Raw genomic sequence first — 43,864 nt, 5'->3', positions numbered from 1 at the left:
TACATATTGGAGAATTAGCTCAGCTGGGAGAGCATCTGCCTTACAAGCAGAGGGTCGGCGGTTCGAACCCGTCATTCTCCACCATTTTAATAGCCGGCCTAGCTCAATTGGTAGAGCAACTGACTTGTAATCAGTAGGTTGGGGGTTCAAGTCCTCTGGCCGGCACCATGTGAGAGCCATTAGCTCAGTTGGTAGAGCATCTGACTTTTAATCAGAGGGTCAGAGGTTCGAATCCTCTATGGCTCACCATTTATGCGGGTGTGGCGGAATTGGCAGACGCACTAGACTTAGGATCTAGCGCCTTACGGCGTGGGGGTTCGACTCCCTTCACCCGCATTAAGCAGAAGTAGTTCAGCGGTAGAATACAACCTTGCCAAGGTTGGGGTCGCGGGTTCGAATCCCGTCTTCTGCTCCATTATTTTGCCGGGGTGGCGGAACTGGCAGACGCACAGGACTTAAAATCCTGCGGTGAGAGATCACCGTACCGGTTCGATTCCGGTCCTCGGCACCATGATTTAAATATGCGCCCGTAGCTCAATTGGATAGAGCGTTTGACTACGGATCAAAAGGTTATGGGTTCGACTCCTATCGGGCGCGCTACCATAGCTTTACGGGAAGTAGCTCAGCTTGGTAGAGCACTTGGTTTGGGACCAAGGGGTCGCAGGTTCAAATCCTGTCTTCCCGACTTCTTAAAATAATACCTATATGGGGGCTTAGCTCAGCTGGGAGAGCGCCTGCTTTGCACGCAGGAGGTCAGCGGTTCGATCCCGCTAGTCTCCACCATTTAATTTAATATCAACCAACTTATTTACGGCGGCGTAGCTCAGCTGGCTAGAGCGTACGGTTCATACCCGTGAGGTCGGGGGTTCGATCCCCTCCGCCGCCACTATTTATAGTTGATAGAAATGATTATTCGGACCTTTAGCTCAGTTGGTTAGAGCTAACGGCTCATAACCGTTCGGTCGCAGGTTCGAGTCCTGCAAGGTCCATATAATTTTGGAGGAATACCCAAGTCCGGCTGAAGGGATCGGTCTTGAAAACCGACAGGGGCTTAACGGCTCGCGGGGGTTCGAATCCCTCTTCCTCCGCCATTTTAATTTTTACATTTCTATTAACGCGGGATGGAGCAGTTCGGTAGCTCGTCGGGCTCATAACCCGAAGGTCGGTGGTTCAAATCCGCCTCCCGCAATATTTTTAGGTCCCGTAGTGGAGCGGTTTAACACGCCTGCCTGTCACGCAGGAGATCGCGGGTTCGATTCCCGTCGGGACCGCCATTTTTAAAAATGGTTCAGTAGCTCAGTCGGTAGAGCAAAGGACTGAAAATCCTTGTGTCGGCGGTTCGATTCCGTCCTGAACCACTTTTTTATGTTTGCCGGCCTAGCTCAATTGGTAGAGCAACTGACTTGTAATCAGTAGGTTGGGGGTTCAAGTCCTCTGGCCGGCACCATGTATGGAGGGGTAGCGAAGTGGCTAAACGCGGCGGACTGTAAATCCGCTCCTTCGGGTTCGGCAGTTCGAATCTGCCCCCCTCCACCATATTATGCATAGGGGCATAGTTCAACGGTAGAATAGAGGTCTCCAAAACCTTTGATGTGGGTTCGATTCCTACTGCCCCTGCCATGGCGGCTGTGGCGAAGTGGTTAACGCATCGGATTGTGGTTCCGACATTCGTGGGTTCGATTCCCATCAGCCGCCCTTTATTTCATATTAATGGGCTATAGCCAAGCGGTAAGGCAACGGACTTTGACTCCGTCACTCGCTGGTTCGAATCCAGCTAGCCCAGTTCCTTTTGGCGGCATAGCCAAGTGGTAAGGCCGAGGTCTGCAAAACCTCTATTCACCGGTTCAAATCCGGTTGCCGCCTCCATTTAAATACTAAATATGCGGGAGTAGTTCAACTCTCAGAACATTTTCCTTCCCGGAAAAAGGTATAGGTGCAAATCCTATCTTCCGCTCCAAATTACATTTATTTTATATTATGCGGGAGTAGTTCAACTCTCAGAACACTTTCCTTCCCGGAAAGAGGTACAGGTGTAAGTCCTGTCTTCCGCTCCAAATTACAATTTATTTAATTTTATGCGGGAGTAGTTCAATTCTTAGAACACTTTCCTTCCCGGAAAGAGGTACAGGTGTAAGTCCTGTCTTCCGCTCCAAATGATTGCTTCCAAGTTAATGGGAGTTTTTTTGTACATTGCCGGTGTGGCGGAATTGGCAGACGCGCGGGACTCAAAATCCCGTGTCTTTACAGACGTGTCGGTTCGACCCCGACCACCGGTATATCATTCGTTCGAAGTCGCATATAATGCGGCTTTTTTTATTGGTTTCAAGGTATCCAACATTTAAACAGTATATTTTTTAATAATATAGAGAGAAAAACTACACAAGTGATTGAGACACGACACTGTATATATTATGATAGATATATTAATTTTGAGGAGGGGCAAACATTGCCAAAATCAAATTCAGAAAAAAAGCAATTTTTTACGAACATCCTTAACGCTGTTGGTGCAGGGGTCGTCATTGCATTGCTTCCTAATGCACTATTAGGTGAGTTTTTAAAATTCTTTAAAGATGGCCAACCTACATTAGAATTAATGTACCAACTTGTGCTCATCATTCAGTCTTTTATGGCATTTATCATAGGTGCTCTGGCAGCACATGCTTTTAAATTTTCGGGACCAGGTGTCGCGATTACAGGCATATCTGCGATGCTTGGTTCTGGAGCAATTCAATATAAAAATGGGCAAGTTTTTCTACAAGGTATTGGGGACATAATTAATATTATTTTAGTCGTTATCTTAGCTTGTTTTCTATTTTTAGTTTTAAAAAACAAGTTTGGTTCATTAGAAATGATTATTTTGCCTGTTTTAATTCCAGTATTAAGTGGGATTGTAGGATTGACAATTTTACCGCACGTGCGCAAAGTAACACAAGCCATCGGTGCCATGGTTCAATCCTTCACTGAACTTAATCCATTACTCATGTGTATCCTTATTTCCATGACCTTTGCATTATTAATGGTGACTCCTATATCCGTCGTGGCGATTGCGACTGCCATTTCATTAGATGGCCTTGGTAGTGGTGCAGGTAATATGGGGATCGTGGCTGCATGTGTAACGTTTATCTTTGGGTCACTAGGTGTGAATAAATTGGGTGTGAATGTTGTACTATTTATTGGTGCTGCGAAAATGATGATTCCTGTTTATTTGAAACATCCTATTATTATGATTCCACTTGCAATTAATGGTGCTATAACAGGTACACTTACTTATTTAATTGGTATTAAAGGCACACCAATGTCTGCAGGATTTGGGTATACAGGTTTAGTGGGGCCCTTAAATGCATTCGCACGTATGTCTGGGGATCCAATTATGAATATATTGTTGTTAACATTCGGTTACCTTATCATACCATTTACGTTAGGTTTTATTGTCCATCAGTTATGTAAAAAATGGATAACTGGTTACTCAGATGATATATATCGATTTGAAATACCTAAGCAGTAAAATTCATAGTTAAAGAGATGACATTCAAAACGTCTGTCATCTCTTTTTTAAAACCTTATTGCATAAATTTACGAATATATGTATAATAATGAATATTATTTAAAGGGAGGTTGTTCAATGAATATTTTGGGGAAGTTATTCACTGCTATATTTGTCGTAATGATAGTATTAACGAGCATTATTAGCCCACAGTCTAAAGCAGTAAATGATGATCAATGGAATAAGATTAAAGCTAGAGGGGAGTTACGCGTAGGATTATCTGCTGATTATGCCCCTATGGAATTTGAGCGTACAGTGAATGGCCAACGTGAATATGCTGGGATAGATATCGAATTGGCTAAAAAAATAGCGAAAGACAATGGCGTTAAATTAAAAATAGTCAATATGCAGTTTGATAGTTTGTTAGGTGCTTTAAAAACAGGTAAAGTGGATGTCATCATATCAGGGATGACACCTACGGACGAACGAAAAAAGGAAGTCGATTTTTCTAACTCTTATATGGAAGTTGATCAAAAAGTCATTATTCGTAAAAAGGATGTAGATAAATTTCAAACGTTAGATGATTTGAAAGGAAAACGTATTGGTGCACAAAAACAAACAACTCAAGAAGAACTTGCGCGTTCAGAAATTCAAGATGCCGAGGTACAGTCATTAACACGTGTACCTGAAGTCATTTTATCTCTTAAAAGTAACAAATTAGATGCGATTGTATTAGATAGTGCTGTAGGTACTGCATACTTAAAGCAAAACAAAGATTTAACTTTTTCTAAAGCTACTTTTGCAGATTCAAAAAAAGAAACCGCCATTGCTGTACCTAAAAATTCTCCTGAATTGTTAGATAGAGTTAATACGACGATTAAAGATGTTGAAAAGAAAAATTTAATCGCACAATTTGAAGATAAAGCGGCTGAAGCAATGAAAGATGAAGGAAGTTTTTTATCAAAATATGGTAATTTCTTCGTCACAGGATTGAAGAACACAATCTTTATTTCACTCATTGGTGTTGTATTAGGAGCGGTCTTCGGTGCGTTATTTGCACTCATGAAAATAGGTTCTATTAAACCTTTGAAATGGTTAGCATCAGCTTATATAGAATTCATTAGAGGCACGCCATTACTTGTTCAAGTGTTTCTTGTTTATTTCGGAACAACTGCTGTTTTAGGATTGGATATATCGGCATTTATATGCGGTGCAATCGCATTAGTTATCAATTGTTCAGCATATATTGCAGAAATTATTCGTGCGGGAATTAATGCAGTAGATAAAGGACAAATGGAAGCAGCACGTAGTTTAGGATTGAACTACGCTCAAACGATGAAAAGCGTCATTATGCCTCAAGCAATTAAAAATATTTTACCTGCTTTAGGTAATGAGTTTGTAACTGTAATTAAAGAGTCATCGATTATCTCAGTGATTGGGGTTAGTGAGATAATGTTTAATGCACAAGTTGTTCAAGGTGCATCCTTTGATCCATTCACACCACTATTAGTAGCTGCAATTTTATATTTCATTTTAACATTCACGTTATCAAGATTAATGAATGTTTTTGAAGGGAGATTGAAAGTCAGTGATTAACATTAAACAACTGTATAAATCGTTTGGTAAGCAAGATGTGTTAAAAGGGATTAATTTAAATATTCATCAAGGTGAAGTTGTAGCAATAATTGGACCGTCAGGTAGTGGTAAAAGTACATTGTTACGTTGTATGAATCTTTTAGAAAGACCATCAAAAGGGGAGATATGGTTTGAAAATAAAGATTTAACAAAAAAAGATACTAAAATTGATACTTTGCGCCAAGATATGGGTATGGTGTTTCAAAATTTTAATTTATTCCCACATAAAAAAGTGATTGATAATATTACTTTAGCACCGCAATTACTTAAAAAGGGACAAAAATCAAATTTAAATGCACAGGCATTACAACTATTAGATAGAGTTGGTCTTAAAGAAAGAGCAGATGCCTATCCAAGCCAATTATCAGGCGGTCAAAAACAAAGGGTTGCGATTGCTCGTGCGCTAGCTATGAATCCAAAAGTTATGTTATTTGATGAACCAACATCTGCGTTAGATCCAGAAGTTGTTGGCGAAGTTTTAAATGTTATGAAATCACTAGCTAAAGAAGGCATGACGATGGTAGTGGTCACACATGAAATGGATTTTGCAAAACACGTCAGTGATCGTGTTGTATTTATGGCGGATGGGATTGTAGTAGAAGAAGGGCCTCCTGAAGCGATTTTTGAAAACCCTCAACATGAGCGTACTAAAAGCTTCTTAAAACGTGTGATGTAATCAATGTTAATAAAAAGAAAGTATTTCTTAGATATGATATATTTAGGAAATACTTTTTTTGTACTTAAAGAATTGAATGCAAAAAAAGTGAAGCCTTTGAAACAAAATTTTTAGTGAAGCGTCTGTTTGAAATTATGGTAAAATAATAGCGTGACTTTGTGAGGTGATTGAGATGGATTTAGTAACGTTAAAACAAGAAATCATTGCATATGCACATCAAATTGGTATTGATGACATAGGATTTACAACGGCAGATCCATTTGATGAACTGAAAAACAAGTTAATAGAATACCACACTAAAGGATATGCCTCAGGCTTTGAAGAATCTGACATAGCGTTAAGGGTAGAACCTAAATTATCTATGTCTTCAGCAGAATCCATTATTGCGATTGCAGTAGGATATCCTAATAAGTTAAAAAATGCACCCAAAAGTGTTCGAGGTAAACGTAGAGGTATGTTTGCTCGGGCGTCATGGGGGCAAGATTATCATACAATTATGCGTAGACGTTTAGATGATTTGGCGGCGTTTATTCAATCTAAAGTACCTGATGTTGAAATCATGTCAATGGTTGATACGGGTGTTTTATCTGATCGCGCAGTAGCTGAACGTGCTGGTTTAGGGTTTACGGGTCGAAATGGCTTTGTCATTAATCCTGAGCTCGGCACATGGACGTATCTTGGCGAAATGTTAATCAACTTACCTTTCCCTCCTGATGAGCAAATTTTGGATAGTTGCGGAGAGTGTACGATTTGTGTTGATCGCTGTCCTACAGGTGCGTTAGTAGGGAATGGTCAGCTCAACAGCCAGAAATGTATCAGTTATTTAACACAAACAAAAGGTTATTTAAAAGATGAATATCGATATAAGATAGGCAATCGTCTCTATGGATGTGATACGTGTCAGCAAGTATGTCCAAAAAATAGAGGGATTAATACAGAACAAGAAGATATTATTCTTGAGCCAGAAATATTGAAACCTAAATTAGTTCCACTTTTACAAATGTCTAATAAAGAATTTAAAGCAACTTATGGACATTTGGCCGGTGCATGGCGGGGTAAAAAGCCAATTCAACGTAATGCAATCATCGCGTTAGCACATTTTAACGAAACAACAGCAATACCTGATTTAAAACAGGTTGCTGAAAATGATCCACGTCCTATGATAAGGGGTACAGCGTATTGGGCGATTGGTCAAATATTAGGGGAAGCAGCACGAGAATACATTATGTCACGTTATGATGATGAATTAGAAGAAGTTCAACAAGAAATGATAAAAGGTTTAGAAATGAGGAGACTATAGAAATGACTATTCATGTTGTATTATATCAACCTGAAATACCTGCAAATACAGGAAATATCGCACGTACATGTGCTGCGACAGATACTCACTTACATTTGATTCGCCCATTAGGGTTTAGTACTGATGATAAAATGTTGCGTCGTGCTGGTTTAGATTACTGGCAATTTGTTAATATCACATATCATGATAGCATCGAAGCGTTTTTCGAATCAACTGAAGGTGAATATTATTTATTAACGAAATTTGGATCAAAGAATCATACATCTTTAGATTTTTCAGATACGAATACAAATCATTATTTTATTTTTGGTAAAGAAACAACAGGATTACCTGATTGGGTTAAAGACACTTATAAAAATACGGCAATGCGTATACCAATGAACGATAATGTAAGAGCACTTAATTTATCTAACACAGCTGCGATTTTAATTTATGAAGCATTAAGACAACAAGGGTATCCGAATTTACAATAAAGAGGAGATCAGATATGTCAGAATACATTTTACAGGGCGGTAAGATTTATACTGAAGATGGTGTGATTGATAATGGATATTTAAAAATTAAAGAGGGCCTTATTTCGTACATTGGCCATGAACCTTATGAAGGCGATTTAGATGTTATTCATGTTTCTGGAAGTCACATTTTACCTGGTTTTATCGATATCCATATTCATGGAGGCTATGGTCACGATGCGATGGATGCGGATGAAGAAGGTCTAAAACATTTATCTAAAAATCTTTTGTCAGAAGGAACAACAAGTTACCTTGCAACGACTATGACGCAATCGAATGAAGCAATTATCGATGCGTTACATACCATTGCACATTATCAACAACAACAAACTACTCATGAAGCTGAAATTTTAGGTGTACATTTAGAAGGACCATTTATTTCTGAACATAAAGTTGGGGCGCAAAACCCCAAATATGTGCAACGTCCTACGATAGCACAAATAAATGCATTTCAAAAAGCGGCTAATCAACTCATTAAAATCATTACAATTGCACCAGAAGTGGAGGGTGCACACGATGTTATTAAAGCTTATAGTAATGACATTATTTTTTCGATGGGCCATACAGTAGCTACTTATGACGAAGCGAACGTAGCGGTTCAATGCGGTGTAAAACATATTACTCATTTATACAATGCGGCCACACCATTTACTCATCGCGATCCTGGTGTGTTTGGTGCAGCATGGACAAATCCGTTTCTACGTTGTGAATTAATTGGTGACGGTATACATTCACATCCAACATCTGTTGATATTGCTTTTAAAATGAACGGATTATCTCACATGTTTTTAATTACAGATGCGATGCGTGCCAAAGGTTTAGGACCTGGAGAATACGACTTGGGTGGTCAAAACGTAACTGTAACGCATGAAACTGCCCGACTTGAAAATGGTGCACTTGCAGGTAGTATTTTAAAAATGAATGAAGGATTAAAAAATTTAATTCAATATACGCATCGGAATTTAGAAGATTTATGGCGTGTAACAAGTTATAATCAAGCTAAGGCATTAAATATACTTCATCAAAAAGGTAGCATCCGTGAAGGTAAACATGCAGATATCGTTATAGTAGATGACGATATCAATGTTTTAAAAACAATCAAGATGGGGTATGTATGTAATAATGTTAATGACAAGAATGCATAATAGAGGAGTGTAAGAATATGGCAATGAACTTTAAAGTATTTAAAGACAAAGATACTGTAGCGGTTTATGCGGCAGATATCATTCGAAAACAATTTAATAATAATCCAACGACGATAGCAGGATTTCATCTTAGTGAAGAGGAAGCGCCTGTCTTTGACTATTTAAAACATAATGTTAATGACCATGCAGTTGATTTTAGTCAAATTCACATTTTAGATTATGATAAACAAGCGTCATATTTTAAGGCTCTTGGTGTACCTGAAAAACAAATTCATGAAATCCCAGAAGAAGACGAAGTAGAAAAATTCATTGAACAAAAAGCGAAAACGAAAGACAATAAAGGTAAACTTACATTACAAGTCGTGTCTATTAATAATAAAGGGGAATTTGGTGTCCCTGTTAATAATGGCTTAAAACCAGCACGCGAGATTTTTGTTGTTGTGACTGGAAGCGATAAAGCGGATGTGATTAAAAAATTATATGAGGATAATGGTAATACGAGCTTTATTCCTTCTAGTTTGAAAACACACCGTATGGTGAATGTGATTCTTGATGAAGCTGCAGCTCAAGGATTACCGGATGACGTAAGAGAATATTTCACTTCTCTTTATGCATAATAGAACTGGGGTGATGTAATGTCTGATGAAAAGCATATTGAACATGAAAATGAAATGGTAGATAATTTCGAAGATCTCGTTCAATTAGGTAAAGAAATGGAACAGATTTCTGAGACAAATGATCAAGATAAAGTCAATCAATCACATGACCCGAATATTCGTTCAGATCAATAATGTGAAACTAGAGTGGGGTGTTTATCACATGATGACCCTCACTCTTTTTATATATTAATTTGTTATTGAGTGACATCGTAGTAGGAGCGTGCGTTGTTTTATGAAGAAAGATAAATTATAATATACGACAGAAATGGTACTATGAAAGGTGTTAAAATATGAAACTTTATCAGATGTGGTTGCCGCTACTTATTGCTTCTACACTCATCAATTTAATTTCAATTAAGGGATTTCCCCTTGCACTCGGGACGTTATATTTGCCGATCCTTTTTAAAGTTGTAAAAATGCAAATGAATCTTTCAAATGGTTTGTTTGAAGAAGATGTGAATGCAAACGTGTTTATACATAATAATCAAAAGGGCATTGTAATCAGTGTATTATGTTGTATTGCAGTAACGGTGGCATTATTCATTTATCTTAAAGACCTTTATACATCACTTTCTGGAATTTTAGGTTTTTTTATTATGTTTAGTCCAATAACGTTAGCGCTCGGGCTCATCCTTTATATTTTGACTGCAGTGGCTATTGTACAAGCTACGAAACATAAATTTACTTCGTAATATAAAATTAAATCTTGCCTTATCGATATAAAAAGATGAAAGTTAAAAACGCTTTCATCTTTTTTATATTGTACGCATGCACGCAATTGAACCTTGTTTTTATTTAATGCTATAATTTAAGTGAAGATACATATTATTAAAGGGGAGCGAATCTAAATGTCAGTAAGAATTGAACATGATACTTTCGGTGAAATTGAAGTGCCAGCAGATAAATATTGGGGTGCTCAAACACAACGAAGCAAACAAAACTTTCCAGTAGGTAAAGAAAAAATGCCTATCGAAGTGATATATGGCTTTGCGCAATTAAAACGTGGTGCAGCATTAGCAAATCATGCATTAGGCAAGTTGAGTGACGCAAAAAAAGAAGCGATTGTGTATGCATGTGACCGTATTTTAAATGGTGAATTAGATGAACATTTTCCATTAGTTGTGTGGCAAACTGGAAGCGGAACACAAAGTAACATGAACGTCAATGAAGTAGTGAGTTATGTCGCAAACGCGTATTTAAAAGAACAAGGTATGGATGAACATATTCATCCTAACGATGATGTAAATAAATCTCAAAGCTCTAATGATACATTTCCGACTGCGATGCACGTTGCTTTATATCATGAAATTGAATCTAAATTGGAACCAGCTTTAAAACGTTTACGTGACACATTCTATAAAAAAGAATCTGAATTTAAAAACATCATAAAAATTGGCCGTACCCATCTTCAGGATGCAACGCCGATAACATTAGGACAAGAGATTAGTGGATGGCGCTATATGTTAGATGTATGTGAACAACTGCTCACAGAGTCTAAAAAGCATATTCTTAATTTAGCCATTGGAGGTACAGCAGTAGGTACAGGTATTAATGCACATCCAGAATTTGGCGACAAAGTGGCGCATTACATTTCACAAAATACAGGCTATCCATTTGTATCTTCTGAAAATAAATTCCATGCATTAACAGCACATGATGAAGTCGTCCAATTACATGGTTCTTTGAAAGCGTTAGCTGGAGATTTAATGAAAATTGCTAATGACATTCGTTGGTTGGCATCAGGTCCGCGTGCAGGGCTTGCGGAAATTTCAATTCCAGAAAATGAACCAGGTTCATCAATTATGCCTGGGAAAGTGAACCCTACACAATGTGAAATGTTAACAATGGTTGCAGCACAAGTAATGGGTAATGACGCTGTAGTAGGCTTTTCCAGTTCACAAGGTAATTTTGAACTTAATGTATTTAAACCTGTCATCTTGCACAATACGTTACAATCCATTTATTTACTAGCTGATGGTATGAATACATTTAATGACAATTGTGCTGTAGGTATTGAACCGATTGAAGACAATATTGATCGTTATTTAAATCGTTCATTAATGCTTGTAACTGCATTGAACCCTCACATCGGGTATGAAAATGCGGCATCAATTGCTAAAAAAGCGCACAAAGAAGGCTTAACGTTAAAAGAAGCAGCAATTCAATCTGGTCACTTAACTGAAGAACAATTTAATGCGTGGATTAAACCCGAAGATATGGTACATCCGAAGTAATTAAGGAGGATTTTTGCAGCAATGGAACGAAATGGTTTAATCGATATCGGATCGAATACGATTCGTTTAGTAATTTTCCAATATAACCAAGAAACCGGACTCAATGAAATTCAAAATATTAAAACACCAGCGAGACTAAGTCAATATTTAGACGATAAACATAAGATGTCTGACGAAGGAATTAAAGTTTTAACTGAAGCATTACACAGTTTTAAAAAAGTGGCAGATAAATTTAAAGTCGACAATTTATTTCCTATTGCTACTGCTGCCATTCGCCAATCTACGAATAAAAAAGAGATATTGAAACACGTTAAGAAAAAAGTGGGGCTCGAAATTATTTTAATTCCAGAAGAAGATGAGGCTTTTTATGGGTCTTATGCAGTAACACATACGACAGGCATCAATCATGGTATTACAGTAGATATCGGTGGTGGGTCTACTGAACTCACGTATTTTGAGAACCGTAGAATTAAACAAGCTACAAGTTTTCCATTTGGCGTTGTTACACTTTCAAGAATGTTCTTTGAAAATAAAGATCATAATGACAAAGATGCGATTAAGAAAATGGAAAAATTTTTGAAAAATGAATTCGGGAAATTGGATTGGATAAATAACCAACACGTTCCTTTAATTGGTATAGGTGGTTCAGCACGAAACTGTGCACGTATTCATCAATCTACACATCAATATCCTATTGCAGGTGTGCATGGCTATACGATGACATTTGAAGGATTGAAAGAAGTGTATCAACTGTTGAAAAAAACATCACGAGATGACTTAACAACTTTAGATGGGTTAAGTCGTGATCGTGCTGATATCATTTTACCAGCTGTTGCTGTATTTAATACATTGTACGACATGATTGATGCCAGTGCATTTACGTTTTCACGTAAAGGTATTCGAGAAGGCTTTATCATGAATCAAATCGCGAACGCCTATCCTGGCGAGTTTTCAAGACATCACGTGCGACAAGATGCTTTAAAACATCTAGCAAACGAATATCATATCGAACAAAGTGGTGCGAAACAACGTGTCAAACTTGCATCGTCATTATTTGATCAAATTTCTAAATTTAGAGCACTTGATATTAATGACGCGCTTCAACAGTTGTTTTTAGAAGCTGCTTACCTTTATTATCTTGGTAAGTTCATAGATTCAGATTCTAGTTCTCAACATACGTATTATTTAATTGCCAATTCAAGTATTAATGGGTTAACACACAAAGAACGCGTCACACTCGCTTTACTCGCAAGCTTTAAAAATAAAACGTTATTGAAATTTTACAGTGACGAAACAGGATGGTTCGCTTCAGAGGAATTAAGTGATATTCAAACGTTAGGTGGCATTGTAAAATTTGTCAATGCGATGAATATTTCTAATACAAATACAGTGAATCGCATGACATTGACAAAAGATAAAGACGGTTTCCAACTCGATGTCTATTATCGCGGGGAACCAATTGCTGAAGCATACCAAACACTTCGTCAGAAAAAGCATTTAGAGAAAGTGCTAAAAGACGACGTTAAAATTAACTTTACTAAATCTTAACCGTGGCTCTATGTTTACCGGAAAGCATGTTATGTTATTCTAAAATTAAGTATGAAAAGACCTTTGGGATTTATTAATGAGGTGAAGTGAACAAGTGACAAATAAGAATACTAATTTAGACATTAATCACCCAAGTTACTACAATAACAGGGAAGTCAGCTGGTTAGATTTTAATTATCGCGTACTTCAAGAAGCATGCGATACATCAAATCCACTGTTAGAACAACTTAATTTTATCGCAATTGGAAGTTCAAACTTGGATGAATTTTTTATGGTTCGAGTGGCAGGGTTAAAAGATCAAGTTAAAATGGGATTTGATAAGCCTGAAAATAAAACACAAATGACACCGACAGAACAACTAGCTGAGATTGAAAAGAAAAACCGTAAAAATGTAGCGTTTCAATACCAACGATATAACGAACTCATCGAAGCATTAAAAGACCATGATGTATACGTCAGTCAACCTGAAGATTTGAGTGAAACGTTAATTGAACGTTTAGAAACCATTTTCTTAAATGAAATTCTACCTACATTAACACCGTTAGGTATAGATGCATATCGTCCGTTTCCAAAACTAAATAATAAAACATTAAATATTTTTGTGGATATCGATACAGGTAATGAAATTAATTCTGCAATTGTACAAATACCGGCATTATTAAAACGTTTTATTTCCATTAATGAAGGCAATAAACATTATATTATTTTGATTGAGGATTTAATTAGTTACTTTATGGGGCATTTATTTAAAGGATACGAAATTCTAAATACGTATACATTCCGTATCACCCGAAATGCTGATTTAACAATTCATGAGGATGGCGCAGAAGATTTACTTATTGAAATAGAGCGCTTTCTAAAAGAACGTAAAAGTGGTGCGGCAGTTCGCCTAGAAATAGATAATCGTTCACATCCTGAGAATAATTTAGATTGGTTAACTGATATTTTAGAGTTAGATGAAGCGGATGTGTATTTAACAGATGGACCATTAGATTTAACGATGGTTTTCGCATTAGTAGATCATTTATCTAACAAATTAAAAGATTTAAAATATCCACGTTATACGCCTCAATTACCGCAATCTTTGGGGAATAATAATATATTTGATTTGGCAATGAAACGTGATATTTTCTTCCATCATCCATATGAATCTTTTGATCCAATCGTTGACTTTATTAAAGAAGCTTCAGAAGATCCTGATACGATTGCGATTAAGCAGACTTTATATCGAGTGAGCAGTGATTCACCTATTATTGAAGCACTTAAAAACGCTGCTGAAAATGGAAAGCAAGTAACAGTATTGGTTGAATTGAAAGCGCGATTTGATGAAGAAAATAATGTGCATTGGGCACGTATGTTAGAGGAAGCAGGGTGTCATGTCATGTATGGCATGACACATTTAAAAACACACAGTAAAATCACATTAATCATTAAGCGTATTCAAGGACAGCTCGTACCATTTGTGCATCTCGGTACAGGTAACTACAATGATAAAACAGCGAAATTGTATACTGATATGGGTATTATCACTACAAACAGTGATATTGGAAAAGATGCGATGAGTTTCTTCAACTATTTAAGCGGTTACTCAATCAAACCGGATTATCATCAATTAAACGTATCACCCTATGAAATTCGCGATTTATTTATTGAACGTATCGATGAAGAAGTACAGAGCCATTTGAAATATGGAAATGGCAAAATGATGATGAAAATGAATTCACTTACTGATAAAGCATTAATTAAAAAATTATTTGAAGCCTCTCAAGCAGGTGTGAAGATTAAACTTATCATTCGCGGTATTTGTTGTTTGAAACCAGGTATTCCAGGTGTGAGTGACAATATCGAAGTTGTGAGTATCGTAGGGCGCTTATTAGAACATTCTCGTATTTATTATTTTTATAATAATGGTGATGAAAAAGTGTATTTATCATCAGCCGATATGATGACACGTAATATGATAAAACGCGTCGAAATCTTATTCCCTGTGTTGAATCAAAAAATTGCACGACGCCTTGTTGCTTACCTAGAATTACAGTTAAACGATAATCAAAAAGGACGTTATCAAGATCGTTATGGGGAATATCATTACGTTCAAAATGACCAGGCACCGCTTAATTCACAGGAAGCACTTATGGATGAAGCCATCACATATGGTGTGAATTTAAAAAAAGAAAATATCGTAGAAACTGGACAACCCGTGAGACCTAAGTCCAACTGGGTAAATCGGTTTAAAAAGAAATTTAATAGAAAATAAAAAAGCATCTGTCATGGATTTTCATGACAGATGTTTTTTAAGATTTGATATCATCTAATGACACATTGATTTCACGTTGTAAAATAGGATGTTTAAAGCGCACTTGATAACTTTCAAGTTTAAGTTGTCGTAACTTAGAATGCCCGTATAAAGGGTCACCAATTACAGGATAGCCTAATGCTGCTAAATGTACTCTAATTTGATGCGTACGGCCAGTATCAAGTTTGAGATGGACTTCACACACACCTTCTTTAAGTAATTTAGAATCTAAAATATGAGTAATCGCACGTTGACCTGTTGGTGAAATGCGACGTTTATTTGGGTGAAATTTGTCTTTACCAATCGGCTGATCAATTGTTTGAGGTTTCAATGGTAAAAGACTATTGACTTCTGCGCGGTAAATACGATGTATGTCGTTATCCTCTAACATACGATCTAAGATTTTCTTAACAATCGGATGCTTCGCAACAATTAATAAGCCTACCGTTTCTTGATCCAAACGGTGAATAGGTTCGACATAATCAACATTTAACGTATAAATAACATGATTCATCAACGTATTACTTTCTTTTAAGTCATTCGGATGTGTTTTCACACCTTTTGGTTTATAGACTACTGCTAAATAATCATCTTCATAAGCAATATGCGCATGTCGGTAACTTGGGACATATTGACTTTGTTCAATAGGTAAAGGAAGAACAACCTCATCTCCGCTTTTCACTATATGATTAAGCGTTGTCATTTCATCATTTACTAAAATTTCTTTAGACATGTTCAGTAAATGTAAATCTTTTTTAGGTAATTTTAAAGCTTTAAATATCTCTCTTAAACGCATTTGATCAAACGGTTCTGCTACAGTAAATTTCATAATAGCCTCCTTATCTCAACTATCATACCATATTTAAGTGGGATGTATTTTACATTTTTAAGTTTATTAAAGCATCTCTTTAAAATCACGCACTTTTAAATAATCGATAAACATTTGTATTTTGCGAGACAATTATTCACGTGTATACTATGAGATAAGTGAAACTTTGGAGTGATCATATGGAGAAACCAACACGCCTTGCATTATTAAAAGAAATAGCTGAATTTTTGAACGAAGAAACAGAATTAGAACCTATGTTACATGGCGCGCTTAAGTCTCTAATTCAAGGTAGTGATTTTACGACAGGTTGGGTATTTTTTATTGATGAGAATGGGGCGCATACTTTAGAAGCAGATTATGAATTACCGCGTGCTTTGACAAGTCATGACTGCAAATATATGACAGAAGGTCCTTGTTGGTGTGTCCAATCGTATCATAATAAAAAATTAACGAAAGCTTCTAATATTATTAATTGCTCAAGAATTAATTTGGCAAGTCAAGAGTTCAAAGATGATACAGAAGATATAACCCACCATGCTACGGTGCCGTTACGTTCTGGGAATGAACAATTTGGATTATTGAATGTCGCCACACCCCATACGACACATTATTCTGATGAAGATTTGGAATTACTAGAATCAGTCGCATTTCAAATTGGTTCAGCAATAAAGCGCATCTATTTAACAGATCAAGAAAAAGAGGCTGCTTTAATTAATGAACGTAATCGACTTGCACGAGATTTACACGATTCAGTCAATCAAATGTTGTTTTCTTTGAAATTAACTGCACATGCGGCGGGACAGATGTCTTATGAGCCGACTTCAAAAAAGGCTTTTTATCAAATTGAACAAACGAGCCAAAACGCTGTCAATGAAATGCGCGCATTAATCTGGCAATTGAAACCTGTTGGCTTAGAACAAGGTCTCGTTCATGCCATTAAACAATATGCGCAATTGATCCACATAGATGTTGATATTAAAGTTCATGGTTTAATTGATTTAGACCGTAAAGTAGAAGTACATGCGTATCGAATCATCCAAGAGGCAATGAATAATAGTAAGAAGCATGCGAATGTCGCCATTGTATATGTAGATTTAAATCAAAATAGTGAACGACTTGCTGTTCAAATTTATGATAAAGGTGAAGGGTTCAATCCCCGTAACATTGATGACAAAGGACAACACGGTTTATCACATATAAAACAGCGAGTAGCCTTATTAAATGGACACTTTACAATTGATGGCACGCAAGGCGTTAAAATTAATATTGAAATTCCACTACACCGAAAAGGAAGTGAGTAAATGAAATCTATTGCACTGGTAGATGATCATTATATCGTAAGACAAGGTTTGGAATTTTTGATTGCTACTAAGGATGATTTTCAAGTTGTCGGGAGTTATGGACGAGGCAAAGACTTACTTTCGGCGTTACAAACAAACGAAATCAATCCTCAATTAATTCTTGTTGACTTAGTAATGCCAGAAATGAACGGGATTGAATTAATTCATGAAATCAAAAAAAGCTACCCACATATAAAAGTATTGGTACTTACAAGCTATGTAGATGATGAACACGTCATGTCTGCTTTAGAAGAGGGGGCAGATGGTTATCAAATGAAAGATGTTGAAGCGGAACAATTGATTAGTGCTATTGATCAAGTGATTGCTGGTGCACGTGTTGTTCATAAAGAAGCGGAAGCCGTAATGAATAACGTAGTGACTAAACCGCATCATGTGAATAAATTGTCAAAACGAGAAACAGAAGTATTAAAAGAAATGGTTAAAGGCAAAACCAATAAAGAAATTGCGGCACATTTATTTGTTTCAGAAAAAACCATTAAAACGCATGTCAGTCATATTTTTAATAAATTACAAGTATCAGACCGGACTCAAGCAGCGATTTATGCAATGGAAAATAACCTAATTTAAACACGATATATTGAAGAATGAGACGACTCAAACATGAGAATGATCGTCTCATTTTTTATTGTCCAATAATGTGCAATGGTTTAAAAAAGTGAAGATGATGGTAAAACGTACTATTAATGAACAGTGAGAGAAAGTTTGTATTTACCATCAGTTTTTATAAATTGTTCGACATACGGTTTACAGTTTAATTAATAATTCAGATTGATTATTTACATTCAAAGCAAGTACTTTGTAAATCATTTTCTTGAGGTGTAATATAACAATATTATCGTATTAAAGACTTCAAAGTGTAACATTAAATCTCGCTTAAATATTAAATTTCATGATATCTTTTTACGTCCATAAATGATATGATACTCAATGCTGCTATAAATTAGGGAGAATTAAGGGATATATTGGAGGAATTTATTTGAAGACAAAAGTTAAACAAAGACATAGTATTCGCAAATATAAAGCAGGGGCATCATCAGTATTATTAGGACTTTTCGTCTTTTTTGGACTCATTACTGAGGAAAAAGTTAGTGCTGCAGAAATATTACCTGGCCAAAGTGAAACAAGTAAAAAGAAAAAAGAAGGGGCATCACCAGATTCTAGTGACACGTCAACTTCTAGTTCTGGAAGTGCAACAACAACATCTATTGTTGATCAAACAACGACCAATCCAAATGTGAATGCCACGAACGTATCTGGTAATCAAGTGGCGATGTATCCAACTCCGCCTAACAGTGACGTAACCTCCACGACAACAACACCTACAAACACAGCGGCTACTGATGCTACTGTAATGAACAATGATACGACGTCAAGTACAACAACGACATCACCTTCAAGTTCATCAATGGATACTACACCTCAAACAACATCTACAGAAAACAATGTAACAACAGATACCACAACAACGTCTACACAAAACAATGCAACGGCAGATACCACAACAACGTCTACACCATCAACAGAAACGACAACTACAACGCAATCATCTACAGAATCAACACCTTCACAACAAACATCTACAACAACGACAACTTCAACACCAGACATATCCAACTCAACAACGACTTCATCATCAACAAATTCAACGGCAACAACTGGTTCAGATATTACTAATAAAGTTCAAATTGTTTCTTCATCAATTGAAGGAAATAGCACAGTAAATCCACACAATGCAGAGCGCGTCACACTAAAATATGATTGGAAATTTCCAGATGGAATGAAACAAGGAGATTACTTCGACTTTGTTTTATCCAATAATGTCAATACATCAGGAATTTCTACAGCTCGAAAATTACCTGACATTTTAAATGGATCTTTAGTAATGGCCACAGGTCAACTTATCGATAATAATACAATTCGTTATACTTTTACGGATTATATTAACAATAAAGTTAATGTAACAGGGAATTTAAGTTTAAACTTATTTATCGACCCTAAAGTGGTGACAAGCGAAGGGAATCAAACAATTACAGCTACACTGAATGGACAAACAACATCAAAAGAAGTGGTTATAGATTACCTTGAAGGTGTTAATTTAAGAGGCGTTAATATTAATGGTTCTATTGAATATTTAGACAAAAATACAAATACGTTTAAACATATTGCGTATGTAAATCCTAGTCAAAGCACTATTTATAACTCTAGATTAACGGGTAATATTACTAGTGGTGCGCCTACAACAACACAACCTAATGTTAAAATCTATGAATATTTAAGTAACAATCCTTTGAATCAAAGTGTATACGTTAATACATCTGATACAAATTTATTTAAAGATGTAACAGATACTTTTAAAAATAATTTAACTATAAATAGTGGTGGATATTACGTAGATTTAAATGAACTCACTAAAACGTATGTGGTTACGTATGAAGGCCAATATTCTAACAACGCAAATGAACTTAACTTTAGAACGGAATTAGCTGGTTATCCATCGACTTACCCATATTATTACACGTCTGTAAAATGGGATAACGGCGTAGTATTTTACAGCAATAAAGGTACTGGTAATGGTATCGATCAACCAATAATTGAGTCGAATAATTTTGTGTTTACAGAAGACACAGGTACTGGTGCTATCAGTGGCCAATATAATGGACCAATGGTTGAAGTAGAAGAAGATCCGTTAACTATTAGTTTTGATTCAGTTCCAGAAACTGTGAGTGGCTCAAATGAAACCGTTGTAGAGGAATATGAAGATAGTGCGCCAATTCAATTTGAAGAAAATACAATGCCAGATGGGATGACTGGGGCGCAAGAAGCAGTAACTGAAGAATTCGCTGATAGTGCACCTATCGAGTTCGAAGAGAACACTTTGCCTGATAATGTGACAGGTTCTTATGCAGGTGCTTTAGAATTTTATGAAGATACAAATATTGTTGATTACGTTGAAGACACAACACCAGAAGGTATGACAGGAACGAACACAGGCGTAACGGAAGAGATAGAAGAAAGCAATGTGGTAGACTACGTTGAAGACACAACATCAGAAGGGATGACAGGATTGAACACAGGTGTAACGGAAGAGATTGAAGAAAGTAATGTGGTAGATTATGTTGAGGACACGATGCCAGAAGGTATGACAGGATCGAACACAGGTGTAACGGAAGAGATCGAAGAAAGTAACGTGGTAGATTATGTTGAGGACACGACGCCAGAAGGCATGACAGGATCGAACACAGGTGTAACGGAAGAGATTGAAGAAAGTAATGTGGTAGATTATGTTGAGGACACGATGCCAGAAGGCATGTCAGGATCAAACACAGGCGTAATAGAAGAAATCGAAGAAAGCAACGTCGTAGATTATGTTGAAGACACGACACCAGAAGGTATGACAGGATCCAACATAGGTGTAATAGAAGAAATCGAAGAAAGCAACGTCGTAGATTATGTTGAAGACACGACACCAGAAGGTATGACAGGATCCAACATAGGTGTAATGGAAGAGATCGAAGAAAGTAATGTGGTAGATTATGTTGAGGACACAACACCAGAAGGCATGTCAGGATCAAACACAGGCGTAACAGAAGAAATCGAAGAAAGCAACGTCGTAGATTATGTTGAAGATACGACACCAGAAGGTATGACAGGATCCAACATAGGTGTAATGGAAGAGATCAAAGAAAGTAATGTGGTAGATTACGTTGAGGACACAACACCAGAAGGCATGTCAGGATCAAACACAGGCGTAACAGAAGAAATCGAAGAAAGCAACGTCGTAGATTATGTTGAAGATACGACACCAGAAGGTATGACAGGATCCAACATAGGTGTAATGGAAGAGATCGAAGAAAACGACGTGGTAGAAGATTCACCTGTAGAACCAATTATCACACTGCCTTCATTTAACCTTAGAAACATTATTCAATTTAATCCAATTACACGCATTACTGGAATTGGTTCTATCCATTTAAACCGTGTGAATCATTTTAATGTTCCTAAATTTAATCATGAAGTTAATGTAGATGTACCTGAGCCTGAAGTTACAACAGAGGTTAAGATAAACGAGGACCCAACGGTATCTATTGAAAATGAACCAGAATTAAACGATGTTACTTCTGAAAACAATGTGAGTGATGCTTTAGAAACGCTAGAAGAAGATCGCGTCACTGTAGATACGCTAGAGACAGAACCTAAGACGGAAGATAAATCAGAAACACAACCTTCAAATGAATTGAAAGATGAGGGCACGGCGTCTGAAGATGTAAAAGAAGAGACAACGCTTCAACCTCAAATGATGAATCAGACAACAAACAATGCGAATCCATCGCCATCGACGTCTTTAAACAACCATATTAAAGCTGGTCAAGGTACAACGAATACGAAGCATGACACTATAACTTCTACAAACAAAATGAAAGATCAAACGGTGTTAGTACAAAATGAAGTATCACATAGTAACACTAAACAAAACTTAACTGCCAATAACACTACGACATCTCAAGAAGCAACAACGCATGATAACGCCAAAGATCAATCACAACCACAACGTTCTGAGCCCTTACCAGAAACAGGTCAATCAACGCAACAAACTGGTATATGGGCCATCGTAATGGCATTATTAGGTATGGTGTTCGCATTTAGACGTCGTAAGCAAAAAGATAAAGAATAAATATAAATAAAGTTAGAGCGTAAACCCATAAATAAGTAAAAGCCCTAAAGTTCAATTTACGAACTTTAGGGCTTATTTTATGATATATGAGGTTCAATATGGACAATTGTCTCCACTTCACCAAGATGTTGTTGTAATTCAGTTTCAATGCGGTCTGAGATTTCATGACTTTCAATCACATTGAGTTGCGGATTCACTGATATTGTAACATCTATAAAAGACATTACACCGTGACTCCGTGCTTTAATATCTCTAATTTCATAGATACCATTAATTTGTGAGATAATAGTGTAAATTTCATCTAACGCATCTTCATCATAACCATCTGTAAGTGTAATTGCTGTCTCTTTAAATATATCGATGCTTGTTTTCATGATAAGTAAACCAATAATAATAGCGGCAATGGTATCTAACATTGGGACGCCCATATAAACGCCAATAACTCCAATGACCGTACCTATAGAGACTAAAGCATCAGATAAATTGTCATAGCTCGCCGCTTTTAAGGCACTGCTATTGACACGTCTAGACAGGTTTCGATTATAGATAAAGACCATAAACATTACAAGTGCTGATATTAAGCCCACGATGACTGCAGAATGACTCGGTTCATGAAAAGAGCCTTCATAAAAATGACGAATACCCGTCGTAATAACTTGAATACTCACCGCAAACATAATAAAAGCGGCGATCAGCGATGCAATAAATTCTGAGCGATAATGTCCATAAGGGTGATTTTTATCGACTGGTTTTTGTGAAATATATAATGCAATCAAGATTGCCACAGAGCTGATTACATCGGTCGCGTTATTAATACCATCTGCGGTTAAACCATGACTATTAGCTATCCAACCATATAAAATTTTCAAAATAGTTAAAGCAGTGTAGGTCACAATACTTAAATAAGCACCCTTTTTTGCTTGAGAAAGTTTATATTCTATTTGCACTTTCAACACTCCAAAATGTAACGTTCTATCATTATCCTACTAAAATCATTTAATTGCTAGTTTTTTATTTAAAGCAAGGCAAGATAATTTGAAAATAAGTGTATCATTACACTAAAAGAATTCTATTATCCTCCTAACCTTAAGAATACCATAAATTATCTAAAAACAATGTTAAAATATCTTAAATATAGTATTTAGCACTATTTATTTTTAATTTTAGGTGTTATGGTCTATGTAAGCAGTACTTTTTTTTAGCAGAAGAAATTCATAAAAATTTTTTAAATTGGAGGAAAGTCGAATGAACAACGAGATTAAACACACGCATAGTATTCGAAAATACAACATTGGTGCCGCATCTGTCGTTTTAGGGATGATCATCTTTTTAGGAAATATAGGTTCCGGTGATGCCCAAGCATCAGAGTCTGACAAGGATATTCAGAAGTCATCAAATCCGAATACAGAAATGCATACAAATTTAAAAAATAACAACATCACACAGCCCGCTTTAAACACGTCAGCTCAAACTGACAAAAGTACGCAACATCAACCTTCATCAGAATTAAAATCACCACAAACAGTGGATCAAGCAACTCAATCCACTCACGCAAATATAGACAAAACAACACCAAAAGTAAATCCGCAAGATCATCATCAATCAACAAAACCAAGTAAAACACCATCGCCACAAACACCTAAAAATAACCAAGTTAATCCACCAAAAGCGAAAGAAAATGTTATCGATGCATTAAAGCAGACAAAACCTGTTAAAGATATTAGAAACATTACGTCTAAAGTGAAAGTACAATCTGCGGAAATTAAAGAAGTGCATCAAGCAAATACTGATAAGAAGAATTTAAAACATATCAACCCACATAAAGGTGATAAACTTAAATTAAAATATCAATGGAAATTAGGGAAAGACGTTAAATCTGGAGATTATGTAGATATTCATTTATCTGACAATGTTAATACTAAAGGTGTTGTAGATAATCGTGTCCTTCCGAATATTAAAGAAGGTACGCATACAGTGGCAGTTGGTAAATTAGTTGATAACCATAAATTACGTTATACGTTTACAGATTATGTGAATCAACGTACAAATATTAACGTCTCTTTAAACTTAGATTTATATATTAATCGTCAAAATGTTTTAAATGATAGTAAACAAACAGTAATGGCAACGTTAGGAAATTTAAAAACTGAGCGCCAAATTAATGTAACTTATGATCAAGGCGCATCACAACATGGTGTAAAAGTGAATGGTACATTCAGCCATATCAACCCGGAAAAGAAAACGTTTGAACATATTACATATGTAACAAGTCAAACGGAAAAAGCAAAAAGTGGTTTGGTATCAGCAATGTTGGTACACGGTCAAGATTTAAAAGGTAAAACGTCAGTGAAAGTCTATGAATATATTGGTAAAGGATTAGTAAACCAAAGTTTAACTATTAATCCTCGTAATCAAAGCATGTTCAAAGATGTCACGTATCTTTTTGATAAAATGTTATTTACGAATTCGCATGGTTATCATCTTGAAGCAACACCATTAAACAGACAATATTTAATTGTGTTTAATGGTACATTTAATGAAAACGCCGATTCAATTAAATTTGATACGCAATTACTTGGCTTCAAGAATCCGTTAACAGAAGAAAAAGTTGCACATGTTGGATGGAGCAATCAAATAAAAGTGTTCAAAGACAACGTTACTGGAAGCGGAACAGCAATTTCAGCGCTTAAAGATTCTAAAATGGATGAAGATAAAGAAAAACCTAAAGGTGAAGACAAACCCCAAATTCAACCAAAACCTGAGGATAACAATAAAATGAAACCACAGGATCAAAATAAACCACCTAAAGATAAAAATGACGTACCAAAGCCTAAAGATGAGATGAAAAAACCAACACCTGAAAAACAACCAGACCATCAAATCAAACCGGAACAAGATAAAGATCATATGATGAAAAAACATCCACAACCGAACGTTCCGAAACCGATGCCAATGCCTAAAGAAGAAAAACAAGAACAACCTAAAGGCCCTAAAATGATACAAGACCGTCATCAAATGACGCCTCCTACAACAGGAGAGCAACCTATGATGAAAAATCATAAACGTACGCATGAAATGTCCCAAAAGAAAGCACAACAAAATGATAAACATATGAAATCAATGTTGCCTGAAACAGGACAGACGACGTATACAGAAACAACAACATTATTTGGTACATTGTTAGCAATTTTAGGATTAACAGCATTTGTCACACGCCGTAAAGAGAATAAGAATTAATAACTGTTTTACAGAAGGCTACTATACTCAATATACATCCCAGCATATCTATAAAAGCCTTACTATGTAATCAACTTCCTCCTCTATTTTCAATATATAGAGGGGGATTTTTAATGGACATTTAAAATAAATAACTATAATATTATATAATAGTTAAATGTTTATTGGAGACTTGAGGTGATTCAAATGTTAAAAACATTAATAATTTTAACAATAGTGTGGGTTGTCTATAGTCTGTTTAAATTAATATATATAAGTATGTGTAAAGTGTTAAAAAAGTTTAAGTACTTTCAAAATAATAATATGGTTCAAAATGGTTTATTAAGTGCAAATCAAAAATTTAATGTTGGAGATATCGTTATGATAGTTCTCATGACATATATGATATATAAAGCTATTTAAAATAACCAACGATGAAAAGGCAAAAGGTGAAGAAAATGAAGAAAGCAATTTTTGATTGGACCATTTCAGTCTTATTAGTAATTCTAACAGTATTTTTGGTGATGAAATTTTTATTCGTCACATATAACGTAAGCGGTTTGTCAATGTATCCTACATTTAATGACAAAGATAGAGTGATTGTTAGTAAAATCTCTAAAACATTCAATCATATCGAACGTGGTGATGTAATCGTCTTTCATCAACGACAAAACCAAGATTTTATTAAAAGGGTAATTGCGAAAGAAGGGGATACAGTAGCATATAAAAATGATGTACTGTATATCAATAATAAAGAAGTTAACGAACCTTATTTACGTTCTAACAAAATAAATAAAATGGGAATCCAATTAACGAATGATTTTTCATTAAAAGATATTAATGGCACAAAGGGAGGAACTATTCCCAAAGATCATTTTTTAGTGCTCGGTGATAACCGAGAAAACAGTGTGGACAGTAGAGACAAAAGTGTAGGATTGATTCAAAATGATCAAATTGTAGGTAAAGTTATTTTGAGATTTTTACCTTTAGATGCATGGCGTCATAATTTCACTTAATCAAGCACTGAAGTCTGTAATAGCGAAAAAGAAAGTTTTAATAAGAGAGCCTTAATTATTTTATATGAATAACGATAATTTGTAGTTCGCGTTTTAGTAATGCTTAATCAAATTTATATTGCTCTTTTGCTAATTTTCTGATTATAATAAGTTTATTAGGAAAAGGGGGATATATTATGAAGTTTAAGGGTTTAACAATGAAGATTGTCATTGCCTTAATTTTGGGGATAGCATTGGGGTCACTTTTTAATTTTTTTGAAGGCCAACAATGGGTTAAGTTTATAGATAAATATTTTCTAAATGTAATCGGACAAATTTTCTTAAATTTAATTTTCATGCTTGTTGTACCAGTCGTATTTGTATCAATTGTACTCGGTGTTATTGGTGTGGGTGATCCTAAATTATTAGGTGGCATCGGATTAAAAACGATGGTGTTCTTTTTAACAACGACAGCACTAGCAATTACGCTAGCAATGGTTTTAGCATTAATCGTTAAACCAGGTGCGGGCCATTCTGATTTATTGAAGAGCGAAGAAGTTGCGACGTATCAAAAGCAATTAGACAGTCAAAAAGCTGGTGCTGACTCACCAATGAATCAAACTTTTGATCAAACTTTAATCAATTTCTTCCCGAAAAATGCAGTACAAGCTATGACAGAAGGGAATATGCTTCAAATCATCACATTTGCTATCTTTATCGGTATCGGAATTATGATGGTGGGTGAAAAAGGTAAAATTGTACATAAATTCTTTGAACAATTTAATGAAGTGCTGATGTACATTATTTCAATGATAATGAATGTATTCGCGCCAATCGGTACATTTGGTTTGGTCGCACATGCCTTTACTGAAGCAGGGTTTGGTGCAATACGACAACTTGGATTGTACTTTGTAGTCGTTCTCGCTGCATTATTCATTCATTTCTTTGTTGTATACGGTGGTGCGATTAAATTCTTAGCTCGTAAAAGTCCAATGGAATTTTTCAAAGGTTTTTTACCAGCAATTACGGTAGGATTTGGTGGCTCAAGCTCAAATGCCGCATTACCTGTCTCAATGGAATGTACAAAACGTATGGGTGTACGTCCTGAAATTGCGTCCTTTGTACAACCTCTAGGTGCAACAATTAACATGGACGGTACAGCAATCATGCAAGGTGTTGCGACGATATTCATTGCCCAGTTAATGGGTGCAGATTTAACATTACTTCAATTAATTACCGTAGTTGCAATTGCAGTTATTGCGTCTGTAGGTACTGCTGGTGTTCCTGGAGTAGGTCTTATCATGTTAGCGATGGTTTTAACAGCTGTTGGGTTAAATCCTGCTGCAATAGGTATCATTTTAGGTATTGATCGCTTGTTAGATATGACTCGTACAGCGGTTAACATCACAGGTGATGCAGCATGTGCAGTAATTTTATCAGAACGTGAAGGTCGAAAATTAAAAGGTAATATGCATGTAGAATAATAAATATAGTAAACGCGTTGTCTCACATAGAGATAACGCGTTTTTTACTTATTAAACCGATGAATAAGCCATTTATATAATAGAGACATCAAAGAAAATACAACTAAGGGTAATAGACAATAGACAGTTACAACCAATGGATGAGCAGTCACCTTAAAAATAACGAAATACAATAGGAATAAAAAGATAGAAATTAACAAGCCAACCAAAGGTAAATAATGAAAATAAATGTTTAAATTTCTTAAAAATTGATGATTCAATGTAACCGCCTCCACTCATTTTTGGTGATATATTATGTAAGATTACACGTGAAGTTCGTAAAAACTCTTAAATTAATGCAAGGTTTAATTAATAATTAAGGTATATTTTAGGTTATTTGGAGATATAACTCAATGTTAAACCGGAGTTAAGTTACATTTCATATTTAGGCATTGTAAAACGTATTTCTGCATCATATACTTACTCAGGTGTAAATAGCTAAGTGCAAAAACTACTTTACTCAAAGTAGTTCTTTTTTTTGCATTTTTGTATCTACATAAAACTAAATGAACTTACAAGGAGACATTTTTATGATAAATAAACAAAGGAATGGAATTAGAAAATATAAAATAGGTGCAGCTTCAATTGCATTGGGGACAATGGTCGTTATTGGCGTCAATGAAAACAACGAAGCACATGCATCTGAAATACAAATGCAACATTCAAGTAATGAATCTTCAGAAAGCAATGTGCAGAACAATGCAGAACCACAACAACATAATGCTCCTGTAGAAACTTTAAAAGAAACACTTGTAGATACAAATCAAAAAATAAATGATGAACAAATACAGCAACCTATTCAACAAAATGAAGAAGAATGTTCAATCAGAAGAAATAGCTGAAAGAACAGAAACAATCATTCAAGATACAAATAGTAATACTTCTAAGCAAGAAGTAGATAAAAATAAAAAGGTTGTTATCCCTGAGCCTGAAACGACAACTGAAATTAATCATCCTAATGCTGTTACAGCACCTAAAGTAAATAGTGTTGACAAAATTAGAAGTTCTAATAATTTACAACGAACTGCTTTAAATGTAAATAAAGATGCTGGTAAAGATGTTTCTGAAAAAGTAGAAGTTATTAAAAGAACAATAACTACTAAGGATAAAAGTAAAAAAGTAAATCCTCACCAAGCTGGACGAATTACGGTTGATTATGAATTAATAATAGGTGATGATATCAAAAAAGATGATTATTTTGATATTAAGTTTAGTGAAAATGTAGATACTAATGGAGTTGGTTCTTATAAGGAGATGCCTGAAATAAAAGATGGTGGTCACGTTATAGCAACTAGTATTAGAATGAGCAATGGAGACGTTCGATATAAATTTACGGAATATGTAATTGGAACTGAATATGTCAAAGTTAAATTAAGTATCAATCTATTTTTCAAAACCTCAGTTGTATTAAAAGGCAGTAAGCAAAAAGTTACATCTACAATTGGTGATAATTCGATTGACAATGAATTTGATGTTGAGTATTTAAAAGAAAAAAAGATAAAAATATGTCAATTAACGGAAACATTGATAAACTTGACAAAGAAAACAGTAACATTACACACGTAACTTCTGTTAACACAGATAGTAAAAATTTAAATCATGTAGTAATTACTGGGAAACTTAGTGTAGGAGAAGTTAGTAAAAATAATATACCAAAAATAACAATTTATGAGTATACTGGAAGCGGAGCCTTATCTGAAAGTGGCTATTTTAATGAAAAAGATGGTAATTTTAAAGACGTGACTGCTTTAGTTAATGCAGCAAATGTAATAAGTTTGAATGAAAATGGATCTTTCACTATTTTTATTCAAAGCTTGAATAGTAAACCTTATATAATTAAATATGAAGCAAAGTATGATATAAAATCACAAAATTTAAATTTTCAAACTCAAATGTGTATAAATTACGACCTTAATTGGCTAACTTTAAATAATGAAGTAGAGTTTTATAAAAATAGTGCTTCAGGAGCAGGTAAATTTATTCCTATTATAGATGGTGGAAGAGTTGTGGATATAACTACTGATTCACCAATTATTGTTAAAGGTGAAAATAATGTTGATTTTGAATTTGAAATTGAAGAAACTATCGTTGAGAGCATTATAGGTAATAATAATGATGGTATTTTAGAAATAATAGAGGATAGTAAGCCCGATGTTATTACTGGTGAAAATTCAACGGATGAGATTATTGAAATAGAAGATTCTAATCCAGGCGGTGGGAAAGTAGATTACAACACTAATATTATAGATATCGATGAGGACAGTAATTTTGGTGAGGAAGATATTTATCATAATACAGATATCATTGACTTTGATGAAGATACCGCAACAGGCGTTGTAACTGGAGCGATTTCAGACCATACAACGATTGAAGATACGATGGAGTATACGAAAGATAATAATTTAATTGAACTCGTTGATGTTAACACGTTACCTCCAGCTATTACCGGTGAGGCTGAAGGCCCAATTATTGAAATTGATGAAAATCATAAAGTAGAAATCATTGATATTACTATGCCAATTGGAGAAGAAGGCAGAATTAAAGGTAAAATCGAAGAAACTGTTGAAAATAACGTCATCGATTTTGATACAGAATCAGGATCTGGTACGATTCATGGAAATATTACTGGTATCGTTGAAGAAATTGATGATAATCACGTTATTGATATTGAGCATGGTTTAGATTCCGAAAATGGCTCAATAGACATTAATGATACTGTGGAAGACACAATGATTGATAAACCTAGCATTGATAATCGTACTGAAAATCCAGTTATTATAGTTGAAAATACAATACCTAAGAATAATGGTTCGGTGAAAGGTATTATAGAAGAATTGGATATTACTAAAGTAGTATCACCAGTCATTGTACAAAAAGATAAAAAGAATATGCCTCAAGCGACAAAAAATGAAAATGTTGGTGTTGAAAAGAAAGTGCGCATAGGAAACGTTGCATCTCAAAAGAATAAAGATTTAATAATTAAAGATGAGAGAAAGATAAAATATAACTCAAACTCACAAGGATGTGATTCAGGTCGCGCTTGTGTAGTGAATGTTAAACCTAATTTCGAACCTATTTCTACTGTACCTCATACCTCTAATGATTCAGAAACACAACTTGAAACTTTACCTAATACTGGTCAAAATAATAACGAACAAGCGGTAGTATTTGGTGGCTTACTAAGTCTTTTAGGATTATCACAATTAAGAAGAAAAGGTAAAAAGACAATAGAGTAAAGTCATAAAGTAGGTAAAAAACAACCTTCTATACAGAGAATGGTGTTCAATGTACGTATTTCTTATTATAAAAACATCATGATTTTTATTATAAATATATAAATTTAATGAAAGTGTATGTGATATTAGCTAAAAAAATGTAAATTTCTCCAAAAATCTTTTTGACTACTCACGCACAATTATATATATTATTTAATAAGATAACAGCTTAGAAAGGACAATAAGATGAAGCATTTGACATATAAATATTTATTAGTTGTTTTATTACTAACTATGGGATTTTTTAGTGCATGTGATAACAAAGAGAAAAAACATGAAATTATTGCTTACGTAGACTTTAAATGTCCGCATTGTAAAAAATTTGATGAAAATATTATGTCTAAAATATCAAAATCGTATATAGATACTGATAAAGCGACAGTAACCTATGTTAATGCTGCATTGTTAGGAGATGAATCTCAATTAGGTTCAGCTGCGTCTCATGCAGTTAAAGATATGGCACCTGAAAAATATTTAGAATTCAAAAGTGCTATCTTTAAACATCAAGGTCCTATTAGTGAAATGTGGTTAACTGAAGCGTTTTTAGATAAAGAAATTGATAAATTGAAATTAAATGAAAAAGTGACACGATTGATCAAAAAGGCATATAAAGATAAAGATAGCCAAGCTTGGAAAGATATGAAAGCAGATCAAAAGAGAATTGAAAAAGAAAAGATTGAAGAAATACCATCTATAAAAATTGATGGTAAACTAGCTAAAAATGTTCACGATTATGAACATATTCAATCATTGTTAAATAAATAACATAATTGTTTTAGGATAAACGTGACCTAAGAATTAAATCTTATATGAAATATATGACGTCGACAAGGTGAATACTTTGTCGGCTTTTTTAAATTCTAAATTGAAATATTAGTAACGTTAAATATGAGAAAATTAGCAGCAACTAAGCTGCTTAAGAATAAATTAAGAAGTATTTTATACAATAATTAGATATAGAATATTGTTAATAAATACTTAAGATGAATTTAATTTTATAATATTGCAAAACAAAAAATGAGGCTATATAATTACTGACGTGTAAGATACCAAATTACATTAGCAATGATTAATACTGTTAATGTTTACTGTAATTTAAAGCATATCAAATTTTGAAGTTTGAAAAAATCTAAGAAGGCGGAGAAAATACTATGAACAACACACAAAGATACGGCATCAGAAAGTATAAAATCGGAGCAGCCTCTATTGCTTTAGGCACGGTAGTAGTAATAGGAATGGGCGATAGCAATGAAGCATCTGCTTCTGAACAACAAGTGAGTCACATTACTACGTCAACACACTCTGTTAAATCACATGTTGAAGAGCGAACAACACATACTGAAATTCACTCACTCCAGCAAAATGTTTCAAATGAAAATCTTCAAAAAGAAGCAATTCATACCTCAAAAGATAATGAAAAACAAGATGTATCACAGCAACAAACTTTCAAAAATGGACAACAAAAAGTATCTCAACATACTAAACCTGAAAATATTGTAGCAAAACCCGTTACACTTAAAGTTGTTGACGCACCACAAAAATTAGAAATGACAAAGAGTCAAGAACAACTTGCACAACATGAAAAAGGGCTAGATGTAACCGATAAACTGACGGTAATTAAGAGTGAAATCAAAGGTCATGAAGGTAAAAAAATTATCACGCCACACCAAGCAGAGCGCATTACATTAAATTATAAATGGAAATTTGATAATCGTATTAAATCAGGTGATCATTTCCATTTTAATATTAGTAATAATGTAGATACACAAGGCATTGCATTTAAGAAAAAAGTACCTGAAATAAAGGACAATAACCATGTTGTCGCTCGTGGAGAAGTATTAGAAAATAACAAAATTCGTTATACATTTACAGATTATGTGAATTACAAGAAAGATATTAATGCTGAATTGTCATTAAATTTATATTTCAATCCAGTAACTGTTCCTAATAAAGGAAGACAAACTGTTGTAGCAACATTAGGAAATAAAGAAACAAAAGCAACATTTAAAGTGAACTATCTTGATGGTGTACACGACAAAACTGGTTCTGGAGTAAAAGTAAATGGACGTATACACAAATTAGATAAAGAGAATCGTACATTTACTCATATTGCATATATTAATCCTGATCAAAAGCATTTAAATTCTGTAGATGTAGTCGGCTATTTCCGTAAAGGTGGCACAGTGGTGAGTCGTCCTAAAAACGTTCAAATATATGAATATGTTGGAAAACGACCATTAGCACAAAGTGTCTATGCAGACTTTAATACAGACGATTATAAGGAAGTAACCAAAAACGTAAATCTAATAGTTTATGATAATGGTCAATATAAAGCGAGATTAGGTGATTTAAATGGCAAAGCGTATATCATTCGTTTTGATGGCCAATATCTTGAAAATGCCAATGATTTGAGCTTTGCTACTGAATTGACAGGTCATCATTATGTTAATGGTTATTATCGTCCAACTAAACTCACATGGTTAAACGGTGTGACATTCTATTCTAATAACGCACATGGTAGTGGCCAAGATCGTTCATTTAATGGTCAAAGTGAGCATATTGATTTCACATATGATACTTATAAACCGGAACATCATACGCAGCAGGGAGTATTAAAAGAAAGTTATGATTCAAAACCAATTGTGTCGATAACTGAGTCTGGATCAGAATCCGGTCATGCAAAAGGTCAAATTGTAGAAACTGAAGATACAATGACAACGGATTATATTACAGAACAACATCTCATCGAGTATCAAGAAGAATTACATATTAAACGTGGTTCTCATAAAAACATATGGTTTGAAGAGGATACGAATGAAGACAAGCCTTCAATTCAAACAGGTGCGCATCATCCGATCAAAATACAAGACAATACGCTACCAAAAGTGAGTGGTGAAACTAAAGGGGTTATAACTGAAGAAGACTCGAAACCATCTCCTTTACCAAAACACTCTAATGAAAACAATTTAGAAGTACCTCAACCACCTGTAGCGCCAAAAGGTAATGAACAAATGGAAAAAGATCAGCACCAATCTGCACCTAAAATTAAAGATAATTCTAAAACAAAGCAACATCGTAAAATAAGTAAAGAAAAAATTAATCATCAAATGAAAGTTACACCTCAAATTAAAAGTGAAACACCTAAAAATAAGAAAGAAATCATTACAACACCGTCATTAAATGATAACCATCGTCAAGGTTCAACTGTAATGACTAAAAACATCAAAATGACACACAAAGATTATAAAGAATCACATCGACCATCCTTACCTGAAACTGGACAATCGTCTAACCATCATTCTTATATTATTGGAACGGTGTTGAGCTTCTTTGGATTCTCATTCATTGTTAGAAGAAAATGTGAAAAACGTCATTAAACACTATTTATATGTAAGTTAAATGAATAAACTTATATCATTATCAATGGACTAGGTGAAATTAATTGACCTAGTCTATTATTTTGCGAGAAAATTAAGAATATAATTTTATTGTAAGATAAATAATTTGTAAGGTATATCCATACTAAATATAAAGTTTGTTTGTTCTTGTGGATCATTAGGTCATTTGATTTAAGGGGGTATTTGTTTATGCATTCGCACATATTAATATTATGTTTTAAAAGTATTTAGAAGGGGTGAGAATATGAAAAAGGTGGTTATTATATTTTATATTATTTATCTTTTCAGTATACTATTCATAACATTAAATCCGTATTATATTCAAAATCATAAAGGTGCAGATATTGTAATTGTTATACATATGCTATCATTCGTTTTACTTTTTATCTCTATGACAATCGGTATATTTGATAAAGTGAGACGAGAGGAATGGCTATTAAGTGTTAAATTATCTTTAGTCATGATGTTTATTGTAACGCCGTTGTTAATGATTTTATATTTTATAGTTATTCCAGCAATTATGATAGGATTATCATAGATGCAATTATTATTAATGTTATAATTAAAATAAAAACATAAAATAAAAGTAATGTTTTTTAACGTGAGGTGTAGGAAGGTGAAACAACAAAACCAAGATGACTTTGATAAAACCATGGTTGAGTTAGGATGGTTAGATTTAATATTTTTAATCCCGTCTATGTTTATTTTCAGTGTTTTACCATCTGATACGATATGGGATATTATTTTATCTCTCATAATAATAATTTTCTTCTCCATTGGCGTCGCTGTTACATTTCAGTGGTTGTATCAACGTTTTAAAAATAGGAAAAAATAAACTTTCTAAAAGTTTAAAACACCTTTACTCCATAGCATACTCCCGCCTTAAAATGTTCTGTTAAACAAATCATTACAACATCAATAAAAAAACCGCTTAAAGCAGGGGTTGCTTTAGCGGTAAGTTTGTAAAATGCATTTTAAGATTGTCGGTTGCGACGCATTTTAACTTGAAAATGGTAAAATTCAAATATAATAATAATGATACATATTAATATGATTTTAAAGGATTCATTATGCCAACCCTTTAGCCATAAATCTATAAAAAAGATCATCACTGCAATTCCTGCAGCGCTAATATTAAAAATCCAATGTGTGCTTTGGTAAACCCCTATAACGATAAAGCAAGCTAAAATTAATGTGAGTAAAATAATAAAAAACATAATACACCTCAAAATGTATATCTATTCATTTTAAATTCATAAATTGATGTGCAATTGCATTGCATAATTTACAAATATTTTGGTTGCTTCTATTTTATTGAATAATAATATTAATAATAAGTCAATGCATTCATCTTAAACTTAAAGTTCTATAGTGCATCTTTAAGGCGATACTACAAGGTATTACAACATTTAATGAAATTTGCGTTCAACTGGATGTTTTTGATTTTTGCGACAATTGTGGCTATTTATAAATTATAATGTTTCTACAAAAACGCTCTTTTCATTTTTCGGATTTTGTATTAATATGTAATTTGTGTTTCAAGAATTGTGTAGAATTGCAATTACTTGTGTGCGGATAAATTTTAGACTAGAAAGGTAGTAATAGTAATGGATAGACAAAGTTTTACTGATTTAATTCAAATGAAATTTAAAATGGTGCGTATTGAAGCGGGGTATACGCAAGATACGATGGCCCAAACAATTGGTTTATCAAAAAAGACTTTAGTACAAATTGAAAAAGAACGCGTATTACCAAACTGGACAACATGCGTATCAATTTGTTCACTTTTTAGAGATTCAGAAGTACTTAATAGTACTTTTGGTTGTGATCCACTAGAAATGGTTCAAACGATTTCTCGCGGACAATCAGCATACCCAAATTATTCTACAATTAGTGATATTTATTGGGATACAATCGATACTAAAGGCGGTTATATCTTACAAAGTAATAAAGTCAGTGAACTGTACCGAATTTTAGACACTGAGAAACAACCTGTTTTCGGTACACCAAAGTTAAGAGAAGCAGAAACTTATTTTCAACGTAATGTGAAAGAAGATCTTATTCGCGCATAAATTATATACATTTAAAAGTTGACTCTTACCCCTGAGGAGTCAACTTTTTGTTTACTTATGGGTTAAATTGGCAATGGCTAAGAACAATATGAGTATCCTGTACATAAATAGATTTAAGTAATGAAAAAATAGCGACAAGGGAGCAAGCAGTTATGAAATTCTTTCTTATTGTTGTTTTTATGACAATTATAGGCGCCATTATCGGTGGTGTGACCAATATGATTGCGATAAAAATGTTATTTCATCCATTTAAACCGTATTATATTTTCGGCAAACGCATTCCTTTCACACCAGGATTAGTTCCGAAACGACGTGAAGAAATTGCGACTAAAATAGGTGACGTTGTAGAAACACATCTCTTAACAGAAGCATTAATACGCGAGAAATTATCAAGTCAAACAATGAAAGACACGATTCAAGAAGCGGTGCAACAACAAGTGAACGCATTGCAAGATGATGATATAACGGTTCAACGTATTTTCAAACGTTTTGATATTGATGTAGTCAATAAAGGTGAAAGTTGGCTTAAAAAGGTGCTTATCGCACGTTTAACGCATCAATATTCAGAAATTGCATCCAAACGGTTTAAAGATATTTTACCTTTATCGTTAATGGAGATGTTAGATCATAAAGTGGCTCAACTCGATTCACAATTATTGATTAAAGCGCGAAAGTATATCGCTTCAGATAAGGGGTATCGAGATATTTATGAAATGTTAGATGCTTTTTTTCATGAAAAAAGTCGTATACTCTCAGTTCTATTAATGTTTATGACTAAAGATGATTTGGCTGAACGTATTCAATCTGAATTATTGCGCCTGTCAAACCACCCTAAAGCACAACATATTATAAAAACACAAATTGTATCGGAATATGAAAACTTTAAATCATTAAAAGTTAAAGATGTCATCACATTAGCACAGTTTGAAAGTCATCGTAACGGATTTGTAAATGGATTAATACGCAAGTTAAATTTATCAAAACACTCGCAGCAACCTTTAAAAGAATTAGCACCTGAGCTTATGCAATATTTAATGCATGAAGGTTCAGCTAAAGTTACAGAACTTATCATTTTTTCTCTTGCACAACGTTTAACTCGTATACTAAAAAAAGTGAATATTTCAGGAATGGTAGAAGAACAAATTAATCGATTTGATTTAGATTATATTGAACAGCTTATTTTTGACATCGCGAATAAAGAATTAAAATTAATTATGTTACTAGGATTTATATTAGGTGGAATGATTGGATTTTTCCAAGGATTGGTTGCAATTTTTGTATAACCTTTAAAAATATGGTATTGTAAGCAAGGAGTGAGATTGGTTGGTAAATCCAATCTTCTAACAAACAACTTAAGGAGAGATTCCAATGGCTGTAAATTTATATGATTACGCAAACAAATTAGAGCAAGCATTACGTGAAAGCGATGAATACAAAGCAATTAAAGATGCATATGCTAAAGTAAACGCAGATGAAAATTCAAAAAAATTATTTGATGAATTCCGCGAAACTCAATTAAGTTTCCAACAAAAACAAATGCAAGGTGAAGAAATCTCAGAAGAAGATTTACAAAAAGCGCAAGAACAAGCGCAACAAATCGAACAAGATCAAAACATCTCTGAATTAATGAATGCTGAGCAAAAAATGAGCCAAGTATTCCAAGAAATTAACCAAATCATCGTAAAACCTTTAGATGAAATTTACGCTGACTAATAAAAAATGAAAAAAACAGGAAGAATGCATCTGGTATTCTTCCTGTTTTTTTAATATTTATGAGCGTTACACAAATTCTTTGAGATATGCCAAATAACACATTTTTTCAAATCAATAGAGCGATGTTTCTTAACAGAAACTCATCACATAAATCTACAAAAATATGATAAAATAAATGAATACATAACATGTAAAAAGGCTTGTTAAAGATTCTTATAAAGGAGTATGCAGTCATGGTTAAATTTTTGCATTGTGCAGATTTACATTTAGATAGTCCATTTGCCTCCAAACAATTTTTAAGTCCTAATATTCTTAAAGATGTTGAAAATAGTGCATATGAAAGTTTTAAAACAATTGTAGATTTAGCTTTACGTGAAGAAGTTGATTTTATTGTTATTAGTGGCGATTTATTTGATTCTGAAAACAGAACCTTAAAAGCAGAAGTGTTTTTAAAAGAACAATTTGAAAGATTAAACAAGGAACAAATATTTGTTTATATGATTCATGGTAATCATGACCCACTCTCTGACGCACTTATATCAGATTGGCCTCAAAACGTCACTGTATTTTCTAACAAAGTAGAAACGTATCAAACGATAACAAAAAATGGTGAGAAAGTTCACTTACATGGCTTTAGTTATCAACATAATGAGAGTTATGAAAATAAAATTGATGATTATCCTACAAGTGAAAGTCATCATACGATTAATATTGGTTTACTTCATGGAACGTACAGTAAATCGGGTGTTTCTGACCGCTATACTGAATTTCGTTTAGAGGATTTAAATGCAAAAATGTATCATTATTGGGCATTAGGGCATATCCATAAGCGAGATCAATTAAATGATCTACCTCAAATTCATTATCCTGGCAATATACAAGGTCGTCATTTTAATGAACAAGGTGAAAAAGGGTGTCTTATTGTAGAAGGTGACCATGTTGAATTACGAACACGCTTTGTGCCAACACAATTTATTCGTTTTGAATCTGCGGTGATTGAAACGGATCAAATTAATCAACATCATCTATACGAAAAAATACAAGCATTTAAAGCGCGTGTGAGACCTGAAGGCCGTGCGTTTTACCGTTTACGCTTAGATGTAAGTGGTGATGAGAGAATTGATCCCCAAACACTCGTACAGCTTAATGAAATGATTACTGAATATGAAGAAAATGAGCAACATTTTGTTTTAATTGATGAATTAACTGTGAACTACACAGAACTAGAAAAAACTTCAATTATGAAAGAGTTTTCTCAAGATATCGTAGCGCAAGACAGTGTTTTTGAGCGTGCTTTAAGTGATTTATATATGAATCCCAAAACGTCACGATACTTAAATAATTTTACAGACTTAGATCGGAAAGCACTTATCACACGAGCTGAAGAAATTATCGATGCAGAGCTAAAAGGGGGCAATTAAACCATGAAAATAAAATCTGTAGAAATTTATGGCTATGGTCAGTTTGTCCAACGTAAAGTTGAATTTAATGAGAATTTTACTGAAATATACGGGGAAAATGAAGCAGGTAAATCTACATTGCAAGCGTTTATCCATTCGATATTATTTGGTTTTCCTACAAAGCGTGAAAATGAACCGCGTTTAGAGCCACGTATGGGGAATCATTATGGTGGCCGTGTTACTTTGAAAATGGATGATGGATCTTTAGTTGATGTGGAACGTGTCAAAGGTCGAGCGCAAGGTGATGTAAAAGTCTTTTTACCTAACGGAGCAATAAAAGATGAAACTTGGCTTCAGCAAAATTTAAATTTTATTAATAAACGTACATATCAAGATATTTTTTCATTCAGTGTCATGGGGTTACAAGATATTCATCAAAATATGAATGAACAACAACTTCAAAATTACTTAATGCAAGCCGGTGCTCTAGGATCAACGGAATTTATAGGTATGCGTGATTTGATTCATCAAAAGAAACAATCTTTATATAAAAAGTCAGGCCAAAATCCTCAAATTAATAGACAAGTTGAGGAATTAAAACAACTTGAAGCGCAAATTCGCGATGAATCCGCTAAACTTGAAACGTACCAACGAATGACTGATGAGCGGGAAAAAGCAGCACGAAGATTGGAACATGTAAAAACAAATTTAAATCAACTCACAGGCTTTTTTGAAACAAAACAAAAAGAAATCGCATTACATGATCAAGTTCAAGAATGGAAAGGTTTAGAAGCGGATTTAAACGTTGAACCGTTAGAATTTCCAGAACAAGGTATCGATCGATATGAAAATGCAAAATTTCAAACCGAACAATTAAAACGTGATATCGGGTTAAGAAATGAAAAGTATCAGCAACTATCATATGAAAATGAACAATTATATATACCATCTGACGAATTATCCCAATCATTAGAAAATATTGCTAAAAAAGAAGAATCGATTAAACAAACCACTATGGATTTGCGCCAAACTGAACGAGAAATTGAACACACAGAACGACAAATCGATGGTTTAATGTCAAATATTGGTTGGCAAGCGATTGATAGTGATATTGATACTTCAGATATTCGCAAGAGCGATTTGAGCGATGCGTTAAAAGAAAAACGCGATTTAAATTATGCTGTCCAACAATTACAACAAAACTATGAAAGTATGGAAGTGGATCAACAATCTTCACAAACAGAATTAGAAGAGTTGAAATCACAACTTGTATCTGAAGAAAACTTTGCTAAAAAGAAAGAATACGATAAGCGTGCGTTGGAGTTACGTGAAAAGAAAAATCTTTTCTCTAAAATGAAGGAAGCTTTTGAAACAGAACAGCTGCAAAAAGAAAAGCAACAAAAATCTTTGCGTATTGCAATGATTATTTTGGCTGTTATTTCAGTAGGACTTGCAGTCTTTTCATTCGTTTCACAAACGATGTTATTTGCTATTGTTTTTGCTGTATTAGCCGTCATTTTTGTCATCGGTTGCTTTGCTATTAAGACTAAAACTGAAGGCCATACTGAACGTTTTTCTGATGAAATTAATCAATTAGAAAAAGAAGTTGCACGTTTAGAACAAGAATATGATTTGAATTTTGATTTAGCAGATCAATATCAGTTAAGAGATCAAATTCATCAACGTGAGCAACAATTTATTGTCTTGAATACAAAACAAAAACACATCGCGCAACAATTAGAAGCTTCTGAAGCTGATTTACAACAAGTCTCTCAGAAACTAACGCAAGCGAAAGCAGAGATGCATGTTTCTGAAAAATTATCAGATGATTTATTAATAGATGCGATGATGACAATTCATCAAATCAAAGAACATCATGCGCATTTACAAACATTAGTTTTAAAGCAACAACAATTAACCCAATCATTAAATGCATTTTATGATGAGGCACAAAAGCAAGTGACAGATGCGCTTCCAGAGACAGATAATGAAGCATTATTTCATGATGTGAGAGCGTGGGTGTCACGTACGAATAGTAATCGTGTGCAACATGAACGCAATCAAGAACAAATGACATTACTTGAAAAAGAACTTAAACATTTGACTCACAGATTGAATGAGAATAAATCTATTATTCAAAAGTTATTTAACTTTATCGGTGCGATTGATGAAGAGAGTTATTATCGTCATCACGATAACTACCAAACTTACCATCAACGATTATCACGCTTTAATGATTTAACAAAGTATTTAGAAAATCAAAATTACGGGTATGAAGAAAGCTCAAAATTAAGTGAGAAAACGTCTGCACAATTACAAGATGATTATGATAAATTATCAACTCAAATTGATGATTATAATCAACGTTATTTAACACTTCAAAGTGAGGTCAGTGACTTAAATGCGCAAATCAATCATATGGAAACGGACGATACATTACGTCATTTGCGTCATCGTTACCAATTATTGCGCAATCAACTGAACGCTACAGCTGAAGATTGGGCAGCATTAAGTTATTTAGAAGCACTTGTTGATGAGCATATTAAGCAAATTAAAGATAAACGATTGCCACAAGTTGTCGATGTGGCAACGCAAATTTATCATGAGTTGACAGCAGGGCAATATATTCAAGTTACGTATCAAAATGAACAAGTAATGGTAAAACATCGAGATGGTCAAATGTATCAACCTATTGAACTGAGTCAGTCTACAAAAGAACTATTATATATTTCGTTACGTTTGAGTTTAATAAAAATATTAAAACCATACTACTCCTTACCGATTATTATCGATGACGCCTTTGTACATTTTGATGTGACACGTCGTCAAAGAATGATGAAATTTTTAAGAGCATTACCTGATGCGTACCAAGTCTTATACTTTACATGCGCTAAAGATAATCATATTCCTTCAAAACAACTGGTTACGCTTGAAAAAATAGAGAAACATTAGTGAGAAAGGCGTTTTATTATGAGAAATGTAGAAAAATTGCAACCAGGAGATGCCGTGGATCAATTTTTCCTCGTGCATAAAGCAACACAAGGTGTAACAGCTCAAGGCAAAGATTATATGACGTTACACTTGCAAGATAAAAGTGGTGAAATTGAAGCAAAAGTTTGGACCGTTACTAAAGAAGATATGGCCACTTTGAAACCCGAGTTAATTATTCATGTGAAAGGTGACGTAATCAATTATCGTGGTCGTAAGCAAATGAAAGTGAACCAGTTTCGTGTTGCGACTGAAGCGGATGGTTTCAAAACACAAGACTTTATAGATGGTGCGCCGATGCCAGTTGATGAGATTAAATCTGAATTGCAATCCTTCATATTTGAAATGGAAAATGCGCATCTACAACGTATTACGCGTCATTTATTACAAAAGCATGAAGAGGCATTTTTTACGTATCCGGCAGCAAGTTCCCATCACCACAACTTTGTAAGTGGGTTAAGTTATCATGTCTTAACAATGTTAAAAATTGCCAAAGGTTTATGCGCGATTTATCCTGAATTAAATAAAAGTTTACTTTATAGTGGTATTATTTTGCACGATATGGGGAAGGTGAGAGAACTTTCAGGGCCTATCGCTACAAGTTATACGCTTGAAGGTAACTTACTTGGACATATTTCAATTGCGAGTGAAGAAGTGGCGGAAGCTGCAAAAGAGCTTGGCATTGATGGAGAAGAAGTGCTATTGCTACGGCACCTAATTCTCGCGCATCATGGTAAATTAGAGTATGGTTCACCTAAATTACCACATGTAAAAGAAGCTGAAATTTTACATTTTATTGATAATATAGATGCGAGAATGAACATGTTTGAAAAAGCGTTTAAAAAAATAGAGAAAGGTCAATTTACAGAACGTATTTTTGGCTTAGAAAATCGCCAATTTTATAAACCTGAAAAATTAGACTGAATTGGATAG

The 43,864-nt window shown here is 34.3% G+C and carries 33 protein-coding genes and 25 tRNA genes; 56 read left to right on the top strand and 2 right to left on the bottom strand.

Going from position 1 to position 43,864, the window contains the following annotated elements; translation table 11 throughout:
• Positions 1-8: 8 nt before the first annotated feature.
• The 37 genes from G8Y85_RS05875 to G8Y85_RS05695 all read left to right on the top strand — a co-directional run bounded on the left by G8Y85_RS05875 (position 9) and on the right by G8Y85_RS05695 (position 15,450).
• Positions 9-84 (top strand) — tRNA-Val (locus G8Y85_RS05875).
• 8 nt (positions 85-92) lie between these two features.
• Positions 93-168 (top strand) — tRNA-Thr (locus G8Y85_RS05870).
• 5 nt (positions 169-173) lie between these two features.
• Positions 174-249, top strand: a tRNA-Lys gene (locus G8Y85_RS05865).
• Positions 250-254: 5 nt separating this feature from the next.
• A tRNA-Leu gene (locus tag G8Y85_RS05860) sits at positions 255-336 on the top strand.
• A gap of 4 nt (positions 337-340) precedes the next feature.
• Positions 341-415: transfer RNA gene (locus G8Y85_RS05855), tRNA-Gly, on the top strand.
• Positions 416-422: 7 nt separating this feature from the next.
• Positions 423-511 (top strand) — tRNA-Leu (locus G8Y85_RS05850).
• A 12-nt stretch (positions 512-523) separates the two neighbouring features.
• Positions 524-597, top strand: a tRNA-Arg gene (locus G8Y85_RS05845).
• A 14-nt stretch (positions 598-611) separates the two neighbouring features.
• A tRNA-Pro gene (locus G8Y85_RS05840) sits at positions 612-685 on the top strand.
• Between the two features lie 22 nt (positions 686-707).
• A tRNA-Ala gene (locus G8Y85_RS05835) sits at positions 708-783 on the top strand.
• A 29-nt stretch (positions 784-812) separates the two neighbouring features.
• Positions 813-886, top strand: a tRNA-Met gene (locus G8Y85_RS05830).
• 29 nt (positions 887-915) lie between these two features.
• Positions 916-989 (top strand) — tRNA-Ile (locus tag G8Y85_RS05825).
• A gap of 9 nt (positions 990-998) precedes the next feature.
• Positions 999-1,091 (top strand) — tRNA-Ser (locus G8Y85_RS05820).
• A gap of 24 nt (positions 1,092-1,115) precedes the next feature.
• Positions 1,116-1,189 (top strand) — tRNA-Met (locus tag G8Y85_RS05815).
• A gap of 8 nt (positions 1,190-1,197) precedes the next feature.
• Positions 1,198-1,274 (top strand) — tRNA-Asp (locus G8Y85_RS05810).
• Positions 1,275-1,285: 11 nt separating this feature from the next.
• Positions 1,286-1,358: transfer RNA gene (locus G8Y85_RS05805), tRNA-Phe, on the top strand.
• A 13-nt stretch (positions 1,359-1,371) separates the two neighbouring features.
• Positions 1,372-1,447, top strand: a tRNA-Thr gene (locus G8Y85_RS05800).
• Positions 1,448-1,452: 5 nt separating this feature from the next.
• Positions 1,453-1,536 (top strand) — tRNA-Tyr (locus G8Y85_RS05795).
• 10 nt (positions 1,537-1,546) lie between these two features.
• Positions 1,547-1,620, top strand: a tRNA-Trp gene (locus G8Y85_RS05790).
• Positions 1,621-1,622: 2 nt separating this feature from the next.
• A tRNA-His gene (locus G8Y85_RS05785) sits at positions 1,623-1,695 on the top strand.
• Positions 1,696-1,711: 16 nt separating this feature from the next.
• Positions 1,712-1,783: transfer RNA gene (locus G8Y85_RS05780), tRNA-Gln, on the top strand.
• Positions 1,784-1,791: 8 nt separating this feature from the next.
• Positions 1,792-1,866, top strand: a tRNA-Cys gene (locus G8Y85_RS05775).
• 16 nt (positions 1,867-1,882) lie between these two features.
• Positions 1,883-1,957: transfer RNA gene (locus G8Y85_RS05770), tRNA-Gly, on the top strand.
• Positions 1,958-1,979: 22 nt separating this feature from the next.
• Positions 1,980-2,054, top strand: a tRNA-Gly gene (locus G8Y85_RS05765).
• A gap of 23 nt (positions 2,055-2,077) precedes the next feature.
• Positions 2,078-2,152: transfer RNA gene (locus tag G8Y85_RS05760), tRNA-Gly, on the top strand.
• 40 nt (positions 2,153-2,192) lie between these two features.
• Positions 2,193-2,276: transfer RNA gene (locus tag G8Y85_RS05755), tRNA-Leu, on the top strand.
• 170 nt (positions 2,277-2,446) lie between these two features.
• Positions 2,447-3,505 (top strand): PTS sugar transporter subunit IIC, encoded by a 1,059-nt coding sequence (locus G8Y85_RS05750; RefSeq protein ID WP_060551405.1) that lies wholly within the window; start codon positions 2,447-2,449, stop codon positions 3,503-3,505.
• Between the two features lie 117 nt (positions 3,506-3,622).
• On the top strand, positions 3,623-5,080 hold the full coding sequence (locus tag G8Y85_RS05745) for an ABC transporter substrate-binding protein/permease (protein ID WP_107370917.1): 1,458 nt from the start codon (positions 3,623-3,625) through the stop codon (positions 5,078-5,080).
• Positions 5,073-5,795: an amino acid ABC transporter ATP-binding protein gene (locus G8Y85_RS05740; protein WP_103346438.1), complete on the top strand. Its 723-nt coding sequence runs from the start codon at positions 5,073-5,075 to the stop codon at positions 5,793-5,795. The genes G8Y85_RS05745 and G8Y85_RS05740 overlap by 8 nt, the downstream gene beginning before the upstream one ends.
• Before the next feature lie 172 nt (positions 5,796-5,967).
• Positions 5,968-7,095 carry a tRNA epoxyqueuosine(34) reductase QueG gene (gene queG / locus G8Y85_RS05735; protein WP_060551402.1) on the top strand — a complete coding sequence of 376 codons (1,128 nt, stop codon included), beginning with the start codon at positions 5,968-5,970 and terminating at the stop codon, positions 7,093-7,095.
• Between the two features lie 2 nt (positions 7,096-7,097).
• Positions 7,098-7,568, top strand: a complete 471-nt coding sequence (trmL, locus tag G8Y85_RS05730) for a tRNA (uridine(34)/cytosine(34)/5-carboxymethylaminomethyluridine(34)-2'-O)-methyltransferase TrmL (protein ID WP_060551401.1) — start codon at positions 7,098-7,100, stop codon at positions 7,566-7,568.
• 14 nt (positions 7,569-7,582) lie between these two features.
• Positions 7,583-8,752 carry an N-acetylglucosamine-6-phosphate deacetylase gene (gene nagA / locus G8Y85_RS05725; protein WP_165805560.1) on the top strand — a complete coding sequence of 390 codons (1,170 nt, stop codon included), beginning with the start codon at positions 7,583-7,585 and terminating at the stop codon, positions 8,750-8,752.
• A 17-nt stretch (positions 8,753-8,769) separates the two neighbouring features.
• Positions 8,770-9,369 (top strand): 6-phosphogluconolactonase, encoded by a 600-nt coding sequence (locus G8Y85_RS05720; protein WP_060551399.1) that lies wholly within the window; start codon positions 8,770-8,772, stop codon positions 9,367-9,369.
• 18 nt (positions 9,370-9,387) lie between these two features.
• The gene (locus tag G8Y85_RS05715; protein WP_165804964.1) at positions 9,388-9,543 is read left to right on the top strand and encodes an SAS053 family DNA gyrase inhibitor; all 156 of its coding nucleotides are present in this window, start codon (positions 9,388-9,390) and stop codon (positions 9,541-9,543) included.
• A gap of 158 nt (positions 9,544-9,701) precedes the next feature.
• Positions 9,702-10,103, top strand: a complete 402-nt coding sequence (locus G8Y85_RS05710; protein WP_107370920.1) for a hypothetical protein — start codon at positions 9,702-9,704, stop codon at positions 10,101-10,103.
• A 156-nt stretch (positions 10,104-10,259) separates the two neighbouring features.
• A complete protein-coding gene (gene fumC, locus G8Y85_RS05705) occupies positions 10,260-11,645 on the top strand; it encodes a class II fumarate hydratase (protein ID WP_060551397.1) in 1,386 nt (461 codons plus the stop codon).
• 21 nt (positions 11,646-11,666) lie between these two features.
• Entirely contained in the window at positions 11,667-13,193 is a 1,527-nt protein-coding gene (ppx, locus tag G8Y85_RS05700) for an exopolyphosphatase (protein WP_107368906.1), read from the top strand.
• 94 nt (positions 13,194-13,287) lie between these two features.
• A complete protein-coding gene (locus G8Y85_RS05695; RefSeq protein WP_107368907.1) occupies positions 13,288-15,450 on the top strand; it encodes an RNA degradosome polyphosphate kinase in 2,163 nt (720 codons plus the stop codon).
• Positions 15,451-15,487: 37 nt separating this feature from the next.
• On the opposite strand, the gene G8Y85_RS05690 is transcribed toward G8Y85_RS05695, so the two are convergent.
• Positions 15,488-16,318 carry an RluA family pseudouridine synthase gene (locus tag G8Y85_RS05690; RefSeq protein WP_107370922.1) on the bottom strand — a complete coding sequence of 277 codons (831 nt, stop codon included), beginning with the start codon at positions 16,316-16,318 and terminating at the stop codon, positions 15,488-15,490.
• Positions 16,319-16,497: 179 nt separating this feature from the next.
• Here G8Y85_RS05690 and G8Y85_RS05685 point away from each other — a divergent pair, with 179 nt between their 5' ends.
• The 3 genes from G8Y85_RS05685 (at position 16,498) to G8Y85_RS05675 (ending at position 22,351) form a co-directional block, all read left to right on the top strand.
• The gene (locus G8Y85_RS05685; protein ID WP_060551393.1) at positions 16,498-17,619 is read left to right on the top strand and encodes a GAF domain-containing sensor histidine kinase; all 1,122 of its coding nucleotides are present in this window, start codon (positions 16,498-16,500) and stop codon (positions 17,617-17,619) included.
• Entirely contained in the window at positions 17,620-18,246 is a 627-nt protein-coding gene (locus tag G8Y85_RS05680; RefSeq protein ID WP_107368909.1) for a response regulator, read from the top strand.
• Positions 18,247-18,655: 409 nt separating this feature from the next.
• Complete coding sequence (locus G8Y85_RS05675) at positions 18,656-22,351, top strand: fibrinogen-binding adhesin SdrG C-terminal domain-containing protein (protein WP_165805559.1); 3,696 nt, start codon at positions 18,656-18,658, stop codon at positions 22,349-22,351.
• Positions 22,352-22,428: 77 nt separating this feature from the next.
• Here G8Y85_RS05675 and G8Y85_RS05670 read toward each other — a convergent pair whose 3' ends face one another.
• A complete protein-coding gene (locus G8Y85_RS05670; RefSeq protein WP_105996406.1) occupies positions 22,429-23,298 on the bottom strand; it encodes a cation diffusion facilitator family transporter in 870 nt (289 codons plus the stop codon).
• Between the two features lie 298 nt (positions 23,299-23,596).
• Between G8Y85_RS05670 and G8Y85_RS05665 the strand changes: the two genes are divergently transcribed.
• The 16 genes from G8Y85_RS05665 (at position 23,597) to yhaM (ending at position 43,855) form a co-directional block, all read left to right on the top strand.
• A complete protein-coding gene (locus tag G8Y85_RS05665) occupies positions 23,597-25,588 on the top strand; it encodes an Ig-like domain-containing protein (RefSeq protein WP_165805558.1) in 1,992 nt (663 codons plus the stop codon).
• Between the two features lie 437 nt (positions 25,589-26,025).
• A complete protein-coding gene (lepB, locus tag G8Y85_RS05660; RefSeq protein ID WP_103346436.1) occupies positions 26,026-26,583 on the top strand; it encodes a signal peptidase I in 558 nt (185 codons plus the stop codon).
• Between the two features lie 176 nt (positions 26,584-26,759).
• A complete protein-coding gene (locus G8Y85_RS05655; RefSeq protein ID WP_060551386.1) occupies positions 26,760-28,046 on the top strand; it encodes a dicarboxylate/amino acid:cation symporter in 1,287 nt (428 codons plus the stop codon).
• Between the two features lie 569 nt (positions 28,047-28,615).
• Positions 28,616-28,927 (top strand): YSIRK-type signal peptide-containing protein, encoded by a 312-nt coding sequence (locus G8Y85_RS05650; protein WP_165805557.1) that lies wholly within the window; start codon positions 28,616-28,618, stop codon positions 28,925-28,927.
• Complete coding sequence (locus tag G8Y85_RS05645) at positions 28,893-29,651, top strand: Ig-like domain-containing protein (protein ID WP_165805556.1); 759 nt, start codon at positions 28,893-28,895, stop codon at positions 29,649-29,651. Before G8Y85_RS05650 ends, G8Y85_RS05645 begins: the two co-directional genes overlap by 35 nt.
• Positions 29,591-31,321, top strand: a complete 1,731-nt coding sequence (locus G8Y85_RS05640) for a fibrinogen-binding adhesin SdrG C-terminal domain-containing protein (RefSeq protein ID WP_165805561.1) — start codon at positions 29,591-29,593, stop codon at positions 31,319-31,321. The genes G8Y85_RS05645 and G8Y85_RS05640 overlap by 61 nt, the downstream gene beginning before the upstream one ends.
• A 225-nt stretch (positions 31,322-31,546) precedes the next feature.
• Positions 31,547-32,125 carry a DsbA family protein gene (locus G8Y85_RS05635; RefSeq protein ID WP_060551382.1) on the top strand — a complete coding sequence of 193 codons (579 nt, stop codon included), beginning with the start codon at positions 31,547-31,549 and terminating at the stop codon, positions 32,123-32,125.
• Between the two features lie 386 nt (positions 32,126-32,511).
• Positions 32,512-34,737 (top strand): fibrinogen-binding adhesin SdrG C-terminal domain-containing protein, encoded by a 2,226-nt coding sequence (locus G8Y85_RS05630; RefSeq protein ID WP_165805555.1) that lies wholly within the window; start codon positions 32,512-32,514, stop codon positions 34,735-34,737.
• A 265-nt stretch (positions 34,738-35,002) separates the two neighbouring features.
• Positions 35,003-35,296, top strand: coding sequence for a hypothetical protein (locus tag G8Y85_RS05625; RefSeq protein WP_060551380.1), 294 nt, complete (start codon positions 35,003-35,005; stop codon positions 35,294-35,296).
• Between the two features lie 78 nt (positions 35,297-35,374).
• On the top strand, positions 35,375-35,593 hold the full coding sequence (locus tag G8Y85_RS05620) for a DUF6007 family protein (RefSeq protein ID WP_240928865.1): 219 nt from the start codon (positions 35,375-35,377) through the stop codon (positions 35,591-35,593).
• A gap of 772 nt (positions 35,594-36,365) precedes the next feature.
• Positions 36,366-36,830 carry an XRE family transcriptional regulator XdrA gene (gene xdrA, locus G8Y85_RS05615; protein ID WP_037567599.1) on the top strand — a complete coding sequence of 155 codons (465 nt, stop codon included), beginning with the start codon at positions 36,366-36,368 and terminating at the stop codon, positions 36,828-36,830.
• Positions 36,831-36,982: 152 nt separating this feature from the next.
• Positions 36,983-38,113: a DUF445 domain-containing protein gene (locus tag G8Y85_RS05610; RefSeq protein ID WP_107368986.1), complete on the top strand. Its 1,131-nt coding sequence runs from the start codon at positions 36,983-36,985 to the stop codon at positions 38,111-38,113.
• Positions 38,114-38,198: 85 nt separating this feature from the next.
• The gene (locus G8Y85_RS05605; RefSeq protein ID WP_037567596.1) at positions 38,199-38,543 is read left to right on the top strand and encodes a YlbF/YmcA family competence regulator; all 345 of its coding nucleotides are present in this window, start codon (positions 38,199-38,201) and stop codon (positions 38,541-38,543) included.
• 233 nt (positions 38,544-38,776) lie between these two features.
• A complete protein-coding gene (locus G8Y85_RS05600) occupies positions 38,777-39,964 on the top strand; it encodes a metallophosphoesterase family protein (RefSeq protein ID WP_060551377.1) in 1,188 nt (395 codons plus the stop codon).
• A 3-nt stretch (positions 39,965-39,967) separates the two neighbouring features.
• Positions 39,968-42,895, top strand: a complete 2,928-nt coding sequence (locus G8Y85_RS05595; protein ID WP_165805554.1) for an ATP-binding protein — start codon at positions 39,968-39,970, stop codon at positions 42,893-42,895.
• Positions 42,896-42,913: 18 nt separating this feature from the next.
• A complete protein-coding gene (gene yhaM, locus G8Y85_RS05590) occupies positions 42,914-43,855 on the top strand; it encodes a 3'-5' exoribonuclease YhaM (RefSeq protein WP_060551375.1) in 942 nt (313 codons plus the stop codon).
• The last annotated feature ends 9 nt before the right edge of the window (positions 43,856-43,864 follow it).

Source organism: Staphylococcus sp. 11007852 (assembly GCF_011394325.1).
GTDB classification, from domain to species: Bacteria; Bacillota; Bacilli; order Staphylococcales; family Staphylococcaceae; genus Staphylococcus; species Staphylococcus agnetis.
This window is presented reverse-complemented; position numbering and strand designations above follow the sequence as displayed.

Excerpts from the sequence above, each read along its gene's own strand:
- G8Y85_RS05745 (WP_107370917.1), top strand. The coding sequence starts at position 3,623 with ATGAATATTTTGGGGAAGTTATTCACTGCTATATTTGTCGTAATGATA.
- queG (WP_060551402.1), top strand. The coding sequence starts at position 5,968 with ATGGATTTAGTAACGTTAAAACAAGAAATCATTGCATATGCACATCAA.
- trmL (WP_060551401.1), top strand. The coding sequence starts at position 7,098 with ATGACTATTCATGTTGTATTATATCAACCTGAAATACCTGCAAATACA.
- nagA (WP_165805560.1), top strand. The coding sequence starts at position 7,583 with ATGTCAGAATACATTTTACAGGGCGGTAAGATTTATACTGAAGATGGT.
- G8Y85_RS05720 (WP_060551399.1), top strand. The coding sequence starts at position 8,770 with ATGGCAATGAACTTTAAAGTATTTAAAGACAAAGATACTGTAGCGGTT.
- G8Y85_RS05715 (WP_165804964.1), top strand. The coding sequence starts at position 9,388 with ATGTCTGATGAAAAGCATATTGAACATGAAAATGAAATGGTAGATAAT.
- G8Y85_RS05710 (WP_107370920.1), top strand. The coding sequence starts at position 9,702 with ATGAAACTTTATCAGATGTGGTTGCCGCTACTTATTGCTTCTACACTC.
- fumC (WP_060551397.1), top strand. The coding sequence starts at position 10,260 with ATGTCAGTAAGAATTGAACATGATACTTTCGGTGAAATTGAAGTGCCA.
- ppx (WP_107368906.1), top strand. The coding sequence starts at position 11,667 with ATGGAACGAAATGGTTTAATCGATATCGGATCGAATACGATTCGTTTA.
- G8Y85_RS05690 (WP_107370922.1), bottom strand. The coding sequence starts at position 16,318 with ATGAAATTTACTGTAGCAGAACCGTTTGATCAAATGCGTTTAAGAGAG.
- G8Y85_RS05685 (WP_060551393.1), top strand. The coding sequence starts at position 16,498 with ATGGAGAAACCAACACGCCTTGCATTATTAAAAGAAATAGCTGAATTT.
- G8Y85_RS05680 (WP_107368909.1), top strand. The coding sequence starts at position 17,620 with ATGAAATCTATTGCACTGGTAGATGATCATTATATCGTAAGACAAGGT.
- G8Y85_RS05665 (WP_165805558.1), top strand. The coding sequence starts at position 23,597 with ATGAACAACGAGATTAAACACACGCATAGTATTCGAAAATACAACATT.
- lepB (WP_103346436.1), top strand. The coding sequence starts at position 26,026 with ATGAAGAAAGCAATTTTTGATTGGACCATTTCAGTCTTATTAGTAATT.
- G8Y85_RS05655 (WP_060551386.1), top strand. The coding sequence starts at position 26,760 with ATGAAGTTTAAGGGTTTAACAATGAAGATTGTCATTGCCTTAATTTTG.
- G8Y85_RS05650 (WP_165805557.1), top strand. The coding sequence starts at position 28,616 with ATGATAAATAAACAAAGGAATGGAATTAGAAAATATAAAATAGGTGCA.
- G8Y85_RS05645 (WP_165805556.1), top strand. The coding sequence starts at position 28,893 with ATGAAGAAGAATGTTCAATCAGAAGAAATAGCTGAAAGAACAGAAACA.
- G8Y85_RS05640 (WP_165805561.1), top strand. The coding sequence starts at position 29,591 with ATGTCAATTAACGGAAACATTGATAAACTTGACAAAGAAAACAGTAAC.
- G8Y85_RS05635 (WP_060551382.1), top strand. The coding sequence starts at position 31,547 with ATGAAGCATTTGACATATAAATATTTATTAGTTGTTTTATTACTAACT.
- G8Y85_RS05630 (WP_165805555.1), top strand. The coding sequence starts at position 32,512 with ATGAACAACACACAAAGATACGGCATCAGAAAGTATAAAATCGGAGCA.
- G8Y85_RS05625 (WP_060551380.1), top strand. The coding sequence starts at position 35,003 with ATGAAAAAGGTGGTTATTATATTTTATATTATTTATCTTTTCAGTATA.
- xdrA (WP_037567599.1), top strand. The coding sequence starts at position 36,366 with ATGGATAGACAAAGTTTTACTGATTTAATTCAAATGAAATTTAAAATG.
- G8Y85_RS05610 (WP_107368986.1), top strand. The coding sequence starts at position 36,983 with ATGAAATTCTTTCTTATTGTTGTTTTTATGACAATTATAGGCGCCATT.
- G8Y85_RS05605 (WP_037567596.1), top strand. The coding sequence starts at position 38,199 with ATGGCTGTAAATTTATATGATTACGCAAACAAATTAGAGCAAGCATTA.
- G8Y85_RS05600 (WP_060551377.1), top strand. The coding sequence starts at position 38,777 with ATGGTTAAATTTTTGCATTGTGCAGATTTACATTTAGATAGTCCATTT.
- G8Y85_RS05595 (WP_165805554.1), top strand. The coding sequence starts at position 39,968 with ATGAAAATAAAATCTGTAGAAATTTATGGCTATGGTCAGTTTGTCCAA.
- yhaM (WP_060551375.1), top strand. The coding sequence starts at position 42,914 with ATGAGAAATGTAGAAAAATTGCAACCAGGAGATGCCGTGGATCAATTT.